The 57,671-nt window shown below is 40.6% G+C and carries 55 protein-coding genes, 3 pseudogenes and 2 riboswitches (2 of these 60 cut by a window edge); of the genes and pseudogenes, 18 read left to right on the top strand and 40 right to left on the bottom strand.

The features are described 5' to 3' along the window. Positions 1-74 carry the 3' end of a hypothetical protein gene (locus tag NQ550_RS01325; RefSeq protein WP_025579884.1) on the top strand. The gene continues 691 nt to the left of window position 1, outside the view, so 74 of the gene's 765 nt are visible here — the last part of the coding sequence; its start codon lies beyond the left edge, outside the window; the stop codon is at positions 72-74. 63 nt (positions 75-137) lie between these two features. Here the strand turns inward: NQ550_RS01325 and NQ550_RS01320 are convergent, their stop codons facing one another. The 12 genes and pseudogenes from NQ550_RS01320 to NQ550_RS01265 all read right to left on the bottom strand — a co-directional run bounded on the left by NQ550_RS01320 (position 138) and on the right by NQ550_RS01265 (position 9,320). Continuing rightward, complete coding sequence (locus tag NQ550_RS01320; RefSeq protein ID WP_025579882.1) at positions 138-1,106, bottom strand: biotin--[acetyl-CoA-carboxylase] ligase; 969 nt, start codon at positions 1,104-1,106, stop codon at positions 138-140. Between the two features lie 271 nt (positions 1,107-1,377). Continuing rightward, positions 1,378-1,602 (bottom strand): hypothetical protein, encoded by a 225-nt coding sequence (locus NQ550_RS01315; protein WP_020993268.1) that lies wholly within the window; start codon positions 1,600-1,602, stop codon positions 1,378-1,380. 245 nt (positions 1,603-1,847) lie between these two features. Beyond that, positions 1,848-2,540 (bottom strand): LrgB family protein, encoded by a 693-nt coding sequence (locus NQ550_RS01310; protein ID WP_022380929.1) that lies wholly within the window; start codon positions 2,538-2,540, stop codon positions 1,848-1,850. Then, positions 2,537-2,905 carry a CidA/LrgA family protein gene (locus NQ550_RS01305; RefSeq protein ID WP_020993269.1) on the bottom strand — a complete coding sequence of 123 codons (369 nt, stop codon included), beginning with the start codon at positions 2,903-2,905 and terminating at the stop codon, positions 2,537-2,539. The genes NQ550_RS01310 and NQ550_RS01305 overlap by 4 nt, the downstream gene beginning before the upstream one ends. A 19-nt stretch (positions 2,906-2,924) precedes the next feature. After that, complete coding sequence (locus tag NQ550_RS01300; protein WP_020993270.1) at positions 2,925-3,392, bottom strand: hypothetical protein; 468 nt, start codon at positions 3,390-3,392, stop codon at positions 2,925-2,927. Between the two features lie 317 nt (positions 3,393-3,709). Further along, positions 3,710-4,141: a hypothetical protein gene (locus tag NQ550_RS01295; protein ID WP_172730342.1), complete on the bottom strand. Its 432-nt coding sequence runs from the start codon at positions 4,139-4,141 to the stop codon at positions 3,710-3,712. Positions 4,142-4,206: 65 nt separating this feature from the next. Beyond that, entirely contained in the window at positions 4,207-4,665 is a 459-nt protein-coding gene (locus NQ550_RS01290; RefSeq protein ID WP_025579879.1) for a metallophosphoesterase family protein, read from the bottom strand. Positions 4,666-4,734: 69 nt separating this feature from the next. Then, positions 4,735-5,961, bottom strand: a pseudogene (locus tag NQ550_RS01285) (endonuclease Q family protein); the annotation flags it as partial. A 108-nt stretch (positions 5,962-6,069) separates the two neighbouring features. Then, positions 6,070-6,786, bottom strand: a complete 717-nt coding sequence (locus NQ550_RS01280; protein WP_081026406.1) for a helix-turn-helix domain-containing protein — start codon at positions 6,784-6,786, stop codon at positions 6,070-6,072. A gap of 90 nt (positions 6,787-6,876) precedes the next feature. Beyond that, on the bottom strand, positions 6,877-7,464 hold the full coding sequence (locus NQ550_RS01275; protein WP_025579874.1) for a M48 family metallopeptidase: 588 nt from the start codon (positions 7,462-7,464) through the stop codon (positions 6,877-6,879). Further along, positions 7,439-8,242 carry an HD domain-containing protein gene (locus NQ550_RS01270; protein ID WP_025579872.1) on the bottom strand — a complete coding sequence of 268 codons (804 nt, stop codon included), beginning with the start codon at positions 8,240-8,242 and terminating at the stop codon, positions 7,439-7,441. The genes NQ550_RS01275 and NQ550_RS01270 overlap by 26 nt, the downstream gene beginning before the upstream one ends. 94 nt (positions 8,243-8,336) lie before the next feature. Beyond that, positions 8,337-9,320, bottom strand: a complete 984-nt coding sequence (locus tag NQ550_RS01265) for a DUF3878 family protein (RefSeq protein WP_025579870.1) — start codon at positions 9,318-9,320, stop codon at positions 8,337-8,339. A 327-nt stretch (positions 9,321-9,647) separates the two neighbouring features. Between NQ550_RS01265 and NQ550_RS01260 the strand changes: the two genes are divergently transcribed. The 8 genes from NQ550_RS01260 to NQ550_RS01225 all read left to right on the top strand — a co-directional run bounded on the left by NQ550_RS01260 (position 9,648) and on the right by NQ550_RS01225 (position 18,510). Then, on the top strand, positions 9,648-10,034 hold the full coding sequence (locus tag NQ550_RS01260; protein ID WP_044996646.1) for an AbrB family transcriptional regulator: 387 nt from the start codon (positions 9,648-9,650) through the stop codon (positions 10,032-10,034). Further along, positions 10,031-10,327: a type II toxin-antitoxin system RelE/ParE family toxin gene (locus NQ550_RS01255; protein WP_008707048.1), complete on the top strand. Its 297-nt coding sequence runs from the start codon at positions 10,031-10,033 to the stop codon at positions 10,325-10,327. The genes NQ550_RS01260 and NQ550_RS01255 overlap by 4 nt, the downstream gene beginning before the upstream one ends. A gap of 215 nt (positions 10,328-10,542) precedes the next feature. After that, positions 10,543-12,132 carry an AAA family ATPase gene (locus tag NQ550_RS01250; protein ID WP_025579865.1) on the top strand — a complete coding sequence of 530 codons (1,590 nt, stop codon included), beginning with the start codon at positions 10,543-10,545 and terminating at the stop codon, positions 12,130-12,132. A 458-nt stretch (positions 12,133-12,590) separates the two neighbouring features. Next, the gene (locus tag NQ550_RS01245; RefSeq protein WP_259839010.1) at positions 12,591-13,421 is read left to right on the top strand and encodes a LytR/AlgR family response regulator transcription factor; all 831 of its coding nucleotides are present in this window, start codon (positions 12,591-12,593) and stop codon (positions 13,419-13,421) included. A gap of 141 nt (positions 13,422-13,562) precedes the next feature. Further along, a complete protein-coding gene (locus NQ550_RS01240; protein ID WP_259839008.1) occupies positions 13,563-14,339 on the top strand; it encodes a hypothetical protein in 777 nt (258 codons plus the stop codon). After that, positions 14,336-15,166, top strand: coding sequence for an ATP-binding protein (locus tag NQ550_RS01235; RefSeq protein ID WP_025579860.1), 831 nt, complete (start codon positions 14,336-14,338; stop codon positions 15,164-15,166). Before NQ550_RS01240 ends, NQ550_RS01235 begins: the two co-directional genes overlap by 4 nt. A gap of 18 nt (positions 15,167-15,184) precedes the next feature. Continuing rightward, positions 15,185-16,072, top strand: coding sequence for an AraC family transcriptional regulator (locus tag NQ550_RS01230; RefSeq protein ID WP_020993272.1), 888 nt, complete (start codon positions 15,185-15,187; stop codon positions 16,070-16,072). A gap of 170 nt (positions 16,073-16,242) precedes the next feature. Then, complete coding sequence (locus NQ550_RS01225) at positions 16,243-18,510, top strand: glycogen/starch/alpha-glucan phosphorylase (RefSeq protein WP_025579859.1); 2,268 nt, start codon at positions 16,243-16,245, stop codon at positions 18,508-18,510. Between the two features lie 182 nt (positions 18,511-18,692). Here NQ550_RS01225 and NQ550_RS01220 read toward each other — a convergent pair whose 3' ends face one another. Then, the gene (locus NQ550_RS01220) at positions 18,693-19,904 is read right to left on the bottom strand and encodes an MBL fold metallo-hydrolase (RefSeq protein WP_008707060.1); all 1,212 of its coding nucleotides are present in this window, start codon (positions 19,902-19,904) and stop codon (positions 18,693-18,695) included. Between the two features lie 378 nt (positions 19,905-20,282). Here NQ550_RS01220 and NQ550_RS01215 point away from each other — a divergent pair, with 378 nt between their 5' ends. Then, positions 20,283-20,930 carry an endonuclease III domain-containing protein gene (locus NQ550_RS01215; RefSeq protein WP_025579857.1) on the top strand — a complete coding sequence of 216 codons (648 nt, stop codon included), beginning with the start codon at positions 20,283-20,285 and terminating at the stop codon, positions 20,928-20,930. A gap of 80 nt (positions 20,931-21,010) precedes the next feature. Here NQ550_RS01215 and NQ550_RS22350 read toward each other — a convergent pair. Then, a pseudogene (locus NQ550_RS22350) lies at positions 21,011-21,109 on the bottom strand (DUF6783 domain-containing protein); the annotation flags it as partial. Here NQ550_RS22350 and NQ550_RS22345 point away from each other — a divergent pair. Continuing rightward, positions 21,068-21,472 (top strand): annotated as a pseudogene (locus NQ550_RS22345) (DUF6783 domain-containing protein). The pseudogenes NQ550_RS22350 and NQ550_RS22345 sit on opposite strands and share 42 nt — an antisense overlap. A gap of 95 nt (positions 21,473-21,567) precedes the next feature. On the opposite strand, the gene NQ550_RS01205 reads toward NQ550_RS22345, so the two are convergent. Further along, positions 21,568-22,374 (bottom strand): DNA-3-methyladenine glycosylase family protein, encoded by an 807-nt coding sequence (locus tag NQ550_RS01205; protein ID WP_025580648.1) that lies wholly within the window; start codon positions 22,372-22,374, stop codon positions 21,568-21,570. 151 nt (positions 22,375-22,525) lie between these two features. Here NQ550_RS01205 and NQ550_RS01200 point away from each other — a divergent pair, with 151 nt between their 5' ends. Both NQ550_RS01200 and NQ550_RS01195 read left to right on the top strand, forming a co-directional pair. Beyond that, positions 22,526-22,804 carry a type II toxin-antitoxin system HicB family antitoxin gene (locus NQ550_RS01200; RefSeq protein WP_008707065.1) on the top strand — a complete coding sequence of 93 codons (279 nt, stop codon included), beginning with the start codon at positions 22,526-22,528 and terminating at the stop codon, positions 22,802-22,804. 170 nt (positions 22,805-22,974) lie between these two features. Further along, positions 22,975-23,985: a fibronectin type III domain-containing protein gene (locus NQ550_RS01195; RefSeq protein WP_025580649.1), complete on the top strand. Its 1,011-nt coding sequence runs from the start codon at positions 22,975-22,977 to the stop codon at positions 23,983-23,985. A 78-nt stretch (positions 23,986-24,063) separates the two neighbouring features. Here NQ550_RS01195 and NQ550_RS01190 read toward each other — a convergent pair whose 3' ends face one another. The 7 genes from NQ550_RS01190 to NQ550_RS01160 form a co-directional block, all read right to left on the bottom strand. After that, positions 24,064-25,056: an ABC transporter permease gene (locus tag NQ550_RS01190; RefSeq protein WP_025580651.1), complete on the bottom strand. Its 993-nt coding sequence runs from the start codon at positions 25,054-25,056 to the stop codon at positions 24,064-24,066. Between the two features lie 17 nt (positions 25,057-25,073). Continuing rightward, complete coding sequence (locus NQ550_RS01185; RefSeq protein WP_025580652.1) at positions 25,074-26,573, bottom strand: sugar ABC transporter ATP-binding protein; 1,500 nt, start codon at positions 26,571-26,573, stop codon at positions 25,074-25,076. Further along, the gene (locus tag NQ550_RS01180) at positions 26,563-27,618 is read right to left on the bottom strand and encodes a substrate-binding domain-containing protein (protein WP_025580653.1); all 1,056 of its coding nucleotides are present in this window, start codon (positions 27,616-27,618) and stop codon (positions 26,563-26,565) included. The genes NQ550_RS01185 and NQ550_RS01180 overlap by 11 nt, the downstream gene beginning before the upstream one ends. Positions 27,619-27,688: 70 nt before the next feature. Then, complete coding sequence (locus NQ550_RS01175; RefSeq protein WP_025580655.1) at positions 27,689-28,732, bottom strand: NAD(P)-dependent alcohol dehydrogenase; 1,044 nt, start codon at positions 28,730-28,732, stop codon at positions 27,689-27,691. Between the two features lie 52 nt (positions 28,733-28,784). After that, positions 28,785-29,729, bottom strand: a complete 945-nt coding sequence (locus NQ550_RS01170) for a transketolase family protein (RefSeq protein ID WP_025580656.1) — start codon at positions 29,727-29,729, stop codon at positions 28,785-28,787. Continuing rightward, positions 29,726-30,553, bottom strand: coding sequence for a transketolase (locus NQ550_RS01165; RefSeq protein ID WP_025580658.1), 828 nt, complete (start codon positions 30,551-30,553; stop codon positions 29,726-29,728). The genes NQ550_RS01170 and NQ550_RS01165 overlap by 4 nt, the downstream gene beginning before the upstream one ends. Before the next feature lie 17 nt (positions 30,554-30,570). Then, the gene (locus NQ550_RS01160; RefSeq protein ID WP_025580659.1) at positions 30,571-32,058 is read right to left on the bottom strand and encodes an FGGY-family carbohydrate kinase; all 1,488 of its coding nucleotides are present in this window, start codon (positions 32,056-32,058) and stop codon (positions 30,571-30,573) included. 280 nt (positions 32,059-32,338) lie between these two features. On the opposite strand from NQ550_RS01160, the gene NQ550_RS01155 reads away from it, so the two are divergent. Together NQ550_RS01155 and thiC are read left to right on the top strand one after the other, a co-directional pair. Next, the gene (locus NQ550_RS01155) at positions 32,339-33,151 is read left to right on the top strand and encodes a DeoR/GlpR family DNA-binding transcription regulator (protein WP_025580661.1); all 813 of its coding nucleotides are present in this window, start codon (positions 32,339-32,341) and stop codon (positions 33,149-33,151) included. Positions 33,152-33,241: 90 nt separating this feature from the next. Next, positions 33,242-33,350, top strand: a riboswitch (TPP riboswitch). A gap of 248 nt (positions 33,351-33,598) precedes the next feature. Next, entirely contained in the window at positions 33,599-34,909 is a 1,311-nt protein-coding gene (thiC, locus tag NQ550_RS01150; protein ID WP_008707069.1) for a phosphomethylpyrimidine synthase ThiC, read from the top strand. A gap of 59 nt (positions 34,910-34,968) precedes the next feature. Here thiC and NQ550_RS01145 read toward each other — a convergent pair whose 3' ends face one another. The 7 genes from NQ550_RS01145 to NQ550_RS01115 all read right to left on the bottom strand — a co-directional run bounded on the left by NQ550_RS01145 (position 34,969) and on the right by NQ550_RS01115 (position 42,180). Next, positions 34,969-35,544 carry a thiamine phosphate synthase gene (locus tag NQ550_RS01145; RefSeq protein ID WP_020993274.1) on the bottom strand — a complete coding sequence of 192 codons (576 nt, stop codon included), beginning with the start codon at positions 35,542-35,544 and terminating at the stop codon, positions 34,969-34,971. A 1-nt stretch (position 35,545) separates the two neighbouring features. Further along, positions 35,546-36,787: a 2-iminoacetate synthase ThiH gene (thiH, locus tag NQ550_RS01140; RefSeq protein ID WP_008707072.1), complete on the bottom strand. Its 1,242-nt coding sequence runs from the start codon at positions 36,785-36,787 to the stop codon at positions 35,546-35,548. 266 nt (positions 36,788-37,053) lie between these two features. After that, positions 37,054-37,833: a thiazole synthase gene (locus NQ550_RS01135; protein ID WP_008707074.1), complete on the bottom strand. Its 780-nt coding sequence runs from the start codon at positions 37,831-37,833 to the stop codon at positions 37,054-37,056. Positions 37,834-37,884: 51 nt separating this feature from the next. Next, positions 37,885-38,088 (bottom strand): sulfur carrier protein ThiS, encoded by a 204-nt coding sequence (gene thiS, locus NQ550_RS01130; RefSeq protein WP_008707075.1) that lies wholly within the window; start codon positions 38,086-38,088, stop codon positions 37,885-37,887. Positions 38,089-38,341: 253 nt separating this feature from the next. Further along, a riboswitch (TPP riboswitch) is annotated at positions 38,342-38,449 on the bottom strand. Between the two features lie 45 nt (positions 38,450-38,494). Continuing rightward, entirely contained in the window at positions 38,495-40,315 is a 1,821-nt protein-coding gene (locus NQ550_RS01125) for a DUF6320 domain-containing protein (RefSeq protein ID WP_020993275.1), read from the bottom strand. Positions 40,316-40,378: 63 nt separating this feature from the next. Further along, positions 40,379-41,317 (bottom strand): alpha/beta hydrolase, encoded by a 939-nt coding sequence (locus NQ550_RS01120; protein WP_029676870.1) that lies wholly within the window; start codon positions 41,315-41,317, stop codon positions 40,379-40,381. Positions 41,318-41,448: 131 nt separating this feature from the next. Beyond that, positions 41,449-42,180, bottom strand: a complete 732-nt coding sequence (locus NQ550_RS01115; RefSeq protein WP_025577855.1) for a histidine phosphatase family protein — start codon at positions 42,178-42,180, stop codon at positions 41,449-41,451. Positions 42,181-42,639: 459 nt separating this feature from the next. Between NQ550_RS01115 and NQ550_RS01110 the strand changes: the two genes are divergently transcribed. Beyond that, complete coding sequence (locus tag NQ550_RS01110; RefSeq protein ID WP_025577858.1) at positions 42,640-43,518, top strand: ROK family protein; 879 nt, start codon at positions 42,640-42,642, stop codon at positions 43,516-43,518. Between the two features lie 321 nt (positions 43,519-43,839). Here the strand turns inward: NQ550_RS01110 and NQ550_RS01105 are convergent, their stop codons facing one another. The 5 genes from NQ550_RS01105 to NQ550_RS01085 form a co-directional block, all read right to left on the bottom strand. Further along, positions 43,840-44,754, bottom strand: a complete 915-nt coding sequence (locus tag NQ550_RS01105; RefSeq protein WP_025577862.1) for a dihydrodipicolinate synthase family protein — start codon at positions 44,752-44,754, stop codon at positions 43,840-43,842. A gap of 22 nt (positions 44,755-44,776) precedes the next feature. Beyond that, the gene (locus NQ550_RS01100; RefSeq protein ID WP_025577864.1) at positions 44,777-45,751 is read right to left on the bottom strand and encodes a D-isomer specific 2-hydroxyacid dehydrogenase family protein; all 975 of its coding nucleotides are present in this window, start codon (positions 45,749-45,751) and stop codon (positions 44,777-44,779) included. A 1-nt stretch (position 45,752) separates the two neighbouring features. After that, a complete protein-coding gene (locus NQ550_RS01095; RefSeq protein WP_020993279.1) occupies positions 45,753-47,144 on the bottom strand; it encodes an ABC transporter substrate-binding protein in 1,392 nt (463 codons plus the stop codon). Positions 47,145-47,184: 40 nt separating this feature from the next. Next, entirely contained in the window at positions 47,185-47,808 is a 624-nt protein-coding gene (locus NQ550_RS01090) for a carbohydrate ABC transporter permease (RefSeq protein WP_226840115.1), read from the bottom strand. A 249-nt stretch (positions 47,809-48,057) separates the two neighbouring features. Next, positions 48,058-48,939, bottom strand: coding sequence for a carbohydrate ABC transporter permease (locus NQ550_RS01085; protein ID WP_008707086.1), 882 nt, complete (start codon positions 48,937-48,939; stop codon positions 48,058-48,060). 424 nt (positions 48,940-49,363) lie between these two features. Here NQ550_RS01085 and NQ550_RS01080 point away from each other — a divergent pair, with 424 nt between their 5' ends. Next, positions 49,364-50,221, top strand: a complete 858-nt coding sequence (locus NQ550_RS01080) for a MurR/RpiR family transcriptional regulator (protein WP_008707087.1) — start codon at positions 49,364-49,366, stop codon at positions 50,219-50,221. Between the two features lie 142 nt (positions 50,222-50,363). Here the strand turns inward: NQ550_RS01080 and NQ550_RS01075 are convergent, their stop codons facing one another. The 3 genes from NQ550_RS01075 to nagB form a co-directional block, all read right to left on the bottom strand. Beyond that, the gene (locus NQ550_RS01075; RefSeq protein WP_008707088.1) at positions 50,364-51,065 is read right to left on the bottom strand and encodes an N-acetylmannosamine-6-phosphate 2-epimerase; all 702 of its coding nucleotides are present in this window, start codon (positions 51,063-51,065) and stop codon (positions 50,364-50,366) included. A gap of 88 nt (positions 51,066-51,153) precedes the next feature. Continuing rightward, positions 51,154-52,257, bottom strand: coding sequence for an N-acetylglucosamine-6-phosphate deacetylase (gene nagA, locus NQ550_RS01070; RefSeq protein ID WP_025577867.1), 1,104 nt, complete (start codon positions 52,255-52,257; stop codon positions 51,154-51,156). A 111-nt stretch (positions 52,258-52,368) separates the two neighbouring features. Further along, the gene (gene nagB, locus NQ550_RS01065; RefSeq protein WP_025577868.1) at positions 52,369-53,112 is read right to left on the bottom strand and encodes a glucosamine-6-phosphate deaminase; all 744 of its coding nucleotides are present in this window, start codon (positions 53,110-53,112) and stop codon (positions 52,369-52,371) included. Between the two features lie 274 nt (positions 53,113-53,386). On the opposite strand from nagB, the gene NQ550_RS01060 reads away from it, so the two are divergent. Continuing rightward, entirely contained in the window at positions 53,387-54,214 is an 828-nt protein-coding gene (locus tag NQ550_RS01060; protein ID WP_025577869.1) for a MurR/RpiR family transcriptional regulator, read from the top strand. Between the two features lie 111 nt (positions 54,215-54,325). Here NQ550_RS01060 and arfA read toward each other — a convergent pair whose 3' ends face one another. The 3 genes from arfA to NQ550_RS01045 form a co-directional block, all read right to left on the bottom strand. After that, positions 54,326-55,849 carry an arabinosylfuranosidase ArfA gene (gene arfA / locus NQ550_RS01055; protein ID WP_025577870.1) on the bottom strand — a complete coding sequence of 508 codons (1,524 nt, stop codon included), beginning with the start codon at positions 55,847-55,849 and terminating at the stop codon, positions 54,326-54,328. Positions 55,850-56,035: 186 nt separating this feature from the next. Further along, positions 56,036-56,911: a carbohydrate ABC transporter permease gene (locus tag NQ550_RS01050; RefSeq protein ID WP_172678313.1), complete on the bottom strand. Its 876-nt coding sequence runs from the start codon at positions 56,909-56,911 to the stop codon at positions 56,036-56,038. Between the two features lies 1 nt (position 56,912). Next, on the bottom strand, positions 56,913-57,671 hold the 3' portion of the coding sequence (locus tag NQ550_RS01045; protein ID WP_330366414.1) for a carbohydrate ABC transporter permease. The gene runs 141 nt beyond the window's last position; 759 of the gene's 900 nt are visible here — the last part of the coding sequence; its start codon lies off the right edge, out of view — the gene reads right to left on this strand; its stop codon occupies positions 56,913-56,915.

Below are 57,671 nucleotides of genomic sequence, written 5' to 3'. Positions count from 1 at the left end.
CTCTGAAAAAAGATTCTGCCGCCGAAGTGTCTCAGGAGGATGCTTCATCACAAACAACAAATTCTGAATTATGACACAAAATGGGATTGTCACATCAAGGAATCTACCTTCATGTAACAATCCCATTCTCATTATCCTCACATGGATACCGAAACTTCTCCAAAGGACAATATTGTCTCCTGTCCATCTTCTTCCCGTACTTTCAGCCGTCCGTCCCTGCATATCTCCAATGCAAATGCCTGTCTGGAAGAGTTTCCGTCTGTAATTGTGATCTGATGTCCCGGGATCATGTTATGTGTCACATAATCCGGAGATAATTTCAGATCTGCTGTTTCTTTTCTCAACTCGTTCACGATCATTGCAGTCAGTTTATTACGGTCAGTCTGTTCCGCATCTTCTTTTGTCTCATAAAGGGCTCCTGCTATACTTCTTAATTTCTGCGGCAGGTTCTCCTGGTCCAGATAGAGGTTCAATCCCATGCCAACTACCACAAACTCAATATTTCCACTCTCAAAATCTGTGACAGCCTCTGTGAGGATTCCACAGACTTTCTTTCCTTTATAAAACAGATCATTAACCCATTTAATATCAAGCTGGATTCCACAGAGCTGAGCAACTGCTCTGTAGACTGCCACTGCTGCCGCAGTTGTGATCAGCAGACTGTCATGTATGGTTCCCTGTGGCTTCAGGATCACACTCATGTAAAGACCTGTATCTGCAGGAGAATAGAATTCCCGGCCTCTGCGCCCCCTGCCTGCAGTCTGGCTCCTGGCAATGACAAATGTCCCATGTCCGGCCTCTCCCATCATAGCTTCTTTCTTGGCAGTCTGGTTCGTAGATTCCAGTTCATCATAAATATCTATCTTAACCTTCGGATCATCCAGAAACAGGCGGATTCCCTCCTGCGACAGACGGTTCGTATCCTTCGCAAGCATATATCCTTTATTCGGTCCTGCTTCTATATGATATCCTTCTTCCCGGAGCGACTTTACTGCCTTCCACACTGCTGCCCTGGTACATCCCAACTCACCGGCAATGCTCTCACCGGAAAGCACTTCTCCTTTATTCTTCTCCAGCATTTCCAAAAGACTTGATTTTACAGTCATAATGTTCTCTTCGCACCTTCTCCCGTTATTTTTCTCTCATTATTTACTGTTAATCATATCATCTGCCGCTGTTTTTGTCTAATATCTGTTTTTTGCATGTCCCCATACCTTATAGCCGTTCCATAAAACAATGCAATCAGGACAGCTCAGCAGAGTACGAAGAACAAGGAATATATCTGCAGGCATACTGACATACAGCAAAGATATCTGACGCAGGACTTCACTCTATGATGGACTGGATTGTTTGCAGTAATTTATGAAATTTCTATAATCAGTTATCTGTCAGAACCGCCACAACTCCGGAATATAACACGATAAATCCCATAATTACCGCAATTATATCAGCGGAATGAAAATCAATATTGAAGATCATGCCGCCCGCGATCATCACCTCAACGGTAACGATCAGGCCCAGAATAACCGCCATCATTCTGGAAAACTTGTGATTTTCTTTTCTTCTTCTCATTTTCTGTGCGGTACCTGCTGCATTTGCCATAATAAGCCCTCCTATTTCTTTCGAACACATTTTCAGAACATACATTCGTTTCTGTGTTTTATAATACCACACTCTTATAAAAAATGGAAGAGGTTTATCGAACATTTGTTTTTTTAATAAAAAAGAACTGTTATGTCAGCGCCTCTGCTCATCTGACACAACAGTTCTCTTGTATAAATAATGTTAAAGTCAACAGACATATTCGATATTGCCAAAAACAATTTATCAGGCAATCACTACTGCTCTTACATAAACTGAGCAAACACAGACGCACCTACAACTGTCAGCAGACCTGCAACCGCAATCGCAAGGCTGCTCATGGCACCTTCTATTTCTCCCAGCTCCATTGCCTTTGCAGTACCGATAGCATGGGCAGAGGTTCCAAGTGCCAGGCCCTTAGCGATTGGTTCTTCAATACGCGCAAGTTTGATCACAGTCTCTGCGATCATATTTCCAAGAACACCGGTAATAATAATAACTGCAACCGTAATAGTCACAATGCCTCCAAGTTCTTCAGAAACGCCCATTCCGATGGCAGTTGTAATAGACTTCGGAAGAAGTGTTACATACTGTTCATGACTCAGGCTGAACAGCTTTGCAAGGATCAGCACACTGACCAGACTGGCAAGCACACCGGAAACAATTCCAATGATTACAGCTTTCAGATTCTTTTTCAGAAGTTCCATCTGCTGATACAGCGGAACTGCCAGGCAGACCGTTGCAGGTGTGAGCAGGTAGCTGATATACTGACCGCTCTGATTATAGGTGTCATAATCAATATGCAGTAAACAAAGCACCGCTATTACTGCAATGATCGCAATCAGAAGTGGATTAAAAATTGCCATCTTAAATTTTCTTTTCAAAAGAAGTCCTGCCTCATATGCGATCAGACTGATCGCTGCACCAAAAAACAGGGAATTACTCATAAATTGTGTCATGATCTTTTCTGTCCTTTCTTTCTGTCCATACGAATAACTGCCTGTGTGACACGACCTGTCACAATCATTACCACAACTGTGGTGATCACTGTGATCAGAATGATCGGCACACATACCGGTTTCAGTATGCCCCAGGCTGTCAGTAATCCGACACCTGCCGGAATAAACATAACCGGCATGATCTCTATGAGAAATTCAGCTGCTTCTTTGACCTGTTCCAGCCTGATAATGTGTGTTCCCAGTGCGATCAGCATGATCACCAGTCCGTACACACTTGCAGGTACAGGAAGCGGGATCAGAACATGTAATGCCTCTCCCATTGCGGATATCAGTAAAATAATCCAGAATTGTCTTACGTATTTCATTTTCAGTCTCCTCTAATCCTTACTGAACGGCTACAGGCTTCATCATTCCAGTTACCTGATCTTCGTACTCCTGAGTTTCCTCGAGAGATGCTCGACCGGTTCTCTGGATCTTTGTCACGCCCGGATACTGTCCCGGGAAAGATTCCAGCATGATCCCATCGCCGTATATCTTTACTTTATCCCCATTTTCCAATACATCATCGGAAATTAATTTTCCTTTTTTATTGTAAATGCCCTCTGCCGGTATGTCTGCGCTGAAAATAGTTCCATTGTTCAGATCCACAAAAACTCCGGTCTTCAGAAATTCTCCTGTCTCGATATAGATTGCAGAAATAGCATTTGCTTCCTCTTTCTGCTCTTCCTCCCTGACCATCTGTGCCTGCTTTCCTACCATATTCCAGAAAGCACCTCCCATTACAGCAAAAATGGCGAGCAGAACAATCATACCGATGATAAACTTCCAGTCTCGTTCTTTTTTATTTTTCAAATATTCAACTCCTTTATATTGGTCTAACCAATCTTGGTTCATTACGTTTTTTTATTATAGCGTATTCATCACAAATTGCAAGGTTGTTTCTGCGTAAAAAAAAAGTTTTTACAGAATCCTGATTCTTTTCTACAAAAACTTTTTCTTCTATATATTATACTGTGGTAAGCAGAACTTCCATCCAGACTTCTTTACGAAAAAGAATAAATACGATATACTTTACATAAATTATAAAGGCTTTATCCAAAGGATTATTGAAGTAGAGACTGTGCTGTTACACACCCCTTGGGTCAAAAGAAATGTGGGACAGGGCACACCTACCAATAATTCTTCTCTCCCATATATCCGAAAATCGAACGCCATCGAAGTTTAGATGCACATACCAAAGTTCCTGTGTCTCCATCTTCCAGCTCTATTTTATCTTCGCAGTCGCTCCAGATGATACAATCCTCTTTCAGAATTATATTGGAATCGAGTATTTCGCATGAATAGCGTTCGTCTGCCGGAAATAACTTTAAGTATTTTAATCCCTGAAATTCCATTTCAATCATTGAATCTTCTTCATACTGCCGTTGTATTATTACTCTCAGAATCCTGCGATCGTTTACAGGATACATATCCAGGTTTTCATTAACATATGCTCCGCTCAGATAATGCATATCTTTGATACAGCTATCATGGAAAAACGACACTCTTTCCATAAATTCCTTCAGCGAATTCTCATCTGTAATCTCATTCCACTTGTGCATATTATCACCACTTTCATTACTGTGTATTTTTTCTTCCCTCCTGACCAATCTACTTTGTCTTCTGTTTACTTTTCAGGAATCATGGCAACCTTTTCCCACTGATAAGTTCCATTATCGACTGTCATTACTGCCATGGTGATTTCCTGGTCGAAACGTCTGGGACCGCAGCTTCCCGGGTTAAGCCATAGGCGGTTGTCTATCATTTTTTCGAAATATTTATGGGTGTGTCCGAAGATTACCACCTGTGTGTCTTTTAAATCCCAGTCTACGTCTTTTTTATTGTGGGTCATGAAAAATTTCACGCCTTCTATGGTGAAATGTAAAGTTTTCGCAATTCCCTCTGCCCAGTCCTTATCGTTATTTCCTCGGACTACATAAATAGAACCCATCATACGCAGTGTATCCAGAATTTCCGGTTTGTTTACGTCACCTGCGTGGATAATACAGTCGCAACCTTTTAAAATTTCCAGTATTTCCGGCCTGAGCAGGCCATGGGTATCTGAAATAATCCCTATTTTCTTCATACACTATTTCCTCGCTAATCATTCTCTTATAGGCCGTTTTATAATTTCATCATTCTATGTTTAATTTTCCTCAAACAATTCAATCTTTCCATATTCCCCATCATACCCCGGAATTCTCTTCACATTTCCGGTTCTTACATTTTCAATTCCTTCCGCAATCCGTTCTCCTGCACAGGATTTAATATCTTCTGACGGTACATTTCGCAGAATGTCGAATTCTGTCCCCAGTGTCTGAATCATCTGTTCAAAACACCCCTGCACTTTCTTACTTGCAGTGGAATAGCCCATACATGTAGAGATCACTTCCGGCAGAGGTACAAGGCTTTCATATTTCTTACCATCTTTTTTCACAAAACCTTCCGCTCTGTCTGCAAGCTGTTCTACTCTGTGATCTACACCCATGGTCAGCTTCTTTCCGCAGACAGGGCAGATTCCTCCAAGCCGTTCTGCTTCCACCGGGCTTAATGATACACCGCATTTTCTGTGACCATCGAAATGATATTTCCCCTCTTCAGGAAAAAATTCTACTGTTCCTTCCAGCCCTTCGCCAGTCTGGATTGCCCGATAAAGTCCTTCATAGGAACAGTCAATATCCAACAGATTCGCCTCGCGCCCCAGCTTAGATGGGGAATGTGCATCTGAATTGGATACAAGCTGATAGCGGTCCAGTTTGGAAATTCTCCAGTTCATAGCCGGGTCAGAGGAAAGCCCTGTTTCCAGTGCATGTATATACGGTGCCAGTTCCTCGAAACATTCCTCTACAGAATCAAATCCTGATTTCGCACCTAATACAGAGAAATGCGGTGTCCAGATATGAGCCGGAATCAGAATTCCTTCCGGGCATACATCCAGCATCATTTCCAGAAGATCATGACTGTCCAGACCAAGAATCGGACGACCATCTGAGTGAATATTTCCAATTTTTTCCAGACGCTGTGCCATGGCATCTGCTGCCTCCAGACTGGGAAGCAAGATTACATTGTGTACTTTTCTGGTCTTTCCATTTTTCTTATAAATAGAACTGATTTCCCCGGAGACAACAAAACGTGTTCCTTCTCCCGGGAACTTCCGGCTTTCTTCTTTTACAGATGCATCTCTGAGGCGATACAGGCCGTTTCCCTCTGAAACAAGTCTCTCCTTCAGTTCTTCTCTCCATACCGGATGCGTGAAATCACCTGTTCCAATCAGTGAAATTCCTTTCTTTCTCGCCCAGAAATCCAGATTTTCAGGCGTGCCCTCTTTGCTTGTCGCCATGGAAAATCTGGAATGAATGTGCAGATCAGCTATTGTTTTCATTCAAATTTCCTCTTGATATTTTAATCACTATAATACATATAAACTATTGACATTCCATCAATTTCAAGATAGAATATTAACAGAAACGAAGTTTACAACCGTACAGTTTTAACTAAGCGGCCTGCTCGTTTCTTTTTTTATGCGGACAATATCATAAAGATATAAATCACCATTTTCATCACATCTTATCAGTATTCTGGCTCCAAAAACGTTATACCTTTCCAACATCCCATTTTTATCATACACTGGTATTCCAAAATGTGTATCATATCGATACCACCCATGTTTAGCCTTATTACCATGTTTATTTTTGAAGTCCGGATATTCCCTTTTATTATTTGCTATCTTTATCAGTTTATCTATTGCAAATATCGCATTCGCCTTTGCTTTTTCATTTGCTCCCTTAATATTTTTAGTATCAATCGAATGGCTGAATTCATCCGGAAAATCTGTTCCAATATAAACAACCTCAGATGTTTCAAGTATTTCATAGTATTTTCCTATGTGTTCTTTTAATATATTTTCTATTTGATTCCAATCAATTTTTCTTCTTGACTTAAATCTAATATCATTAATCAACACTATTTTTAAACCATCAACATCCTCTATAAAATTGACATCTTTATTCTGCAGGCTATTTTTTTGTAATATCTTTTCATATTTCAGTTTATATGCTAATAATCTGGGAACATATGCCGGTGGAATTCTTCTTTCAGCTTCCCAATCTTCCAATGTTCGAATTGGAATTCCCGTATATTCTGCAAACTCTTTACGAGTCATCCCGACACTTTCTCTTAATTCTTTTATTTTAATTGCAATATTCATATCCCTACTCCACGTCATATTTTCTTTATCATATCACAATTTTCTTTTTACGGCAATGCGTGGTTTTTCTTTCGGAATACTCTATTGCATTTATAGCCTCCATCCATTTTCTTTCAGCCACAATTTATACGTCTCATACTCTGGCATTACTTTCTCAACTTCATCCCAGAATGCCTTCGAATGGTTCATTTCTTTCAGATGGCAGAGTTCATGTATTACTACATAATTCAGTACTTCCGGTGGTGCAAGTATCAATTTCCAGTTGAAGTTCAGATTCTTCTCACTGCTGCAGCTTCCCCATCTTGTTTTCTGTTCTCTGATGGTGATATTGCGGTAAGAAACGCCCATGAGTCTGGCAAAATATGAAGTTCTTTTGGTAATCGTTTCTTTTGCTTTTCGTATATAGACATTTCGTTTTGCCTCGCTCAGATCTGCACTCAATGGCTTCTGTTCCCGGTATTCTTTTGTCCGTTCCAGGCATTCCAGAACCCAGTCCTGCTTCTGGTTTACAAATCTTTTGATCCTCGGCAGACCTGTACGGAGAGGTGCGCGAACGATTACGTTTCCATCCCTGCGAACCTCCAGAATCATGGTTTTTCTGGCACTTCTTATGACCTGATATTCGAATTCTCCGCAGGTGAATTTCTCCTGATTATTTTCTATTTCGAATTCTCTCATCCATATATTTCTCCATCTCTGCTGCCAGAATATCTATCTTTTCCTGTGTTTCCGATAATGCATAAGGAACCCTGTCCATGATCCTTTTCACATAATCATGTTCACGCATGATCTCATAGGTTTCCGGGAAATTGATGTCATAATACTGGGCAATATAGGAAATCCAGTAATCCACTTTCGAAACCCGGTCTGAAGATAATACAGATTCCTTTGCCATACAGGATTCCCACACCTTTGGTGCGATTACTCCTTCGCCTACTCCCTTCTCATCCACTCCCAGAAGTGTTTCCATTGACTCTTCCAGCTTTACCCTGCAATTATCCAGCTTGTCTGCATCTCGGATTAACTTTGCATGAAGCAGGGTTCTCTCGTCCGTAATTCCTTCCAGTTTGAAATCACTGTGCTTCTCAATCGCAGTGCAGATCAGACTGTCAAACCTGTCATCCTTCACAAATCTGCGGATCATTTTCTCCGGTCCGAACAGAAGCTGTGCACCATATGCTGCATGCTCCATGGTTCCCGGTTCAAAGCTGTCAAATCGTTTAATCTGTTCAAATCTTCCAATATCATGGAGCAGTCCGATTACCTTCGCCAGCTGTACATCTTCCTCACCCAGCCCCATACGGCGGGCAATGTCCTCTGCTGCATCAACCACTCCATAAGTATGTACGATCTTCAGATGAATCTTATCATCCGCTCTGTCATATTCATCCAGATATGCTTCAAAAGTAGCTTTCGCTACATCAAAGTCTCTTGTTAAGTCTAATAATTTATCCATTATTATTATCCCTTCTTTATTCCTGTTCGGACTATTTTGCACAAAAACAACTACAATATACTTCACATAAATTATAAGGGCTTTATCCAAAGAATTATATTTTCTCAACCATTATTTTCTGCTTCCATACACCTTTTCTCACAATCATAAGATATACCTGAAACGATATGGAATCACAGTCATAAATGAAAGGTTCTTCTCTGTAGATCAGAGTCTGAACATTCTCTGCTTCCAATTCTTCTTTTCTTCGTTCCGCTTTTTCCATCAGTTCATGCAGATATTTATTCTGTTTTCTGCCAAAATCTCTGTCCGGATAGACCGATGCTGCTTCCCTGATTTTTTCTCCCAGCAGAGTAATCACCGGTAAATGACTGCTCCTGCAAAGCATTCCGGCTATCTTTTTGGCATTTGATATATCCGAATTTTTTTCATAACGCCTGAGCATTTTTCCCAGTTTTTCATCTCCTGCTTCCGTTGCCAGTTCCTGCATAACTGCCAGTGCTTCCGCCGTTACCTCCCATGGATTGTCCACCGGAACAATATACTTCTCCGGTACTGCCGGATAAAAAAGATAATTTAACGGTGGGAAATCACGCAGCATTGCCAGCTTTCCTTCATACTCAGTGCAATATTTTTCTCCCAGATACTCATATTTATCACGCAATATGGCAATCTGATACTCCATTATCCTGAGATTTTCATAACCCTTCACCCAGAAATGTCCCAGCTCTCCATAATTATACAACTGTGTTTCCAGCAAAATATCTTCAAAGAATACAGTAAACACATTCTGCCCCTGATGAATCACCAGAATATACTCTGCTTCACATAAATCCCAGTCCGCTTTCTCTACAGAGCCCTCAAACTCTCCTTCATAATCCCTGACATAATTTCCCGTCATCCTGGCATTTTTCAGAACCAGAAAACTCTCCACCGCATCATTCATCAAATAGATCAGTCGTAATTCTCCACTCTCCGTCTGTCCGGTAAAACCATCTGGAATATCCACAAATTCACACTGTTCCTGCTCCAGAAGCAGATTTAATTTTTCAAAATTGTCTTCCATTATATCTTCCATCCTTAACTCCTGCTGTTTCTGTACAATGTCTTTCGCCGATTCTGTTTAACACACTTGATAAAAGAATCCATTGCATCGTTTCATGGAATTACCGCAATGCAGAAGCAGGATACATTTGCACAATTTTACAGATATATTTTTATGATATCACTAATCATATTTTCTGCCAAATAGAAAAATTTTTCTATTCAATAAAGAAACTGATTTTACTTCTCTGTAATTGACATCCCAAACATAATATTTTACAATATAACAAAGAACAAAGAAACCAAGCAGTATGTATATTACAGAATAAACAAACATAAAATAGGAAGGAGGCATACACGAATGGCAACAGCAACAATCCCATTGAAAGGCAGCGCATCCATGGAATCAAAAAAAGTCAGTATTTCATCTAAACGCCAGATTACTATCCCGCAGAAATTTTTTACGCTTCTGGGTTTTAATACGGAAGCAGAATGTATCATGCGTGGAAACGAACTGGTTTTACGCCCCGTTAAAGAAAATACCAGTGGTGAATTTGCCGAACAGATTCTTGCCGATCTGATCAGACAAGGATATAGCGGTGAAGAATTACTTGAGAAATTTAAACAGACACAGCGAAAAATCCGTCCAGCAGTTGAAGCAATGCTTGCCGAAGCAGACCGGGTCGCAGAATCTAAATCAGGAGGATACTCCTTAGAGGATGTTTTCGGAACGGAGGATGAAAAATGACACAGGTACAGATCCTTCCACCTGCAGCAAAATTTCTGAAAAAACTTAAAGATAAAAAGCTGAAATCTCTGTACAAAGAAGCTATTGAAATGATATGTGAAGATTATTCCATCGGCGAAGAAAAGACAGGTGATCTGGCAGGAATGTACGGTTATGACATTTATTATAATAAAACTAATTATGAACTGGCATATCGGGTGAGACAGCTTGATGATTTGATAATCATCGTTATCATGGCCGGAACCAGAGAAAATTTTTACGAAGAGTTAAAACGTTATATACGCACTATATAACAGTACATATTTGTATCACAAGATAATCCCCCGGAAGTTAATCAGTACTTCCAGGGGATTATTCTATTGACAAAATTTATTCCTGCGCTCCCGTATCAGATGTCTGATATCTTTCCCATACCTCATTGACATTCTGAATATAACATTTTACAATAGAACAAAGAAACCAAGCAGTATACATGATAAAAATCACTGAACAGAAAGGAATCATTTCCATGGGACGATTTGTAAATTCCGGAAACAGTGCTTTTCAGGTTGCGCTGAATTCAGAAATCTATGTAGATAAAACCGGTTTGCTGGCATATACAAATAAAGTTATGGATACCACCGCGAAATTCATATGCAACAGTCGCCCCCGTAGGTTCGGGAAATCCATCACTGCCGATATGCTCACCGCATATTACTGTAAAGGCTGTAGTTCCGAAGAAATGTTCTCATCTCTGGAAATCGGTCAGGCACCTGATTTCACGAAATACCTGAATCGATATGATGTAATCCATCTGGATATCCAATGGTGTATGGAACCAGCCGGCGGTCCGGAGAATGTAGTTTCCTACATCACTGAAAAAACGATTCTGGAATTAAGAAATTATTACCCTGAAATTCTGCCTGACTCCATAAGCTCTCTGCCTGAGGCTCTGTCCTGCATTAACACTGCCACTGGTCAAAAGTTCGTAGTAATTATTGATGAATGGGATGTTTTAATCCGAGATGCCTCTACCGACCTGGTAGTCCAAGAGGAATACATCAACTTTCTCCGCGGTATGTTCAAAGGTTCTGAACCTACCAAATATATTCAACTGGCTTACCTCACCGGGATTCTTCCAATCAAAAAAATCAAAACACAGTCAGCTCTGAACAATTTTGCGGAGTTTACAATGACTGACGCCAGGATCTTTTCCAGATATATTGGCTTTACGGAGGAAGAAGTACGAATGCTCTGCGAAAAATACCACCGGGATTTCTCCAAAACCAAGCACTGGTATGACGGTTATCTGCTGGAGCAATATCAGGTATACAATCCTAAAGCAGTAGTAGAATTAATGATCTGGAATAAATTCCAAAGCTACTGGTCGGATACCGGAACCTACGAAGCAATTGTGCCTCTGATCAATATGGATTTTGACGGACTCAAAACTGCCATTATAGAAATGTTGTCCGGTAATTCCGTAGAAATCGATCCTACGACTTTCCAGAATGATATGGTGAACTTTACCTGCAGAGATGATATTCTTACCTGCCTGATCCATCTGGGATATCTGGGTTATGATCAGGACACTCATTCTGCATTTGTTCCAAACGAAGAAATCCGTCAGGAACTTGCCAAAGCTGTTAAACGAAAGAAATGGAATGAATTTCTGACATTCCAGCAGGAATCCTCAGAGTTGCTGGATGCCACTCTGGACATGGACACAGACACTGTGGCCAGATCCATTGAAAAAATACACAATGAATACGCTTCAGCTATTCAGTACAACAACGAAAACTCCCTCAGCAGCATTCTGTCCATCGGTTATCTCAGCACTATGCGGTATTATTTTAAACCTATACGTGAATTTCCTGCAGGCAGAGGTTTTGCAGATTTTGTCTACCTTCCAAAGCCAGAATATTCCAGAGATTACCCTGCACTTGTTGTTGAGTTAAAATGGAATCAAAATGCCCAAACCGCAATCCGGCAGATAAAAAACAGGCAGTACCCTGAGGCTGTTGCAAATTATACTGACAATATTTTACTTGTTGGAATTTCTTATGATAAGAAGCAAAAAACACATAATTGTGTAATCGAAAAATACTCTGAGAAATAATAAAGGGGCTGATTGTCCTTTACGGAGAACATCTTACCGATTATCTATACGAAAAAAGAAAAGCAGGAATGGGAAGCTCTTGTAAGCTAACCCATTCCCACTCTCTGTCTATTCCTTCGCCATTTGTATTATTACCAGAAGTTTCCTGATACTTCCAATCACTTTATATATGTCCATAATGATTTTCAGACAGTCATTCTTATAATATTTTTCTTCTCCCATGGAAACAATACCGCTTTCACATATATTCTATATTCAGCGCTTGAAAGTACCAGGAATAATAATTTTTTTCACGTACAAAATCTTTAAAATCGCTTCTTTGTTTCCATATCCTGATTGTATCACACAGACTCCCGAAATCGCATGCATTCACACAAACAACTATATTTCACTACATATTTAACCAATTTTTTCCAATCTTCCTCACAGACAAATTGCATCCCGTTATTTTTTATAGTATGATTATTGGAAATACAGTTCATTTTATCCATCTGGCATATCCGACAGATATTGTCACTGACATAAGAAACTACAACCACTTTAATCCAAAGGAGCTTAATCCAATTTTGAAACTTGCAATCTGCGAAGACAACCCTTCACATTATGAAATAATACATACTATTCTGCAAAAGTATCCTCCGGGAGCTTTTGAAATAACGCATTTCACATCCGGTGATGAATTTCTCCTGGCTGCTGCTGAAAATGGATGCCCTTATTCCATTGTACTGACAGATATTGATCTTGGTTCTGACACTGTAAATGGCATCTCACTTGCAGAAAAGATCAACCATATCAGCCCGGACACTCAGATTATTTTTATCAGCCAGTATCTGCAATATGCTACCGCAGTATATGAGACAGAACATGCCTACTTTATCCATAAACAACAGATGGAAAAATATCTCCCTCTGGCTCTAAGAGCAGCGTGCCAGAAGCTTCAGAAATTGCATACACGATATCTGTATTTCTCCGGAAATTCACGCAATTATCAGGTGCTCTGCTCCGATATTCTTTATCTGGAACGAAATCTGAGGCAGACCACGATCTATACCAGAACAGGAACATATACAACAAAAGAAAGACTGACAGCTCTTACAGAAAGAATGAAACCAGATTTCTATCTCTGCCATAACAGCTTTGCCGTTAATCTTCATGCTGTACGTACTTACAGTCATAAGGGCATTATACTTTCTGATAATACAGAGATCCCTGTCAGCAGATCTTATTACCAGCAGTTTAAGGACGCGTTTGCTTTCATGATGCTTGCCGGTCACAGGGAGGTGCAGTAAATGAGCAGTCATATGATCAATCTATTCTTGTGTATTCTATCCAGCCTTTATCTGTGTTTTGGACTGCTTTACTTTTGCTGCAGGATCCTGCCAAGCAAACACAAGATCTCACTCCCGCTGTTTTTGTGTCTGTCAGTATTTATGGCACTGTTATTTTGGATCAAACGTGAATCACAGCATAATGGAATTACAATCGTATTTCAGCTTACAACATTTCTTGTAACACTTTTTTTATTCCAGGCATCTTTTATGAAAAAATTAGCCGTTTATTTTATTTTCCAGCTGCTGATAATCTGTCCGGAAATTTTATGTACCAGTGTTTTCATTGCACTTCATAATCTTTTTATACCGACCAATACCTATACTCCGCACAACCTGATATCCAGCTGTTCACCTGCAGAATATTTCGTTATCGAACTCTCCAACATCCTGCTTGGCCTGTTTCTTCTCTGGAAAATATCAGAAATCCTGCGACAGTGTATAGATTATTTGAAAATACTCACCTTTTTACAACTGTTACTGCCACTGGTCGCTCCGGTTTTTCTCAATGTTATAATTTTCCTTCAGAAAAAGCCCGAAGCAGTTCTGGCTCTGAGCATCATTTACTGGATCATATGCATCGGAAGTTATCTGCTGTTTCTGCGTGCAGTTCGTTCTTTAGCCCAGCAGCACAGAGAATATTTACAGAAAAAAATGGAAATTGAGTTGATGAAAAAGCAGATAAACGATTCCGTTCAGTTAAGTAATGAATATGCCGGTCTCCGGAAATGGAATCATGATATTGAGAATCACATCATGTCTGTCATGTATCTGATGGATATGAAAAAATATAAGGAAGCAGAAACATATACCGCTTCTGTTCTGTCCAGGCTCAATTGCAGCCCAAAAGAAAAACAACCAGAGGAGGAGCAGTCATGAAAAAGAACTTTAAATTGATTCCTTTATTCCTCTTCCTCTTTGTATTCCAGCTGCTATATTTTCTGTCTACAATTTATACAGAAAAAATTGATCATATGTTTCTGATCCTGGCAGTATTTATGGTCCTTATCTGTATCCTTTTATACTGCGTTCTTTCTGATGTGTTAAAGAAATCCAATGCTGAAATGGAACTGGCTTTTCTTCAAAAACAGAAACAGTTAAAACAGGAACAGGATTACAGTCTTCAGATCCGCAGACAGGATACTCGGGATTTTCAGGTCAAAACTGTACAGGGACTTCAGGATTTCCAGATATTTCTGGAACAGGGAGAATATGAGCAGGCTGATACTGCGATCAGAAATCTGAATCAGACTTTTCAGAAAAAGCGTTTTCATCCTTACTGTCAGAATAACCTGTTACAGGCAATCCTGGAAGAGAAACGGCTTCGTGCAGAACAGGAACATATCCAGATATCCTACGAGATCCTTTTACCGGAAAAGATTTCCATTAATACGACTGACCTGAGCAGTATATTTTTTAATCTTCTGGACAACGCTATCGAAGCTTGTAGCGCTTCCGGCAATCCTGATCCTGAAATCCGGCTGTCTGCAAACATTTCCAACGGATTTCTGACTGTGTATATGCACAATACCAAGAACCCGATGCAGACTTTTACACATAAGACTACGAAATCAGAACCGGGGGCTCATGGATATGGGCTTTCTATTATTGAAGATATCTGCCAGAAGTATAATGGCTCCTATCAGTGGATCGACCATAATAATACTTTTGATTCCATTGTCTTACTACAGATAAAAAATCTCTGAAAAAAGGAGGCGCTTTCCATGCCAGTTACTCCCACAATCGAAGTAGATGATACCCTGAAAGAACGAAGCTCTCACGGCTCCTTTGAACTTCCCATAGAAACTTATACAGACAACTGCGAAATCTTCCATTCCCTCTACAACCACTGGCATGACGAAATGGAACTGATCTATATTGAATCCGGCAGCGGGCTGGTCCGTCTGAACAAAGAGATCCTCCGCGTCAAGGCCGGTGACCTGATCATTGTGAACCGTGGAGTTCTCCATGGCATAAAAACAGATCTGAAGAATATCCTTTATTTCCGTAGTATTGTTTTTGACCTGAACTTCCTGTCAGGCCCGGCAGGAGATTTATGTCAGGAACGTGTCATTTCCCTGTTGATGGATAATCAGGCGGAATTTACCCATATTATTTCCAGATCTGATGACAATTATGGGAATATCTGCCTGCTTTTTGACAGGATCCATTCCTGCCATAAAGAAAAAAAGCCATATTATTTCGTAAAATTAAAGGCTCTGTTCTTCAGCTTTTTCTACGAAATGCTCATGGGAAATTACATCACTCCCGCAGATAAGGATGAGAACAAAAGTCTTGCTTCTATTAAAAAGATCCTGGACTACATTAACCTCAATTATTCACAGCCGCTGACCGCAGCAGAGCTCACTGCTCTCTCTAATTACAGCGAATACTACTTTATGAAACTGTTCAAGCAATATACCGGTAAGACTCTGATTGCCTATATCAATGACCTGCGCATTGAGAAAGCCAAGCCTATGCTTCTGCACTCCGACTCCTCTGTCACAGAGATCGCACTGGAAGTAGGCTTCAACAACACCAGCTATTTCATCAAAAAGTTCCAGCAGGCAACCGGAATGTCTCCTCACAAATTTCGCAGAAACCTGTCATAAAATCGCAATTTTGTTGTATTTTTTTTAATAGACTGCTGATATAGTTATAGATGTCAGCAAGAGAACTTCTCTTCCTGATATAAATCAAAAACAATACACTATTCAAAACTAAAAAATAAGCAATCTAACTCATAAAAAAACACATATTCATTTCAGAAAGGGAGATTACGATGGAAACTTTAGAAAAACTCATCTACGACCTGTATAAGAAAAACGCACGTCAGTGCACAGACGAAGAAATCTACAATGCATTATTAATCTATACAAAGAACCAGCTCTTCGAAAGAGGCTATCAGGACGGAAAGAAGAAGATTTATTATATTTCCGCTGAATTCCTGATCGGTAAATTATTATCCAACAACCTGATCAACCTTGGAATCTACGATGATGTTGCTAAATTCTTAAAAGAAAACGGCAAAGAAATCGCTGCTATCGAAGAAGTTGAACCGGAACCATCTCTTGGTAACGGCGGTCTTGGACGTCTGGCAGCATGCTTCCTGGATTCTATCGCAACTCTGGGACTTCCGGGCGAAGGTATTGGTCTGAACTATCACCTCGGACTGTTCAAACAGCTCTTTGAGAACAGACTTCAGAAAGAAACTCCGAACCCATGGATTGAAAAACACAGCTGGCTCACACCTGCAGGTGTTTCCTATACTGTACCGTTCCGCGGATTCTCACTGAAATCTTCCCTGTACGATATCGACGTTGCAGGCTACAATAACAAATCCATTCATCTGCACTTATTTGACATCGATCTGGCAGACGAATCTATGGTTCACGATGGAATTTCCTTTAACAAAAAGGACATCCTTCACAACCTGACACTGTTCCTGTATCCGGATGACAGCGATGATGACGGACGTAAACTCCGTATCTTCCAGCAGTACTTCATGGTATCCAATGCTGCACAGTTCATTCTTGACGAGGCAACAAAGAAAGGCTGCAACCTGCATGACCTTGCAGACTACGCAGTGATCCAGATCAACGATACTCACCCAAGTATGATCATTCCTGAACTGATCCGTCTCCTGACAGAACGTGGAATCGCCTTTGATGAAGCTGCTGAAATCGTATCCAAAGTATGTGCTTACACAAACCATACCATCCTTGCAGAGGCTCTGGAAAAATGGCCAATGGACTACCTTCTTGATGTAGTTCCTCACCTTGTACCAATCATCGAAAAGCTGGATGAAAAGATCAAAGCAAAATATCCTCAGGAAAATGTAGCCATCATCGACAAGAACAACCTGGTTCACATGGCACATATGGATATCCACTATGGATTCTCCATCAACGGTGTTGCTGCCCTGCATACAGAAATCCTGAAAACAAGCGAGCTGAAAGCTTTCTATGATATTTATCCGGAGAAATTCAACAACAAAACTAACGGTATCACATTCCGCCGCTGGTTAATGCACTGCAATCATCCGCTGACAGACTATATTACCTCTCTGATCGGTGATGAGTTTAAAACAAATGCAACTGCTCTGGAAAATCTCCTGAAATATAAGGATGATGAGGCAGTTCTGAACAAGCTTCTTGAGATCAAAACAGAAGCTAAGAAAACCTGTAAAGAATTTATCCTCTCTAACACAGGTGTTGAAATTAATGAGAACAGCATCTATGATATCCAGATCAAACGTCTCCATGAGTACAAACGCCAGCAGTTAAATGCTCTGTACATCATCAGCAAATATCTGGAGATTAAGGGTGGCAAAAAACCATCTCAGCCTGTAACCTTTATCTTCGGTGCAAAAGCAGCTCCTGCTTATGTGATCGCAAAGGATATCATTCATCTTCTGCTCACACTTCAGGATCTTATCAAAGATGATCCGGAAGTTGCACCATACATGAAGCTTGTTATGGTTGAGAACTATAATGTATCTGCAGCTGAGAAATTATTCCCTGCATGCGATATTTCCGAGCAGATCTCCCTGGCTTCCAAAGAGGCAAGTGGTACAGGTAACATGAAGTTCATGCTGAACGGTGCTGTTACTCTGGGAACTATGGATGGCGCTAACGTTGAAATCAGCGAACTGGTTGGCAAAGATAACATCTATATCTTCGGTGAATCCAGTGAGAAAGTTATCGAACATTATGAGAAAGCAGACTACTGCTCCAGAGATATTTATGAAAATGACAAACGCATCAAAGAATGTGTTGACTTCATCGTAAGCGAAAAGATGCTGGCACTTGGCCACAAAGAAAATCTGGAAAGACTGCACCACGAACTGGTAAGCAAAGACTGGTTTATGACACTGCTTGACTTCAACGATTATGTTGAGAAAAAAGATCAGGCACTGGCTGATTACGCAGACAGAAAAACATGGGCAAAGAAGATGCTGGTTAATATTGCAAAAGCCGGATTCTTCTCTTCTGACAGAACTATCGAGCAGTACAACAACGATATCTGGCACCTGACACCGGCAAAATAATCCAATAAAATTTATGATCATATAAATTCTGTAAAAAGCAAACAGCAGGCATTGTATATTCAATGGAATATACAGATGTCTGCTGTTTTATATTTATCAGGTCATAAAAATCTCTCACTATGTTAATTTTAATCAAATCAGACTATAACTACGGCAACCGAATTCGAGCAAAATATACCGCTTTATATATCCTTGTAATAAGCTGGAGATATAACATCCGCCTCCTTGCAGGAGCATCCGTTCTCGTAACTGTCACAGCAGTCACAGTTTGAACAGTACATATGGGTATCCGGAATATAGAACAATCCTCCATAAAGCGGTGAGGTACGGAGTTCTTTTGACTCTTTCTTGCTGTTGGCAAAATGGATTCCATTAGAGATTAGCATATTTTCAGGTTCATACTGAGAGAAATCAAAATAATGTCCCTGTGTTCCATGATGGGGCACCTTGATACACCAGTAATGTTCGTATAATGGCAATTTTCCATCATAATTCTCTGCGATCATTTTCAGATGCTCAGGCTGTGCATCCCCGGTAAACAAAAGATTTAATTCTCCGTCTCTGGCATTCTGGAACACAATACTGATCTTATGCTTGAACTGCCGCAGATTTATCTGATTCTCATTCAGCCATGCCAGCAGTTTCTTAAAATCAGGAAGTGCTTTGATTCTGCGAAATTCACGCTCATACACATATGCCCGGATAATTTTCTGACGAACCTCCGGCTGTTCTGTCAGCTCAGATGCTGTTAAATCTGTTTCTTTTTCCACAGTTTCCGCCGGTTTATTGCCTTCAGCAGTCATAGACCATACGATCAGTCTCAGTTTCTCTGCAAATTCAAGCAGGACATCCATTACTTCTTTAAATTTCCCGTCTTCACAGATTCTGTTATAGACTTCGTCCGTCTCCTTCCGGATTACATCTGTATCCGGCCAGAGTGCCTGATATTTGTTTTCAAACAGTTTTCCCCTGCTTAACAGTTCCACGTTCTGTTTATTCTCCAGAAGTGCATCCACCAGTGCAAACAGGCTGACCTGACGGCTTGGCAATCCGGATTCTTTTAACAAATCTGCCAGAAGCAGCAGCACCAGTGTTCTGCTCATTTCTTTTTTTGAAAAAACATCGGGAAGATAAATTTTCCCAAAGTCAACAGAAATATCTTTTTTCTTCATCATATAAAGAAGCCCTGACAGATGATCCATATGAAAATGTGTCAGGAGCAGATTTTTACTCTTGATCGTAGACAGATCTGAGATGATCACATCAAATATTTCTCTTCTGGGGCGCCCCTCTATCCTGCTGTTATTTGTTCCGAAATCTACCAGCAGACTCTTCTTTCTGTCCCGGAGACAGAAGCAGTCTCCGAAACCTACATTATACATTCGTACCTTCATTCTTTTCCCTCTTGTTTACAATGGTTAGTTTTATTTTAATATAGGGAAATTGGAAATGCAAGAGGGTGTTGTTTGTGTTATTATAGTGTCGTATGATTACTGGTTACTGTTCACATATCACTATTCTGCGAGGTGTTTTAGCATAAATATGCCAAAATCCCGAGACATACAAGCCAAAATCCCATTGCCGCAGGCAATCTGGAATGAATTTTGGCTGCGTTACTGAGAACAGAGTAAACAGTAACTCATCTGAAATAAAAGAACGTGTTTGAAAAATGTTTTTCGCAAGATGTGTGTCATGATTTGTGAGAATGATTTTTCAAATACACCTGAGGAAAAACAAATATAAAATATCAGCAGAATGGAGATAGAACACTTATGACAAAACAGGAACTGGCTCTCGAGGTCATTGAACGGTTAAAAAAGGAATATCCTGATGCAGACTGCACTCTGGATTATGATAATGCATGGAAATTACTGGTAAGTGTGCGTCTGGCTGCACAGTGTACAGATGCAAGAGTAAATGTAGTTGTACAGGATCTGTATGCAAAGTTTCCTACTGTAGAAGCTCTTGCAAATGCAGATGTTGCAGATATCGAAGCAATCGTACGTCCCTGTGGTCTGGGTAAGAGTAAAGCAAGAGATATCAGTGCCTGCATGAAAATCCTCCACGAACAGTATCATGACAATGTTCCCGGGGATTTTGATGCTCTGCTGAAGCTTCCCGGAGTTGGAAGAAAGAGTGCCAATCTGATTATGGGAGATGTATTCGGCAAACCGGCGATCGTGACAGATACCCATTGCATCCGTCTCTCCAACCGCATCGGTCTGGTCGATAATATGAAAGAACCTAAGAAAGTAGAAATGGCTTTATGGAAGATCATTCCGCCCGAAGAAGGCAATGATCTCTGTCACCGCCTGGTCAATCATGGCCGCGATGTCTGTACAGCACGCACTAAACCTTACTGTGACAGGTGCTGTCTGAATGATATCTGTGAAAAAAATGGTGTAGACAGCCAGGAATAATTACTTTATACACATATAACCAAAATAATCTATACCATTATACACATTATCCCAAAGAAAATCCCCATCTCTGTGTTTCTTTAACTAGAGCGTGTCTGAAAAAGGCTTTCTGCAAGATGTGCGTCACAATTTGTGGGATATTTTGCCCGGATGAGGGCGCCGTAGTGGACTACGGCAACTGAATTCGGGTGAAATATCCCGCAAAGTGGGGCGTGCAGATTGCGGGAATGATTTTTCAGACACACTCTAGCTCAGCAGATGAGGACTTTCTTATTTGCCTAAATGTGCTCCTCAAGGCTTGCGAAGAAAAGTTCATAGAAATCGTCTTCCCCTGCAAGCTTCGGAGAATTTTCACCTCCACCGTTAGTACTTCTTCGCATGGTAGCATAAAATTCTTCTCCAGCTGTGATCAGATCCATCTCATAAATCTGATATCCCAGTTCCCGGCACTTCGCGCAGAAAGCGGCAAGCGGCTGTTCTGCCTTTCTGGTGTCCATCAGTTCCTGCCAGATGTTACGGTCTTTCAATGCTTTTTCTCTTAATTCGTCTAACATTGCTCCGATTTCCATAATAACATTCCTCCTCTTTATTTTCTGACCTTCATCAAATAACTATTCCATCGTTATCTGCAGAATTGTTACTTCATCAGTTCATAATAAAATATATACTGCTGCATCACGCCCCGGCAGCCCTTATAACGTCTGTTTGGAAATCCCCGTTTATAATGGGCATCCAATGCCTGGCGGATGTGAGTATCTACAGGAAATGCATCCAGCTGATGCAATCCGAAAAGACAGATACAGTCAGCTACTTTCTCACCAACTCCGTACAGTCCCAGAAGTTCTTTTCGTGCAGCTTTATAAGTCATATCATGCAGACTGTCAAGTGAAATATCTCCGAAACAGACTTTTCTGGCTGTATCCAGAACATATTTTGCTCTGTATCCCAGATTGCACTCCCGAAGCTGTTCTTCCGTTGCCAAAGCCAGTGCCTCTGCAGTCGGAAACGCATAATATTCTGCACCTGTGCTGCTTGTTTTTCTTACTCCAAATTCCCGGCTGATATTTTCAATACACTTCTTTATTCTTGTAATATTATTCTGTTGAGAGATCAGGAATGAAATAATCATCTCCCACAGATCCTGCTGCAGAATGCGGATTCCGCTTCCCATCTCTCCTGCTGCTGTCAGATATTTATCCCTTGGATTGATCATGTTTATATATTCACTGTAATCACAATCCAGATCAAAATACCGGATCCAGAAGAAAATGAAATCTTCTTCCGGACAAAAGAAATTGACAATTCCTCTCTCCTGAGTCAGTTCCAGATATTTATCTCCCGCAATCACCCGGTAACGGTCATCACCGATCTGATCCATCCGAAAGCACTGCCCGGATCTGCAGATCTGCCCCAGGTCAAAATTATCCATTTCTATTGTCAGCATACTATATAACCCCTTATCCTTCTGTTACCAATGTTACTGTTCACCCCGTTCTCAGTAACGTTACTAATAACTCTTTTTTTTCTTGATGAATATATGAATGTATTATATACTATTCTAAGTATAAACGTAAAGCAGAAAGGGGTTCTTACCAATGAAATTTATATATCCTGCGGTTTTCCGCAAAAATGAAGAAGGCAGATATAAAGCATTTTTTCCGGATCTTGCCTGTTGTGAAGCTGAAGGCGACACTCTCGACGATGCGATCGATAATGCAAACGAGGCTGCTTATAACTGGATTTATGCAGAAGTAATGGAAGATGAAATGGATCTCCCTGCAATTTCCGATGAATCCGATCTGGATCTGCTGGAGGGAGATATTGTAAGAAATATTCAGGTCAATATCCGTATGTATGACGGATGGGATGAGTAACCACTACCCGCAACGACAAATTACAGAAATTCAGCTCCGTTATGTTACAATAAATCAAACATTAACGGAGCTTTTTTATTATTTAAAGCTGCTCAGATGGCATGCTCCGGCGTACTATCTGCAAAACGATTTTTTATCTCGCTTTGCACTTCAAAAAAGGAGGTTTTACTATGAAAGCAAAAAGTTTTAAAAAGTTCTTTGCAAGCATCGCTCTCAGCGCAGTTCTTACATTCTCAACCGCAGCTACAGCTTTTGCAGCAACTGCACAGCTTATGCCGGTCGAACAGTCTGCTGAATTATCTCAGGAACAAACGGATACCCCTTCTGTTGATGATTCCGACGCGCAGGCTACAGGTGCTTCTTATCTTACCTCTCAGGCTGGAATCGCACAGATTGCCGCTTCTGAAAGTTCTGTGACTGTCCAGTGGACTCCGGTTACAAACGCTGCAAAATACGCAATCAGTATCAGTCCTTTCAGTTCTGGTTCCTACAAACTGCTTGGTTACTTTGACAATAGCCGCAACAAAGCAAGGATCAACAAATTAAAAGCAGGCTCAGCCTACAAAGTAAGGATTACAGCTTTAACTTCATCCGGAACATCGATTTCATCACGCATCGCCGGATGCACAACCCTTTACTCCCGCGTAACTGTCAAAACCTCTTACGCATCCGCAGGTGGTTATACCTTTAATATGAATACTGTAAATCCGGCAAACTCTATCTCAGGTTACAAAGTTATATATCAGAGTTCTGCCACTCACAAACTTATCACCAAATACTATAGCAGACCGTCCTTTACCCTGCCGTTAAACAAAAACACCTTTTATCAGGTAAGAATTTATCCTTACCTTCTTCTGAATAACAAACGTTACGTAACCACAACACCGACCACCAGATATATTTCCATGGGAATCGTTCTTCAGAAAGCCGGAAACACCAACAGTACCATGAAAGTAAAATGGAATAAAGTTGCAGGTGCAAATAACTACGCTGTTTACATAAAATACCCTGGAACCGGCTCCTACAAAAAAGTAAGAACAACAACATCTACTTCCTTTACCCTTACCAATATGACAAAAAACGTCAAGTACGGAATTAAAGTTATTGCAAACAAAAGAGCCGGAGGTAAAACCTGGAAATCAGCTGCAAACGCATATACCATGTCTCTCTCCGGACGTTAACACAAAAGGCAGTCGGAAATTTAAACCGACTGCCTTTTTCTTCTCTGTAATTTAAATTTCGCTGCGTAACTACGCATCTTAATTTTTTCCTTTGCTTCTGCGTTTTCTCTGAATTTTTTCCTGAATTGCAGGATTATCTTTTACTGCGTCAATGAGTACAGCGATCAGTACAACTGCACCTGTAACGATTGTCTGCCAGTAGGAAGAGATTCTCAGCAATGTAATACATGTACTGATAACACTGCTTAAGAGACCACCAAAGATAGTTCCGACAACAGTTCCGATACCACCTGCCATGGAAGTACCACCAAGTACTGCTGCTGTGATGGAATCCATCTGCCAGCTTTCACCAATACTTGCCTGAAAAGAAGCAAGCTTACATGCCATCATAACACCTGCAAATGCAGCGAGAAGACCACTCAGGCAGTATACTAACATTTCTACTTTTTCTGTAGGGATACCTACAATCTTTGCACATTTACGGTTGCCGCCAAGTGCGTAGATATGACGTCCGAACTTTGTTCTGTTAAGCATGACTGTAAGGATCACACAAATCAGGATCATCATAACAACAATCTTAGGAAGTACTCCACCGATAATTCCGTTCGCGAGGTTCTGTGCATTTTCCGGCATACCTGTGATTGGCATACCTTTCGTGATAACGTATACAATACCTTTATAAATCTGCATAGTTGCCAAAGTTACGATAAATGGTGTCATTTTAAAATAAGCAATAAAGAAACCGTTTACCGCACCAAGAACGATACCCATCAGGCTGGCAATGATAATAGCAAGATATGGATTCATTCCATAATTTACCATAAAAATTGCACTTGCCATACCACAAACCTGACCAATAGTTGCTACAGAAAGGTCGATTCCTCCTGTGAGAAGTACAATTGTCTGTCCAAAACCAACAATAATGGCAAAAGAAGCAGCTCTTGAGAGTGTACTGATGTTATAAGATGTAAAAAAGTTTCCTGTTGCTATATGTACTGCAATTCCAACAAGAACGGTTACGATAAATACCATTCCTGCTGTAGATTTTATAAATTTCTTTAAACTGTTCATGATACGAGATCCCCCTGTTATTGAAATGCCACCTTCAGGACATCTTCCTGTGAGGTTGTTTCCACCTGGTCAATGAATCCACTGACTTTTCCTGCATGAATGACCATAATACGGTCTGCAAGTGCCAGAACCTCTTCCATTTCTGAAGAGATTACAACTACTGCTACGCCGTTGTCTGCAAGTGTACGGATAAGGTCGTAGATCTCACCTTTTGCATTTACGTCAATGCCTCGTGTCGGCTCATCCAGAATCAGCATTTTTACATTCTTTGCCATCCATCTGGCTACGATAACTTTCTGCTGGTTACCACCGGAAAGGTTTTTGATCAGCGTTTCTCTTGATGCTGTCTTGATAGACATGGAATCAATATACTGGTCAACGATTTCTGTAATCTTTTTATAATCAATCAGACCATTCTTTGTCATCTGTCCATAGGATGGAAGGATCATATTTTCTTTTACTGACATTCCAGGAGTAATTCCATCATGACGTCTTTCCTCTGAAACATATCCCATTCCGTATTTGATTGCTTCGATTGGAGATTTGATATTCACTTCTTTTCCTTCAATGAAAGTATGTCCGCCCGGCTCTTTCTCTGTAATTCCAAAGACGCATTTGAAGATTTCTGTACGTCCGGCACCTACAAGTCCAGCTACACAGAGTATCTCACCTTTTTTCACATCAAAACTCACATTCTCAAATTCACCTGTTCTGGTAAGATTCTTGGCTTCAAAGAACTTCTCCTTTGAATAGGTACGTTTGATATGTTTTGCCACATTGACCTTTTTACCGGCCATTTTTGTGATCATTTCTTCTTTCGTAATCTCTGAAGTTGGAACTTCTTCTACCAGCTGTCCATCCTTCATAATGGTAATTCTATCTGTTTCTTCCATGACTTCATCAAGATGATGAGTGATAAATACCATGGCAGTTCCTTGTTCTTTTAAACGATGCATAGAATTAAACAGATTTTGTGCCTCTATGTTTGTCAGTACAGCTGTCGGCTCATCCAAGATCAAAACCTTTGGTGTATAGGTAAGAGCATGTGCGATAGATACCATCTGCTGATAAGCTGCAGATAATTTCTTAACCGGCTGTGTCACATCAATATCTACGTTTAATACTTTCAGAAGTTCTTTGGCTTTTTCGTGAGACTTTTTCCAGTCAATCATACCTTTGGAACAGAATTCATTCCCCAGAAAAATATTCTCAGTCACACTAGCTTCAGGAATAAGATTCAGTTCCTGTGGCACTAATACAATATTCTTTTTTAATGCGTCCTGTGGAGAAGAGAGCCTTAACGGCTCTCCTTCCATGAAGACTTCCCCGCCATCTTTTGTAAGCTGTCCGGTAAGGATATTCATAAGAGTACTTTTTCCGGCTCCGTTCTCTCCTACCAGTGCATGGATTTCACCTTTTCTCAGTTTCAGACTTACGTGATCCAGAGCTCTGGTGCCCGGAAAAAACTTACTGATATCCTTCATTTCGATGATAAGATTATCATTCTTATTCTGCATCTGTATCTGCATCCTCTCCATAAAGCATGGTAATATAGTTGTCTGCATCGTCAGCGTATACGGATGTTGATCCAACGTCTGTAACTTCGTCTACTGTTTCGCCGTCGATAGTCTTAACAGCGTTCCAGATTAATTTGTATCCCATATCATAGCAGTTCTGAACCTGAGCTACATATAATGTACCGTCTTTCAGATAGTTCAGAGTACGAAGATCATGATCCATACCACCAATAATGATATCGCCTGCTTTACCTGCATCTGTTACAGCCTGACATGCGCCAACAGGGTTGGACATGTTGTTGCAGAGGATACCGCCCAGATCCGGATATGCCTGCAACCAGGATTCTGTTAAGCTGATTGCTTTTTCTACAGAGTCATCATCTCTCTGCTCATCTACTACTTCGATATCCGGATATGTAGCAATAACATCTTTGAATGCCTGAAGTCTCTGCTCATGAGATTCTGCGCCCATTGTACCGCCAAGAAGTGCGATCTGTCCTTTTCCACCCATCTTCTCACATACTGCTTTTGCGAGTGCTTCTCCATCTCCGTATGGATCATCATTTCCTACGAAGAAGCTTCTCTTGCAGTCTGGTACGTCAACAGTTCCAAATGTTGCAACTTTAACGCCTGCATCTACTGCTGTATCAATTGCTTTTGCAGTAGTATCTGCCTGATTAACGTCTACAGCGATCAGGTCATATCCCTGTCCTACTGCTGTTTCAATTGAGTTTACCTGGTCAACTGCATCCGGCTGTGCCGGTCCATACCATTCATAGTCAATTGTAACGCCTTTATCTTTGAGATCTGCTACAGCTGCATCTACACCAGTTTTGATTGCATCATACCAGCTGTGGATGTTTTTGTATGTGCAGTAGATCTTATATTCGTCTTTCTGTGGCTGATAGTCTGTATCAAAGTCTGCATCTGCTAGAGATGTTTTTCCAGCTACGCTTCCACCGTCTGTTGCTGCAAATACTGTAGATCCCATCATGGATGTTGCCATTAATGCTGCAAATGTGATTGCCATAAGTCTTTTTTTCATTTTCGTTTCCTCCTTGGATTTAAAATAGTGTTTTTTATTTTTCCTTTATTTAATTTTCTGATCAGTAACCTTAAAATTTAATTACGCCCTTGATTACTTCATCTTTATGATCATTGCTGTATTCAATCGCATGGATGCAATCTTTGAAATCAAATACATGAGAAACGATTTTCTTTAACGGGATCAGTCCACCGGATACTGCTTTGATTGCCTTTGGATACAGGTTTCTGTATCTGTATACGGAATAGATTGTTCCTTCCATTGCATTTAATGTAGCGATATCCAGTTCAAGTACAGGTTCCGGAGAAACACCTGTCAGAGTAACTTTTCCTGCACGTTTGATCAATCTGCAGGTCTGTAATGTTGTGATTCTGTTTCCTGCACATTCGTAAACCTGATCAGCTCCGCCACCCGGAAGTGTTTTTGCAAATTCTTCAATGCTTTCTCTTGTGCTGTTAAATACTCTTGTTGCACCTACTTCCAGTGCTTTTTCCAGACGTTTGTCCAGTACGTCTGCTGCATAGATTTCTGTTACGCCTCTGGCTTTCAGGCTCATGATGGTACACAGACCGATACATCCACATCCAAGAACAATTGCAGTCTCACCAAGTTTGGCATCGGAAAGTTCTGTTCCATGCATACCTACTGTTAATGGCTCCAGAAGTCCGCCTTCCATAGTATCCATGTTCTCCGGAAGTTTGTAGCACATTGTTGCGTCATGTGTACAGTACTCAGAGAAAACACCGTCTCTTTCGTGAGGAATTGCCAGCATCTTTACATCCGGGCAAAGGTTGTAATGACCTGTTCTGCAGGCTTCACATTTGCCACATGGTACTGCAGGTTCAATAGCAACTTTGTCACCGACCTCGAATCCTGTTACGCCTTCACCGATTGCTGTAACAACTCCGCCCGGCTCATGTCCCAGAGCAAGAGGTCCGTCCAGTTCCCAGTTTGCCAGTCTTCCCTGATCAAAGAAATGAAGATCAGATCCACAGATTCCTACATACTCCAGTTTGATCTGAAGTTCTCCTGCTGCCGGCTGCGGGATTTCTCTCTCTGTCCACTCAAGCTGTCTCTGTCCTGTCAGTACGCAGACTTTCATTGTTCCTTCCATTGTTTTCTTCCTCCTACATTACATTGTTTTTATATGATGTTATTATTTATTATTACTTACTTTTTTTGCTGATCAGAATTTTTACTCTGTCTTTGATTCCCTGTACATCCATCTTATAGTACTTGAAGACTTCCTGATCTGTACCATTCGGTACATCCTCATCAGGGATTCCACAAATATCTAACGGTACCATTTCTGTCTGTGCTGCAACTTCTGCAACTGCACCGCCAAGTCCGCCGTAGATACTGTGTTCTTCCAGTGTAAGGATACATCCGCATTCTTTTGCTACTGTTTCGATCATCTCTGTATCCAGCGGTTTGATGGTAAACATATCTACTACAGAAACGTTGATTCCTTCTTCTTTCAGTTCCTCTGCTGCCTGAAGTGCTGTTGCAACAAGCTGTCCGCATACAATGATCGCTGCATCTTTACCGTCTGTCAGGCGTTTTGCTTTTCCAATCTTGAATTCTGTATTTTCATCATAGATTACCGGAACTCCGCTTCTTGCAATTCTGATATAAGTTGGTCTAGGAGATTCCAGAAGTTCTTTTGTGATCTTTCTCATCTGTACGGCATCAGACGGGATCATTACTGTCAGTCCCGGAATCGCACGCATCAGGGAAATATCCTGAAGTGAATGGTGTGTTGCACCAAGAGCACCATAGCTGATTCCTCCGCTGATTCCGATCACTGTTACATTATTATGAGAATAAGCAATATCTACTTTTACCTGTTCTGCAGAACGCATGCTGTAAAAGCTTGCCGGGCCGATGGTAAATACTTTCTTTCCCATATAAGCCATACCTGCGGAAACTGTAACGCTGTTCTGTTCTGCGATTCCCATCTCTACGAACTGCTCCGGGAGTTCATCCGGGTAAGCTCCAAGTTTTGCTGAGCCTCTTGAGTCCGTACATACTACCATAATATTTTTATCTTTCTTAGCTTCTTCCAGAATCATCTCAGAAAAAGCACTACTCAAAGCTTCTTTTCCCATCATGCCAGTTCCTTTCTGTATTCAGCCATATCTTCTTTTAACTGTTCCACCTGCTCCAGACTTGGTGTCTTATGATGCCATCCTGCCTGATTTTCTGCACATGCAAGTCCTTTTCCTTTGATCGTGTTTGCAATGACGCATACCGGCTTTCCTTCTTCTCTGGTATCCAACGCATCTGAAATCTCATCATAATCATGACCATTAATCTCGATTGTCTTGAATCCGAAAGCTTCTGCTTTTTCTTTCAGGTTCTCGATTGGCATTACATCTTCTGTATTTCCACTAATTTGTAAATGATTTCTGTCTACAATCCATGTAAGATTATCCAGTTTATATTTTGCTGCTGACATTAACGCTTCCCAGTTGCTTCCTTCTGCAAGTTCACCGTCACCGGTAATAACATAAACGTGATTATTTTTTTCATTCTTCTTCAGTGCAATGGCGATACCTGTCGCAAATCCAAGCCCATGTCCAAGAGATCCTGTATTTGCTTCTACTCCGTTTACTTTCTTGTTCGGATGCCCTCCGAGAAGTGCACCGAAGCTTCCAAATTCATCCATTTCTTTCTGTCCAATATAGCCATATCTGTTCAGGAGAGAATAATAGGTTTCAGCTGAATGCCCTTTGCTGAGGATAAAATAATCTCTGCCTTCCCATTTCGAATTTTTCGGATCATGTTTCATCTTGTCAAAAAGAACAACCATCACGTCTGTCTCTGATAAGTCTCCTCCGATGTGTCCGCCTCCACCGTGATAGATCAGTTCTACTGTTTTTTCTCTTATCTCAGAAGCTTGTATCATCAACTTCTTCTTTTTCTCTGCATCCATTTTTTCATACCTCCTGTTTACTTTTTCAGAAGCATCTCTACTGCTTCATTCCATCCCTGAACCTTTTCATTTCTTTCCTGCTCCGGCATCTCTGTTTCAAAGAAGTTATAGGTAATTGCCTTATAAATATCGTCTGGTTCATAGTATCCGGCAGATTCTCCTGCCAGATATCCGGCTCCGATCACTGAAAGTTCTTCTGCATCTGGAATCTTGATTTCTGTCTGTGAGATATCGCTCTGGAACTGCATCAGATATTTATTCCTGGTAGGACCTCCATCTACACACATCTGCGAAATATCAATTTCTGAATCTTTTCTCATTGCATCAATTACATCATTGATCTGATAAGCGATGCATTCACATCCTGCTTTTACAATTTCTTCTCTTCCAGTTGTTCTGCTCATTCCTGAAATACTTGCGTAAATGTCATCTCTCCACCATGGAGCTCCCAGTCCTGAAAAAGCAGGTACAATATATGTATGATCATTTGGATCTGCTTTTCTTGCCAGTTCTTCTGTTTCTCCCGGAGAGGAAATCATGTGAAGGTTATCTTTCAGCCAGGAAATAACGGCTCCTGTATAATTGATATTTCCTTCTAATACATAAGAAGCTTTTCCTTTGATTCTCCATGCAAGGGAAGTAGATAAACCATGTTCACTGAAGAATGGTGTCTCACCTGTGTTCATCATTACGGAAGATCCTGTTCCGTAAGTAGTTTTGATTCCGCCTGCCTGTCTGCAGTTATGTCCGTAAAGGGCTCCATGAGAATCACCGAGGATTCCACAGATTGGAATTTCTTTATCCAGGTATCCTTCCAGGTCTGTATATCCGAATGTGGAATCTGAATCACAGATCTGAGGAAGTGCTTTCATCGGAATTCCAAACAGTTCACACATTTCTCTGTCCCATACCAGATCTTTGATATTCAGAAGCTGTGTTCTGCTGGCATTGGAGTAGTCTGTCTTGAATTCCTTTCCACCTGTCAGTTTATATACCAGCCAGCTGTCCATTGTTCCAAGAGCAAGTTCTCCGTTCTCTGCAAGTTCTTTTGCTCCGGAAATGTTCTCAAGGAACCATGCCATCTTGCCTGCCGGATAATACGGAGAAAGCTTCAGACCGGTCCGTCTGTAGACCTTTTCACCGGAAACACCATCTTCACCGATCCGTCTGCAGATATCTTTTGCTCTGCTACACTGCCATACGATCGCATCTGCAACAGGTTTTCCTGTTTTTCGGTTCCATGCTGCTGTTGTTTCTCTCTGGTTGTCAATTCCGATACAAACAATCTGTTTTTTATCTATGCCAGCTTTCTCTACCACCTGTCTGGCAGCTTTGATTACATTTGCGTAAATCTCTTCCAGATCATGCGATACCCAGTTCTGATCATTTACAATCTGCTTATGTGCCGCATCTGCTCTGGCAATAATCTTTCCATCTTTGTCAAAAAGAACAGCTTTTGTTCCCTGCGTGCTCTGGTCAATTCCCAGAATGTAGAATGAACTCATATCCTCATCCTTTCCCACCATTATCGTTTTATGTTCTATTTTGTTCGAATGTCTGTGCTATTTGTTTATTTTTTATGTTTTTCCTGTTCTTTAATGCGATTATATAGCACATTTTATATATTGTCAATATCATTTTTATCTTTTTCAAACATTATTTTGTTTTATTCCGAACATTTTTATTCAAAAAACACATTTTAGCATTGAAATATGTACTTCTTTCTGTTATATTATTACTATAGTAAACACGCCTGTATGGCTTTTAGAAAGTAGGTACTTATTAATGAAAAAAGAACGGCACGCTCGAATTATCGAAATTATGCAAAATCAAAATATTATTACTATAAAAGATCTTGCACAACAACTAAACTGTACAGAAATGACCGTTCGCCGCAATCTTGATGAACTTCAGAATATGAACTTTGTAAAAAGAGAACGGGGATATGCCATTTTGCTTCAGCCCGCAAAAGATACTGATTATTATGTAGAAAGCGGAGAACACGAACGCGAAAAGCGAGCAATCGCAACTATTGCTTTACAGTATATCCATCCATCCCAGAGTATTTGTATGGATTCCGGAACTACAATCCAGCAACTTATCACAATGCTCCCTATGACCATGCCATTATCAGTGATAACTCCCAGCCTTGTAGGCGCGCTGGCATTATCAGATAATACAAATATACAGGTTCTGATTCCAAGCGGAGTGATGCACCACACTAATCGTTCTATATTGATTTCTGATCCTGAATGGCTCTCTCAATACCGAGCAGATATTGCCTTTATGTCCTGCCGTTCTTTCCGCGTCCCCGGTGGTGCGTTCGAACATTCACAGGCACTTACTTCCACCAAACGTGCTCTGGCGTCTATTGCTCAGAAACGAATTATTCTTTTGGATTATTCCAAGTGGAATGTAAACTCGTTGTGTAATTCTCTGAAATTATCAGATTTAAACATCCTTATTACAGATAATAAAGCGCCTTTAGAACTAGCTACCAAAGCAGCTGAAAAAGGAATTGAAATTATTATTGTAAACCCTGATAATAATGTTATTCAGGAACATTTTAATCCTTCAGAAGACAGCCCTATAAAATAGAAAAACTGGTTCTGATCGTTATCATTAAACAAAAACAAAAACTTATTTGTATATATTGACTTTCTCACATCAGAATGTTACAATGTGAGTAATTAAGACAAGGGGTGCTTGTGTAAACAGGCTGAGAGTAAGCTGTATTGCTTTAACCCATTACCTGATTTGGATAATGCCAACGTAGGGAAAGTTATAGTTCTTCCGGACTGCAATATGCTTGTTGGCGTATTGCAGTTTTTCCTTTTTATAAGCAGACATATCATATCATCTCCCCTGTTTTAATTATAACCAGACAAACACGACAGACCGGGGGCACCACTCTCTGTCACTTCAGTAGTTTACTAAAAAACTTACGAATATGCGCAGGTGCAAGTCCCTGCTATATGCAGGAGGCGCAGTTCATTTTATTCGCAGTAACATCGAAAGCCCACAGTGCAGGGCAAGGAGGAAAAAATGACACAGTATACAACGCAGATGGACGCGGCACGTCAGGGAATCATCACACCACAGATGGAAATCGTAGCAGAAAAAGAACACTTTGACGTGGAAGAATTAAGAGAACTGATTGCAAAAGGACAGGTAATTATTCCCTGCAACAAAAATCACAAAAGCATCAGTCCGAGCGGTGTCGGTGCAAAGCTGACCACCAAGATCAATGTAAATTTAGGTGTTTCCAGAGACTGGAAAGACGTTGATATGGAATATGAAAAGGTACATTCAGCAGTAGAAATGGGTGCAGAAGCCATCATGGATCTCAGCTCCTACGGAGATACCAGAAGCTTCCGCCGCAAACTTACATCCGAATGTCCGGCAATGATCGGTACTGTTCCGATCTACGACGCAGTAGTATATTATCACAAAGCGCTTGGCAAGATTACTTCTGAAGAGTGGATTGATATCGTACGTATGCATGCAGAAGACGGCGTGGATTTTATGACTATCCACTGCGGTATGAATCGTGCAACCGCAGCACGTTTCAAACAGAATAAACGTCTCATGAACATTGTTTCCAGAGGTGGTTCTATTATGTTCGCATGGATGGAAATGACAGGAAAAGAGAACCCGTTCTATGAGCATTTTGATGAAATTCTTGATATCTGCAGAGAGTATGATATCACTTTAAGTCTGGGAGATGCATGTCGTCCCGGATGTATTGCAGATGCAACTGATACTGCACAGATTGAAGAGCTGATCACTCTCGGTGAGCTTACCAAACGTGCATGGGAAAAGGATGTTCAGGTTATGATCGAGGGACCTGGCCACATGCCGCTGAACCAGATCGCAGCTAATATGGAAATCCAGAAAACTCTTTGCCATGGCGCTCCTTTCTATGTACTTGGACCGCTTGTAACAGATGTTGCTCCCGGATATGACCACATTACTTCCGCAATCGGCGGTGCGATCGCTGCTTATTCAGGTGCTGCTTTCCTCTGCTATGTAACACCTGCAGAACATCTTCGTCTGCCAAATGCAGCTGATGTAAAAGAGGGAATTATCGCTGCCAAAATTGCTGCTCATGCCGCTGATATTGCCAAAGGAGTTCCCGGTGCCGCAGAATGGGATTATAAGATGAGCGAAGCGAGAAAACGTCTTGACTGGGAAGAAATGTTCAAACTCAGCATGGATCCTGAGAAAGCAAGACGCTACCGCGCAGAGGCTAAACCTGAGAAAGAAGACACCTGCAGTATGTGCGGAAACTTCTGTGCCGTAAAGAATACAAACCGTATTCTGGATGGTGAAATTGTTACTATTTTTGATGAATGATGCTTTTATAAAAGCCGTATTTCAACATGTTTGATTGTTGAAATACGGCTTTTTATTTACTATATCTTCATCATATCTGACATAATACATCCACCGGCTGAACCATGTTCCATAATCTCATTTAACTGTCCTGTTCCCGGATGTATCCCTCCTATGGCATATACAGGAATCTTTACTGCTTTACAGACATTCTCCAGAAATTCCAGTCCTCTGGGTGGAAGTCCTTTTTTACAGTCAGTTGTATAAATATGTCCTGCCGTAAGATAATCAGCTCCCAGACTTTCTGCTTTCAATGCATCTTCTACGGAGTGGACCGAACTTCCGATCTGCCGGAAACCTCCAAGCTTTCCCTCATATTTTTCCAACAGAAATATTGGCAGATGAATGTATGGATGATGCAGTTTTTCTGCTACGTTTACATAGGTATGTAATATGCAGGGAACCTGATATCTCTTACAGATTTCCAGTATCTGCTCTGCCAGACGAGAATATTCTTCCTCCGGCAGATCCTTTTCCCTCAGAATAACCGCCTTCGGATGAAGGCTGCATACACGCTCGATCTGTTCTGCAAAGGGACGCTGACACAGGGAGCGGTTGGTCACTGCAATTACATTTTCATAAGGATTTTTCTGCATTTTAGAGGTACACATAATCATTCATAACCGGCTGAAGATCATGATCCAAAAGTGCCTTATAGACTTCATCTACAGACCTTCCGTCTGAAATCTCAAACTGGTCATCTCCTTTATCTTCGATATCCTCCACATGACTTCCGATTCCTGTGCTGACTCCTGCTGAAATCTTTGTCGCAGCAATTCCAACCAGGTTATCGCGTACACGCTCACACTCTCTGGTAGATACCGTAATGCTTGCAAATGGCATGAACAGACGATAGGCGCAGACCACCTGAAGCAGCTGTGGTTCATGTACATCCATAGGATTAATACGGTCATTGTTGATGATCGGCCGAAGTCTCGGACAGGAAAATGCAATCTCTGCATGAGGATATTTTCTCTGCAAAAGATATGCATGATATCCGGTGGCAAAAGCATCCTTACGGAAATCATCCAGTCCCAGAAGTGCAGCAAATCCTACTCCTCGCATACCACCCTTTAAAGCACGTTCCTGTGCGTTCAGACGATAAGGAAATATACGCTTGTGCCCTGCAAGATGCAGAGTTTCATACTTATCTGAATTATAAGTCTCCTGGAATACCGTTACATAATCAGCTCCGCATTCATGGAGATGTGCATACTCATCTGAATTCATAGGATAAACTTCAAGTCCGATTACTTTGAAATATTTCCGGGCAATCTTACATGCTTCTCCGATATATTTTACATCAGATTTTGCTCTGCTCTCTCCTGTAAGAATCAGGATTTCCTGCAGTCCTGTCTTTGCGATAGCAGCCATTTCCTTATCAATCTCTTCTGCATTCAGCTTTGCTCTGCGGATCTTATTATGGCAGTTAAATCCGCAGTAAATACAGTAATTCTCACAGTAATTTGCAATATAAATAGGGGTAAACATATACACACTGTTCCCAAAATGTTTCCTGGTTTCTTTCTGCGCAGCCTGTGCGATTTCCTCCAGAAGAGGCAATGCAGCCGGAGACAGCAGTGCCTGAAAATCCTCTGGTGTACGGTTATCATGAGCAAGTGCCCTGCGTACATCTGCCTCTGTATATTTATCATAATCGTAAGCATTCATGGCAGAAATAACCTGATCCATCACGTCTGATTCTTCCAGTACTTCCATTCCCGGAAGATATTTCATATGATCGATCCTGTTCTTTTTCATATCTTCCAGAATCACTTCATTGACAATACTTTCGTTGAAGTGTTCCCCATGTTCCATATTTTTTTCTGTTGTTTCCATTGATGTTTTCTCCTCTTTATTACCATTTGGCAACTTTCGTTTTCCTATAAATTAATACCTACTCCGCAGTTATAGCAATCCTCTAAAATAATGCATCTTAATCCAGCCCATCAGAGTGTGAAATCCTGCGTCAGATATCTTTGCCGTGCGTCAGCACGCCTGCAGATATCTTCCTTGTCTTTCGCACGCTGCTGAACTGTCTTAAATGCATTATTTACGAGGATTGCTATAATCAAAAATCTCATTTTAGAATGATTTTTTATTTATTACTCATGAAGAAAACCAGTCAGTGGAGAGGATGCGCTTGCACCTTTTTCCAGGGTTCTTCCCAGTCCGGCAAGGTATGCACTTCGTCCTGCTTCAATAGCTTTTTTAAATGCTTCAGCCATTATCTGCACATCACCTGCTGTGGCAATCGCAGTATTTGCCATAACTGCAGATGCCCCCATCTCCATGGCTTCACACGCCTGAGAAGGACGTCCGATTCCTGCATCTACAATGATCGGGAGCTCAATTTCGTCAATCAAAATCTGGATAAATTCCTTGGTGCACAGACCTTTATTAGAGCCGATCGGAGAACCCAGCGGCATGATGCAGGCAGCTCCGGCATTTACCAGATCTCTGGCTGCATTCAGATCCGGGTACATATAAGGCATTACTACAAATCCTTCTTTTGCAAGAATTTCTGTAGCTTTAACAGTTTCATAGTTATCCGGAAGCAGATATTTTGAATCATGGATCACTTCGATCTTTACGAAATCACCGCATCCGATTTCTCTGGAAAGCCTGGCAATACGAACTGCTTCTTCTGCATTTCTGGCACCTGAAGTATTGGGAAGAAGAGTAACATTTTTCGGAATATAGTCCAGAATATTTGCCAGTCCACCTTCATTGGCACGACGCAGAGCCAGAGTGATGATCTGCGCATCTGCCTTTTCAATACATGCTTTCACCAGATCCAGAGAAAATTTTCCGGATCCCAGAATAAAACGGGAAGTAAATTCATGACCTCCCAGAATCAGTTTGTCTTCATTATTTGTACTCATAATTTAAGTCCTTCTTTCGTATATTATAATGTGATATCAGGATATTCCTGTTTATCTTCCACCTCCCATGAAGCTGACTATTTCCAGTATGTCGTTTTCATGTAAAACAGTAGTGCTGTACTCAGCTTTTGACAGAATTCTTTCATTTAATTCTACTGCGATCTGGCTGGGCACATAGCTGTTTTCCTCCAGATATTGCCCTATTGTAAGAGTATTCTGCAATTCTTTTGTTTTTCCATTAACAGTAATAAGCATACTTTCTCCTTTCCGGGAAAAGAAGGTCCGGCCTCTACAACATAAAAAAGAGTCCACAAAAGAATACACCCGCGGTGGTGCACCCCTTCATGAACTCTGTTCACTCTCATCTTTCCCAATATTCATCTGTTATAATGTAAATTTCCCTGTAAGCCCCCGGCTTTCTCTCGCTTATTACAGATTGATTACCGGACAGCTGAATTTCTTCAAATGCATGAGATAAATAAAAGGAGATGCCAGTCATCTCCCTTTAAAATCATATCTTATGGGTTCCTACGTTGGCATTATCCAAATCAGGTATATGGGTCGAAGTTGATGACTTCCTCTCAGCCTGCGCTCACAAGCTCCCCTTTCTTTACATGGGTAAAGTATAATCTTTTATCCCATGTGTGTCAAGACCATATTTCTACATCCTCAGTTTCTTATGAAACTCCCGCATCGTATCCTTCTTGCAGAAGATAAACAGTGCAGCCAATGTCAGAAAACTGATTCCGGCACAGATTACTGAAGGTACGGCAAACTGCACGATTCCAGTCCAAACCAATATCATCGGAATCAGTCCTGCAATTCCGGCCTGTACAAGATAAAACAGATATTCTTCCCTTTCCAGACGGTTTATTTTTGCGATCACAGGAACAGAAAACTGAACTGCCAATATCCCGAAAGGAATCACAAAATCCACAGACCAGCCTTTCCATCCGGTAAACCGGTCCCATAGGATTGCGATTACTGATATGAGCAAAAGCTGCCACATTTCATTCTTCAGAATATTCCTGCGTTTATAATATGCTACCATAACAACCAGCCATGCACAGGCACATCCTGCTCCTGCAAACCAGAACCAGTTCAGTACACCTGCCATCATAAAATTGATCATTCCGCAGATTACCGCAATTGCCAGACACAGGAAGCTGAAAGTCTGGATAACCTTCTGATTTTCTTTTTTTTCAAGCCTGTGCTTTTCTCCATATCCCGGAAATTCATTCTTTAATTCTCTGTGGGAAACATTCTCCTCGCCAAGCATCCGCTGGAAATTCCTCTGGATACTGTCATCCGGTATCTTGGAAGTAAATCCCAGTACCATCTCATCCCCATAAGAACAGGAACACATCTGCAGAGAATTGGTACTTGCAAAAATCCCAAAATGCTGAATATATTCTTTGTACTCCTCCGGCAAACGAATAATGCCGATATTAGAATAAACTGCCGTAATGCTCCTGCTTCCCAGATTGGCTCCGATCATCAGAAAATATTTCTTGATCTCCAACGGAACAGCACGTACAAAAGGATTCTTCTCAATGCGCACATATCCGCTCATATGCATGGCAATCTTTTCTTTTACCAGTTCTTCTTCGAACTGTTTCTTCACAGATAAAAGTACATCTTCAAAGGTTGTTTCATCAGAAAATATATATCCCACCTCAATCCATCCAAAGAAATTTGTCATAGACTGAGACGGAAAATAATTTCTCAGATTCACCGGAATCATCAATGCTACCGGTCGTTTCTGCTGATTCTTTGGAATCTCTTCCCGAATAGAACACAGCATCATTGCTGTCAGTAAAACAGTGATGGAAACTCCACAGGAGCGGGCTTTCCGGTGGATATCTTTTACAGAAAGAGCAACCTCCGTAACATGCATATCTGAATGAACCAGCTTCTCCCCTTTCAGTTTAACAGCGGCTTTTTTCTTCTCTTTATCTTTCGGTATATCTGAAGAATAATACTGAGAAAAGCTGTCCTCTTCTTTATCTCCATGTGTAATTTCCTCTGCATGCTCAATCTGCGGAAGATCTGCCTGTGGATGTGCCAGAATCAGATAATCCTGAACCAGTTCCTGCAGGAAATGCATGGCTCCGGTGCCATCTGTCAATGCATGAAACACCTCAAAATTAATTCTGTTTTTGTCATAACTCACCTGAAATAAAAGGGATTTCTTATCCGGAATATATAAACGGCTGCATGGTGGTTCCGTCTCCGGCTTTACCACTGCTCTGATATCTCTGTGCTCCAGATAAAACCAGAACAGCCCTTTTCTCAGAACCGCCTGGAACAATGGATATTTCTCCATTGTCTGATCCAGTGCTGCCTGAAGGATTTCCCCGTTAACTTCTTCCTTTAACTGACAATAGAAACGAAACACTCTGGTGTCATTCTTTCCTGTTACCAGCGGAAATGCCAACGCTGCATTATCCAGTTTTCTCCATTTTGAGTATCCTGTATCCATAATTTTCCTGCTTTCTTTTTGGTTCCTGATTACCTCTTTGTCCTGTAGCAATCTTCTCAGGGATTACTGTAGAATTTTCTCATAACTCTTATTCAGAAACCGGTTAATATATTTAAAACTCTCCTGTACATGCAGAAATTTGATTCCCAATGCAAAAAATCCATGAAATGCTCCGTAAATCCTGTGTACTTCCACATGATTTCCTGCAGCATGAAGTTTTCTGCCATATACTTCTCCCTCATCGCGCAAAGGATCATATTCTGCTGTGAGAATTAATGTTTCAGGCAAATTTCTCAGATCCTTCTCCAGTATCGGTGCAAAATACGGATTCTGTCTGTCCTCTGCTGAACTCTGATAAAGATTCAGATAATCTTCCATTTTTACTGATGTAAGAAGATAGTCACTACCGTTCTCCTGCACGGATCTGTAAGGAGATTCCTCTGTATAACAGTTTCCAAGTGCAGGATAGATCAGTATCTGACGGCGTGGTGTAAACTCTCCTTTGTCTCTTGCCATCAAACATACTGCTGCTGTCAGATTTCCTCCTGCACTGTCCCCGATGATCGTAATTTTCTCCGGATCAGTGTTTAAGATCAGCTGATTGGTATAAAGCGCTTTCGCTGCTGCATAACAATCCTCCAGCGGAACCGGAAACTTATGCTCCGGTGCCAGTCTGTATTCTACAGAAACTACAATATGTGCAGTTGCCTGTGCCATTCTGGCACATACACGATCGTAATTCTCCACACTCTCAGTTACCCATCCGCCACCATGGAAAAACAGGAGAATCGGAAATGTATTTCCCTCTACGATCCCCGCCTGCATTGCCTCTTCTGTCGGAAAATACAGTCTGACCGGGACCTCATGTTCTCCATTATACACCCTGGCATCCAGTTTTTTTACAAAAATCCGCATGGCATCCAGTTGTTTCAGATCTGCCATTCTTCTGGAAGATTCCAGTTCAATATTTCCATATGACAGTGCATGCAGAATTGCTTTCATTGTCTTTGATATCAATATTCTATATTTCCTTTCAGTTCCATCATTCTATCCGCATCCACCGCTTATTGCTTTTCGCAATCTCCGCAGATGTCCTGCTTAATCCAGTATATTGTTTTCGAAATACTGCTTAATTAATCGTGGCGCTCATCCGTATTACTGTACATTTCACAGAATCTTGCGGCAAATGCCGGTGGTTCATCATGCACATATAAATGGGAAACATCACCAAATGCACTGATACGAAAACTTGCAATTCCTTCTCTTCGTTCTTCTGTATTGACAGTTGTCACTGAACTTGGAGCTGCGCAGAATCCATGCCACAGTACCATTGGAGAAGCACCGATCAGATGCGCAAGAAGCACACATTCCAGACCAAAATGGCAGAAGAATACCAGGGTATCTTCATTTGGTTTCTCCACTCTGTAATAATGTCCTTCACGTACATAACCATGTTCAGCAAGAAGCTTATCAAACTCTCCTGTTACATGATCATAATATCTCTTGACATCAGATTGCTGAAATCTCTCGTTTTCATACCAGTGATCATATCGGTAAAATCTCTCATCCTGTGTCCAGTCCTGTGGAAGCCAGTCCCATAATCTCTTCTGCCTGTCAGTAACATCCGGGCGATTGATCAAAACATCAAATTCCCGTAACCAGTCACACTCAACTGCTGTACGGTTCATTTTCTTCAATGTAAAAGAGGCAGTATCCTTTGCCCTTCCAAGAGGCGATACATAGAAATCCTTTACATCAAGTTTTGACAGCCTTTCTGACAGATATTCTGCTTCTTTCCAGCCTTTTTCTGTAAGAGAATCAATGGAATAATCCGGATCTCCATGTCGCACGATCAATAATCTCATTCGTATTGTTCCTTTCTTTTGTCTCAGCTCTTCTGTATCAGATCAGACCGTATCCAAATGGTCTGCCTGCTGTGACTGAGGGAATTATCTTCTCATAAATATTTCCTGATGTGAATAGGTAATGCATATCATATGATGTTTTTATTCTAACATCAGGTTTCTATTTCTGCATCAAATTTTTTTTGATTTTAAATTTGTTATAAATTTTATTTGTTATTATATTATGAAATTTTTTTTCATTTTATAATGATTTTATATCCCATGTATGCTATACTGATTTTATCACAATCCTCTAAAACAATGCATCTTAATTCAGCCCATCAGAGTATGAAATCCTGCGTCAGGTGTCTTCGCTGTACGTCGGCATATCTTGCAGATATCTTCCCTGTCCTTCATAATCCGACAAGTTGTAATAATTGCATTATTTTATGGAATTCTATAAAAAGAAAGGAGCCACTTATGAAAATTTTAGTCTTCGACATTGGCGGTACCGCGATCAAATACGGAATCTGCAAGAACGGACATCTCGAAGAAACCAAAGAATACCCAACCGAGGCCTTCAGGGGCGGTACTCACATTTTGAATACTATCTGCCGTCTTTCTGAACAGTATCTCCCTTTTGATGCCATCGGTATCAGTACTGCCGGACAGGTCAATCCTGATGAAGGTTCTATTATTTATGCCAACAGCAACATCCCTGATTACACAGGCACACAATTTAAAAAAATTCTCCAAAAACTCTTTCATGTTCCTGTTGCAGTAGAAAACGATGTTAACAGCGCAGCTCTCGGAGAAGCTGTTTTCGGTGCAGGAAAAGGAAAAAATTCTTTTCTCTGCCTTACGTACGGGACTGGTGTCGGTGGTGCCATTATTGAAAACAAACAGGTTTACCACGGTTCTTCTTTCTCAGCCGGAGAATTTGGTGCCATCATTACCCATGCAGAAGAAAAACTCTCCGGTACAGACCCGTTTGACGGATGCTACGAACGATATGCATCCGCTACCGCACTGGTAAAAATGGTTTCCACTGTAGATTCATCTCTCACTAATGGTCGACAGATTTTTGCAAGCCTGACACGCCCGGAAATTAACGAGGTTATTAATAAATGGATTGATGAAATCGTACTTGGTCTTGCCACTTTAATCCATATTTTCAATCCTTCATGCATTGTTCTGGGTGGAGGTATCATGGTTCAGCCTTACATTCTGGAACGAATCCACACTCGTATTCCACAAATGGTGATGTCTAGCTTTACACATGTACAGATTTCCAACGCAAAACTCGGAAACTCTGCCGGGCTTATGGGAGCCTATTACCTTGCTTCGCAGAAACTTTGATTTTCCGAACATGAAAAGAGCCTCCAAAGCAGAGATTTTATATTTATGGCAATCCTGTTTAATAATACATTTAAGACAGTCCAGCAGGGTGCAAAAGACCAGAAATGTCTGCCGCAGTATTTCACCGCTCTGCCGAACTGTCCTGATTGTATTATTTTGTGGAATTGTTATAATCGCTCTACTTTGGAGGTTTCATATCATCCTTATCTGACCATTTCCGGAACAGAAACCATTTTATAGTAATTTATGGAATTGCTATAAATAAAATATCCGGCAGAAAATCTGCCGGACTGCATACTGCTCTGTAGCTTTATTATGTATTTACTGTAATTCTGAAATTGCATCACGTATCATTTTGGCTGCCTCTTCTACAATTGGTATATCTTCGGGAATTAAACCCGGAAGAGGTTTACGTACATTTCCAATATCTATGTTTTCATTGATTCGCAGAATTTCCTTCATTACTGCATAAAGATTACCGTATGCTTCACACATTTTATAAATAATTGCGTCCGCTTTGTTCTGAATTTCCAGAGCTTCTTTCATTTTTCCTTCTTCTAAAAACTCATTCATCTTAAGAAACAATTCTGGCATGACAGCATAAGTTCCTCCGATTCCTCCATCAGCTCCTATTGCCCGTCCACTAATAAACTGTTCATCTGGTCCATTAAATACAATATGATCTTTTCCCGCTTCGGTTTTAAACATCTGAATGTCTTGAGTTGCCATTGAAGAATTTTTTACCCCAAGAACATTTGGATTTTTTAACATATTTTTATATAATGACATAGTAAGTGTAGTACCAGATAACTGCGGAATATTGTAAATAATAAATGGTGTATTTGGTGCTGCAGCTGAAATATCATTCCAATATTCTGCAATTGCATACTCCGGAAGATGAAAATAAATCGGTGGAATAGCCGCAATTGCATCAACTCCCTGGCTTTCCGCATGTGCCGCCAGTTCACAGCTGTCCTTCGTATTATTGCATGCAACATGCGCAATAATTGTTAGTTTTCCTTTTACTGCCTTCATTACATTTTCCAGAATTTTCTTACGGTCTTCTACACTCTGGTAAATACATTCTCCCGAAGATCCGCCCACGTACAGCCCTTTTACTCCCTTCTCCATCAAATGTTTTGCCAGAAGCTGTGTACGTTCTGCACTGATTTCTCCATTGTCATCATAGCATGCATAAAAAGCAGGAAATACTCCTTTAAATTTTTCTGTATTCATTTTGATTTCTCCTCTTTTTTATTTAAACCAGAAATTCTTTGTTTCTGACACTTTTGGGAAGCTTTCCTTCCAGAAATTCTTTTATATTATCCGCAATAATTACCTGAGACCTATATTCACTTTCCAGCGAAGCTGCTCCCATATGAGATGTAATATACACATTATCCATATGCATTAATGGCTGATCTGCCTTAGGTGGCTCTTCTGTCAAAACATCAAGTCCCGCACCGGCCAGCTTTCCTGTTTTCAGTGCTTCGATCAAATCCGCCTCATCTATTACACCTCCTCTGCAAGTATTCACAAGATACGCATGCGGCTTCATACGCTCAAATAGTGACTTATTGATTATTCTTGCAGTTGACGGCATAAACGGCATATGAAGACTCACTATATCACTCCGTTCAAAGAGTTCCTCAAGTGTATCAACAAATGTAATATTTTGACCTGGTACTGCTTCTTTTACAAATGGATCATACGCCAGAAGCTTAACTGAAAATCCAGATATCATACGGGCCAGATTCTTAGCAACTCTTCCATAACCTGCGAGTCCAACTATTTTTCCATCCAATTCATTTCCAGTAATAGTTGAGGGCCAAATTCCTTCTCTACATCCTTCAACGCAATTGGTAAAACGTCTTCCCAGATTCAAAATGTGCATCATAGCAACTTCTGCTACTGCCGGTGCATTAGCTCCCGGAATATTTGCCACAGGAATTCCGTTTTTTCCTGCCGCTTTCAAATCCACGGAATCTACTCCAGTACCATATTTCTGAATAAACTTTACTTTTCCCTTTACAGCACCAAGAGTAGTTTCATTCCAGGGCTCCATAGTAGCAATTACAATATCAACATCTTTTACTTTTTTTATCAGCAATTCCGGGTTATTATCCGGAATTGCCTCTGCTTCAAAATCGCATCCAATTTCGTCGAATTTTTTATATAAATAACTTACATCAACTTTCTGTGGATCGAGATTCAACCAAACTTTTGTCTTCATATTATTCACCTACCTGATCCTGAAAATCTTCAATTGCTGAAGTCATACTCTTTAATGCTCCTGCTGAATCTGCAGTACCTGTTGCTACCTGATTAACAGCTTTCACAAATGGATATGTAAAATAATGTTTCGCTGCAACTGTACGTCCTTTCAATGTTTTTACCGGATATCCATAATAACCGGAAGCATTTTCTACATATTTTAAGGCCTGTGCATTTACTTCATTATCTTTCCAGGTTGTATTTTCCTTTGCATCCTCAAATACAGGTGCAAATACAGGCGCAATCTCCTCCATATAAGAATCGTACCAGTCTTTGTCAAGAAGGTAAGAAATCACATCAGAAGCCAAATCTGTATCTTTACAGGTATTCATGACTGCAAATCCACGGTTAAAATTCATATATACACTATTGTCGCTTCCTGCCGGAGGAGCAAGAACAACTGTATTATCCAGTAAATCTTTATATTGTTCATCAGATACCAGTGCATTGTATAATGTAGGCGCGTTAAAGCAAAATGCAGTGCGTCCTGCCAGATAAGATCCATTATTTCCACCTGCATCCCATGTCGTTGCATCCTGTGGAATTACTTTATCATCATAAAGTTCTGCATATTTATCAAACACAGCCGTTACTTTATCGTCTGCTGCTACATTTCCGTCTTCATCAAACAGATATCCTCCTTCATTCCACATGTACTGTCTGATTGTGTTCTCATCGTCATCATCGTTTTCTCCGCATCCAATTGCAAGTCCATAAAAATCATTATCCGGATCACTGACCTTTTCCGCATCCTTAAATACCTCATCCCAGGTCGTTGGCATTTCAGTAATTCCTGCTTCTTCCAGTTTATCCTTTCTGACGAACATCAATGTGGAAGAGCTGTAAAATGGTACATAATAATATTTATCATCAATTTTTGTTCCTTCATAACTGGCTTGCAGATATGGACGTTCTTCATCAATCTGATCAACAAGATCTGTCACATCATTACATGGAATATTCGGATAATAATTCAGAACTTTTGTAGTATCTGCAGAAATAATATCCGGAACGCTCTGACCTGCTTCAATTGCAGCATTAAGTTTTGTTACAAAATCTGTTGCAGCCACCATCTCACAATTTACAGTTACATTTTTCTCTTTTCCGTATTCTTTCAGCCTTTCTTCCATTTTTGTATTTGCATCATCGCTGAAAATTTTCTCTACCCATACTGTAATAGTTTTTTTATTCCCGGAATCTGCTGAAGCAGCCTGTGTATCCCCAGATGAGGTTTCTTCTACTTTGGAAGTATCAGTGGATTTTTCTGTTTCTCCGGAACTGCTGCCTCCGCATGCTGTAAATGAAAGTGCCAATGTACCTGCCATTACCATTGATAATAATTTTTTTCTCATGTAGTAGTTCCTCCTTTTATTTATCTTTTTTCGTTTTTTATCAACCTTTTACACCACCGTCAGTCGCTCCGCCAACCAGACCGCTGGATGCCAGCATATATATTACAATAATCGGAATACCTGCAAGAACACCGCCTGCCATAAGCTGGTTCCATGGTGGCATATCACCATAAATTAAACCTGAAATAACCAGCGGGAATGTCTGTACCTGACTTGATGTCAGGTTTACCAGAGCATACATGTATTCTCCCCAACACATTGCAAAAGTAAAAATCGTAGTAGATATAATTCCCGGTAATGCCAATGGAAATACAATCTTATACATCGTTCCTATTCTGGAACAGCCATCTACCTTGGCCGCTTCTTCCAGTTCTTTTGGAACCGCTGCAATATGTGGAATCAGAATCCAGGCTACATAAGGTAAAGTAAACGTTGGATAAATTACAATTAATCCCCAGATTGTATTTGTAAGATGCATTTTCGATACCAGCATATATAACGGAATATATAAAACTGTAGTTGGCAGCAAATACATGAATAGCACGGACTTTGAAAAAATTCGTCTTCCCTTAAATTTCAACCTTGATAATGTATACGCAACAGGGTATGCTATTAAAATTGAAAATACAGAAACAGATACCGCAATAATCAAACTGTTTTTCATACTGGACAGAAAATTAATATTATTTATTAAATAAGAATAGGCAGCCCCTGTAGGATGATGTGGTATAAGAGTCGGCACTTTTGCATAAATTTCAGAATCACTTTTAAAAGATGTATTAATCATCCAGTATATTGGAAACAGTGCTACAATCAGGCATATTATCAAATATACTCTTCCAAGTAATGCTGTTCTTTTTTTTGCTTTCATATAATTCTCCTTTCATTTTCCTGTACACATTCAGCTGCCTGATCATTCACCTTCCGGAAGCATACGACGTGTAAGGATACTAATAAGAATCATAAGAACAGGCATTGCCAGTACTGCAACCGCAATACCACGTCCAAGCATCATACTTCTCATGGCTGTCTTGTAACTGTATACGTTCATAACCTCTGTCGTTCCGTTTGGTCCACCTCCGGTCAGTAACCATACAGTTTCAAATTCATTAATCGTCCAGATTGTACTCATAAGCGCTGATAAGATCGTTACATCTTTTACTTCTGGCAATGTAATGTGCCTGAATTTCTGCCATAAACCTGCTCCGTCAATTTCAGCAGCTTCATAATAATCTTTGGGAATTGTCTGCAGCTTTGCCAGAATCGATACCCCAAAGAATGGTGTTCCTCGCCATACGTTAGCTACAATAATTGTAGTCATCGCTAATCCGGCAGATCCAAACCATATAATATCTGTATTTGTAATATGTAAGGATTTTAAAATATAATTGGCAATTCCACCTGTTGAATTAAATATCCATCGCCAGTTATATACGACAACAATATTGGGCAGTGTCCACGGAATCATCAGTAATGCTCTTGCTATATTCCTACCCTTAAATTTCTGATTTAATGATAATGCCATCAACATTCCCAATACTGTTTTTACCAGAATGGAAACAGCTGTAAAAAACACTGTATTTAAGATAGATCTTCTGTATTCGGCATCTCCTAAAAGTCTGATATAATTTTTAAATCCAACAAACGATGCCGGATTTCCAATGGTCTTATTTGTAAAACTCATATATAACCCCCAAACCATTGGAAACGCCAGAAAACATGCCAGATAAATAATCATAGGAGCATTTACAAGATAGGCAAATCTGTTTTCACCATTCTCTCGATTTCTATTCAAAATAGTATTCTTCCTTTCCTCAGTATTTTTTTATATGTAACATCTATTTTTTTCTTTTAATCTTCATTTTTCTTCCTCCCTTTATTTCGCTAATATCTTGTTATGTTTCTTATTTATTCATTTATTATGTAAAATATAATATCATTAGATAAAATTATTTTCAATATTATTTATTAATGAAAATAATTTTTATTTTAGTTAAATTTGCACAATATATTTAGTATTTTTATAAAGTAATTATGCTTTTTATTTCAAACATAATAAAATTATTTTCATTTATACATGTTATGAAAATATCTTCTTGCACACAATTAAATCTTGTCTTATAATATTTTTCAATACAGGAATTGCCAGTTTCATCCATATTTACAAAACACCAGAGCAATTCATGACATTATTTTTACACTTTGATGGAGGTTTTAGCATGGCAGACAGTATTCTTGATTCCATTACCGAACAATATCATTCTCTTACCAAATCCGGAAAAAAACTGGCAGATTATGTATTTTCTCATACCACAGAAACTCAATATCTTTCTATTACTTCCTTAGCAGAAAACTGCAAGGTATCCGAAGCTACCATAACCCGTTTTTGCCGCGGATTAGGCCTTTCCGGATATAATGCTTTTAAACTGGCTTTAGCCCAGGCAGACCGTACCACCGATCTTGGTGATTCCAGTAATTCCGCTGAACCCGTATCTTCTGAAGATTCTATTTCTACTATATGTGCGAAAGTGCACGCAGCCAATCTTCTTTCTTTAAATGAAAGTTATGCGCTTTATGATGAAGAAGAAATGTCTAAGGCAATATCAATCCTTTCGTCTTCTCGCCGTATATATTGTTTCGGTCAGGGAGGAAGTATGATCATGGCAATGGAAGCATGGGCTCGTTTTTCTACAGCTTCTCCTAATTTTGTACATATTTGTGATTCCCACATGCAGGCCAGTGCAATTGCAATGGCTGATTCAAAAGATGCCATCCTTTTCTTCTCTTATTCAGGTTCTACCAGAGATATGTGTGATACCTTACAGATAGCTTCCAGTCGCCACGTTCCTGTCATTCTTATTACACATTTTCCAAAATCTGCCGGAGCTGAATTTGCTTCAGTAGTATTACAGTGCGGTTATAATGAAAGTCCTCTACAGTCCGGTTCAGTTGCAGCCAAAGTCGGGCAACTGTTTTTGATAGACTGCCTATTTTATGGATACTGCAGTCAAAAACCTGATACCTGTTCCGCAGCCCGTTCTGCAACAGCTCATGCAATTGCAAATAAATTGCTATAATGTGTTCGAAGAAATTTTATGTTATCAAAATGTTGCAGGTTAACTCTTTGTGACACGAAATAAGGGGATGTAACAGATAACTTTATAGTTTAACTGTTATATCCCCTTTGGAATTGCTATAGTATTAATTTTGATATACTTTTTATTTGCTGTTTTCAATTGCCTTCTGGAATCTCTGTGCGATTTCCAGCGGACGTGTGATTGCTCCGCCTACCACGATTGCCCATACACCTGTCTGTAATGCCTTTACGGCCTGATCCGGATAATGGATCTTGCCTTCTCCGATAACCGGAATATCTGTATCTTTTGCAAGTCTCTCCATCAGTCCATAATCCGGTTCATCCTTTTTTGATGTATAATCAGTATAACCGCTCATGGTTGTTCCAACAATATCCACACCACATTTCCATGCGTTGATACCTTCTTCATAATTGGAAATATCTGCCATCAGGATAATATCCGGGTATTTCTCTTTGATCTGTGCGATAAACTCATTGACAGTTGAGCCATCACCACGTTTGCGGAGTGTACAGTCAAGAGCTACAACATCAGATCCTGCTGCTACCAGATCGTCTACTTCTTTCATGGTAGGTGTGATATATCCTTCATACCCGGGATACTGGATCTTCACCAGCCCGATCACCGGAAGACCTGTTTCTTCTTTGATCGCTATGACATCGCGGATACTGCTTGTACGGATTGCAGGTGTGCCTGCCTGTTTTGCAGCGCGTGCCATCAGATACATAATGGATTTCTCTTCTACATATAATGGTTCACCTTCTACCGCCTGACAGGAAATGATCATTTTTCCATGAATCGCATCTAAAATCTCTTTTTTAGTCATCATTTCTCTCCTTGATACAGAACTGCATTCCGGCAAAATGTCCATACTCTTATCTGTGCACATTCTGTCGGAAAGCTTTTCTTTTACACTACAGTACCTTAACAATATTCAACTCTTCGTCTGTCAGCACAATATCTGCCCGTTTTCCGGGAGCAAGGGAACCCACCTCATCATAAATCCCAATACTTCTCGCCGGATTTGCTGTTGCTGCCAGAATCGCTTCTCTCTCCGGTACACCCATGGAAATAACACACTTCATACAATCGAAAAGGCAGGTTGCAGAACCGGCGATCGTTCCATCTGCCAGAGTTGCCTTTCTGTCTTTCATGGTCACTTCCTGTCCGCCCAGTTCATACAGTCCGTTCTCCATACCTGTTGCCATCATGGAGTCACTGATAAGGACGACTCTGCTGTCTCCAAATAAACGGAAGGTATTGCGTACAGTTACAGGATGGATATGAATCCCATCACCGATCAGTTCTACCATACAGTCCTGATTGTCTGCTGCTGCGCCAATCACACCGGGTTCTCTGTGTCCCATAGGATTCATGGCATTATAAAGATGAGTCACATGAAGTGCTCCCTCTTTCATCGCTTCTGCTGCGCAGCCATAATCTGCTGCTGTATGTCCGATGGAAATAACCACTTCATTATGTAATTCTCTGATAAATTTCTCAGAGCCTTCCATATTCGGTGCAAGAGTTACCAGTTTGATCATTCCGCCCGCAGCTTCGTTACATGCTCTGAAAAATTCAATATCCGGTTTACGGATATAGCCTTCTACATGTGCTCCCTTTTTCGCAGGATCAAGGAAAGGTCCTTCCATATTGATACCCACAATACGTGCACAGGTTTCATCCTGTTCTACATCTTTTGCAGTCTGGAAAATCTTAAGTAATTCTTCTTTTGGAAGTGTCATGGATGTCGGGCAATAGGATGTGATTCCATGAGATTTTTCATACTGAAGGATTGTTCTTAACCCATCAACATCTGCATCTGAGAAATCATGTCTGACTGCACCATGGCTGTGGATATCTACCAGTCCGGGCAGAACCTTCAGTCCCGATGCATCCAGTTCCGTTTTATCGGTTACTTCATCTGCTGAAGCCACAATTCTGCCGTTCTCTACATACAGATCTGCGACTTTATAACTGCCATCTTCCTGAAAAACTTTTCCGTTCTTTATAATCATCTGATTTTTGCCTCTTTTCTCGCTGAAGTGAATTATTAAGTACTTCCCTGACTTTATCTCTGTCAGGCAATTCTTTCCACTGATACTGTTGTTATCACACAAGAGCCGGTATTATAAAAGTCCTTTTTCTTTAATAAGACTTAACGCATCTTCATCTGCCACTACGGTTACATCCTGATGAAGCTGAAGGATAGATGCAGGTACATTTGGTGTGATCGGTCCATACAGGGATTTGTACAAAGCATCTGCCTTGGCACTTCCTGTTGCTACAAGAAGGATTTTCTTTGCTGCCATAATGCTCTTGATTCCCATGGTGTATGCCTGTTTCGGAACTTCATCCATGCTTTCAAAGAATCTTGCATTTGCCTTGATGGTGCTCTCTGTAAGGTCTACGCAGTGAGTTTCCTTCTCAAAAGCTTCTCCGGGTTCATTGAAACCAATATGTCCGTTTCCGCCGATTCCCAGAAGCTGGATATCGATTCCGCCTACACTGCGGATGATCTCATTGTAATCCGCACATGCTTTGTCACTGTCTTCTTCCAGTCCGTTTGGTACATAGGTTCTGTTTTTGTCAATGTTTACATGATCAAACAGATTTGTGTTCATGAAATAACGGTAGCTCTGGTCGTTGTCACCGGAAAGTCCTTTATACTCATCCAGGTTTACAGATGTGATCTGTGAGAAATCAAGGTCGCCTTTGTTGTACCACTCGATAAGCTGTTTATATAATCCGACCGGTGTAGAGCCTGTTGCCAGTCCAAGAACTGCGTTTGGTTTCATAATAATCTGGGCAGACATGATATTAGCTGCTTTTCTGCTTACGTCCTGATAATCTTTACCTACATAAATAATCATAGTTTTCTCCTTTTTTGCGTGTCATCTGACACTGCCGATTTGTTATAAGCTCATTATAATTCCCGTTGGTTCTATTTTCAATGAATGTATTGTTTTTAGAATCTTCTTTCATTTTTTATTATTTTGAGCCATTTTGCAGTTCGGTTTTTAAAGCTTGCCGAAATTACTTTCCTTGTTTATATTTTTCATGAAAATATTTACATTCTCCTTGTGAAACAAATTCTACAATGTTATAGTAATCTATAGCAATTCCACCATACAGAAAGGATTCCATATGTCATTAAACAAACATAAAATTATTCCTTTAATTGAATCTTATTACCATACATTCACTCCGCTGGAAAGAACAATCGCCGATTTCTTTATTCATAATACTGAAGAGCAGGATTTTTCTTCCAGAAATATTTCCGGGCTTCTTTATGTATCTGAAGCTTCACTTTCACGTTTCGCCCAGAAATGTGGATTTCACGGATACAGAGAATTTATTTATGAGTATAAGCAGAACCTGGCACCAGGTCCCGAAGAAAATATTCCGAATTTTGAAGTATCGGAATTTAATACTTATCAGGAACTTCTGAATAAATCTAACGCTCTGCTAGACAAAGCGCAGATCACACGGATCACAAATCTGCTGGTTTCTAAACCTCGTGTTTATGTTTACGGAAGAGGCAGTTCCGGTCTCGTAGCTCAGGAGATGAAGCTTCGTTTCATGCGTATCGGACTAAATATCGAAGCAGTTACAGACAGTCATATTATGAAGGTGAATTCTGTTATTCTGGATGAGAACTGTCTGGTCATCGGTATCAGTGTCAGCGGACAGACGGATGATATTATCTCTTCTCTGAAGGCTGCACATCAGCACGGAGCTTATACACTTCTTATGACCGCAAGACAGGACAAATCCTATCAGGACTTCTGCGATGAGACGCTCATCTTCGCAAGCATGGAACATCTGGAATATGGAAATATCATTTCCCCACAGTTTCCTATTCTGCTGGTTCTGGATGTACTTTATGCTCACTATCTGCAGATTGACAGGAGCAAAAAAGAAGCTCTGCATGAATATACGATACAGACACTTCAGCCATTTCTGATTAAATAATTCTGATATGCAAGAAACATTCCCGACACTATCCCCTGCCAAAATAGCCATAAAAAATCCCTCTTAAGAAGATTTTGGTTATCTACCTTGTCTGCTTAAGAGGGATCATTTTTATTTATTGTCTTTTACAAGACGGATCACGTTCCAGGATGCTTTATGAAGCATACTTGTCAGTTCACCATTGTCCATGGTTGTCTGCTGTGTTGTTTTTGGTTTTACGTTTTCCTGTCCGAATGCATTGACTACTTTCAGGTCATCGCTTTCCAGCACAATATGCTCAGCAACTCTGTAGCCTTCGAAGCTTCTCACGTCTGTGTTGAGAACAACATCCTCTTTCAGGCTTCTGTTTACTGCGAAGATTGTAACTTCTTCTTTCTCTTCATTGTAAACAGCAACTGCCTCAACATCTGTGATGCTTCCATGTCCGCTTGTCTCATGCTCTGTGGATGAGATTACCGGCTGAAGCGCAACACCACGGCCATATTTGGAAGCATGCATAAACGGATAGAAAATAGTCTGTTTCCAGGAACCTCCTCCATTCGGGTCAGTCATGATCGGAGCAATAACGTTGATGAGCTGCGCAAGGCATGCCACTTTCACTCTGTCTGAATGGCGGATCAGAACGATCAGCATCAGACCTACCAGCAGGGCATCTTCGAAATTGTAGATATCTTCAAGAAGCGGCGGTGCCACCTGCCATGGATGATTTTCTGTGATGTCGTTGTCAGCAGCGTTGGAATGATACCATACATTCCACTCATCAAAGCTGAGGTACATATTCTTTTTGCTGCGTTTTTTTGCTTTTACATAATCGCAGGTTGCGATAATGGTGCGGATAAATTCGTCCATATCATCGGACTTTGCAAGGAAGTCATTGCTGTCGTCAGAACGGTTTCCATAATATGTATGAAGAGATAAGTAATCTACATAATCATAAGTATGGCTCAGTACATGATCTTCCCAGAGTGCAAATGTAGGCATCTCCTGATTGGAGCTTCCGCATACAACAAACTCAATAGACGGGTCAATAAGCTTCATTGCTTTGGCTGTCTCTTCTGCCAGTCTTCCATACTCATCCATAGTCTTGTGACCGATCTGCCATGGACCGTCCATTTCATTCCCAAGGCACCAGGTTTTGAATCCGTATGGATCCTTCTGTCCATGTTTAATACGGAGATCACTGTATTTGGTTCCGCCAGGATGGTTACAGTATTCCAGAAGGTTGCAGGCATCTGTGATTCCTCTTGTTCCCAGATTTACCGCCATCATCACTTCTGAGTTGGCTGCATCTGCCCATTTCTTAAATTCATGAAGTCCTACCTCATTTTTTTCCAGGCTTCTCCATGCAAGTTCCAGTCTGTGAGGTCTTTCCTCAACCGGACCTACACTGTCTTCCCAGTAAAAGTTGGATACAAAGTTTCCGCCCGGATAACGTACGATCGGCACGTCCAGTTCTTTTACCAGATCAATAACATCTTTACGGAATCCGTCAGCATTGGAAAGCGGATGTCCCGGCTGATAAATTCCATCGTATACAGCTCTTCCCAGATGTTCAATAAAGGAACCGTAAATTCTTTTGTCGATTTTGGAAATGGAGAATGCTTTGTCCACTACCATTTTTGCCTGTTTTGCCATAATGTTTTTTGAACCTCCGTTCTTAAATTTAGTTTGAGAAATTAGTTTGTCGTTATATTATTTGAGCTGCCTCATAAGTAATGTCAAATGATCACCGGTTACAGTAACATTAATTTCAAAACTCAATGGGACAGCTCATTTTATATCATGTCAGCAAGTTACGATTTGAATATTTACAACTTTTGATCAACCCTTAACAGCACCGGATGTCATACCATCGATCAGGTATCTCTGGAAGATCAGGTAGATGATCAGGATTGGAAGAATACCGAACATGGAACCTGCGATCAGAAGGTTGTAGTTATTTCCATAAGGTGTAAGCAATGTATTCAGACCGATCTGCAGTGTAAATTTGCTTGTATCACGGAATACCAGCATCGGCCATAACATGTTGTTCCAGGAACCCATTGCACAGAGGATTGCCATGGATGCAAATGCCGGTTTGGTGATCGGCATCATAATCTTAACACTGATACCATACTCTGTGCATCCGTCGATTCTTCCTGCATCCAGAAGCTCTTTCGGAAGACTCTGCATATACTGTTTGAAGAAGAAAATCGTCGACGCACCACATAATCCGGGGAGAATAACACCGGCTCTTGTATTGATGATCCCAAGAGATGTAACTTCGTTATACAGAGGAAGCATCAGGATTTCAAAAGGAACACACATGGTTGCGATTACCAGGAAGAATAAAAATCCCTGAAGTTTAAACTTGTACATGGTCAGACCGTATGCGATGAAGTAGCATACCAACAGTGTCAGAACTACCGTGATCAGTGTCAAGATCAGACTGTTTTTATACCACATAAAATATTTTCGGGAATCCTCATTTCCGGAAAACAGGTATTTGTAGTTGTCCAGATGCATCTTGGAGAAATCAAGATTCAGGGACATACCCTTCATAACTACTTCACGGCCTTCCTGGAAGGAAGCGAAGAAACCTGCAAGAAGCGGGAATGCGATCAGCACACAGAGGATAGCGAAAAGCCCTGTGGATAATACAGACGCAACTTTATGATTTGATTCCATTGTCTTTGGCTGAGCTGCTGTTTTTGCCATATCACTTTTCCTCCTTCTTGAATGTTCCTGTTGCCACAAGCTGGACAACATTGATAGCCAGGGCAATGACCAGAAGCACCATACCTACAGCACACGCATAACCCATATCATTTTTCTCAATACCACGTTTATACAGATATCCTACGATAGTAAGACCAATGTTCTTCGGTGATGAGTTACCATTCCACAACATGAAACTCTCAAGGAACATGGACAGACCGGCATATACGGAAATTGTAATAACATAGATAGTTGTCGGTTTCAGAAGCGGCAATGTCACGTACCAGAATTTCTGTTTTGCATTGGCACCGTCGATGTCTGCTGATTCATAAAGAGATGTATCAATACTCTTTAAACCGGAAATAAAGTACAACATATTAACACCTGTCCATCTCCACATACAGAGTAATAACAAAGCTATCCATCCGGTAGTCTTTTCTTTCAGCCATGGGATACTGGCATTTCCAAGCAAATGCATTAACTGGTTCATCTGTCCGTTATCACCTTCTGAGAACATCAGTCGGAATAACATACCGGAAATAACTACAGATGTAAGTGCCGGAATGTACATGATCACTTTCCATACACCTTTGGCTTTGGTAAGACGGCTTTCCATCAGTACTGCAAGCATCATCGGGATCGGAATCAGCAGGAGCAGTGTCAGAAGCATGTATTCCACACTGTTAAATACAGCCGTCTTGAAGAACTTATCGGAAGCCAGTTTCTGATAATGCTTCAGACCAACCCACTGAGAACCGCC

The sequence above is a fragment of the Blautia wexlerae DSM 19850 genome (genome assembly GCF_025148125.1).
GTDB classification, from domain to species: domain Bacteria; phylum Bacillota; class Clostridia; order Lachnospirales; family Lachnospiraceae; genus Blautia_A; species Blautia_A wexlerae.
The sequence above is the reverse complement of the archived record's forward strand: the minus strand, read 5'-3'. Positions and strand labels throughout refer to the sequence as shown.

Coding starts and splice junctions, on each gene's coding strand:
- NQ550_RS01320 (WP_025579882.1), bottom strand. CDS start 1,106: ATGACTGTAAAATCAAGTCTTTTGGAAATGCTGGAGAAGAATAAAGGA.
- NQ550_RS01315 (WP_020993268.1), bottom strand. CDS start 1,602: ATGGCAAATGCAGCAGGTACCGCACAGAAAATGAGAAGAAGAAAAGAA.
- NQ550_RS01310 (WP_022380929.1), bottom strand. CDS start 2,540: ATGACACAATTTATGAGTAATTCCCTGTTTTTTGGTGCAGCGATCAGT.
- NQ550_RS01305 (WP_020993269.1), bottom strand. CDS start 2,905: ATGAAATACGTAAGACAATTCTGGATTATTTTACTGATATCCGCAATG.
- NQ550_RS01295 (WP_172730342.1), bottom strand. CDS start 4,141: ATGCACAAGTGGAATGAGATTACAGATGAGAATTCGCTGAAGGAATTT.
- NQ550_RS01290 (WP_025579879.1), bottom strand. CDS start 4,665: ATGAAGAAAATAGGGATTATTTCAGATACCCATGGCCTGCTCAGGCCG.
- NQ550_RS01280 (WP_081026406.1), bottom strand. CDS start 6,786: ATGAATATTGCAATTAAAATAAAAGAATTAAGAGAAAGTGTCGGGATG.
- NQ550_RS01275 (WP_025579874.1), bottom strand. CDS start 7,464: ATGAGAGAATTCGAAATAGAAAATAATCAGGAGAAATTCACCTGCGGA.
- NQ550_RS01270 (WP_025579872.1), bottom strand. CDS start 8,242: ATGGATAAATTATTAGACTTAACAAGAGACTTTGATGTAGCGAAAGCT.
- NQ550_RS01265 (WP_025579870.1), bottom strand. CDS start 9,320: ATGGAAGATATAATGGAAGACAATTTTGAAAAATTAAATCTGCTTCTG.
- NQ550_RS01260 (WP_044996646.1), top strand. CDS start 9,648: ATGGCAACAGCAACAATCCCATTGAAAGGCAGCGCATCCATGGAATCA.
- NQ550_RS01255 (WP_008707048.1), top strand. CDS start 10,031: ATGACACAGGTACAGATCCTTCCACCTGCAGCAAAATTTCTGAAAAAA.
- NQ550_RS01250 (WP_025579865.1), top strand. CDS start 10,543: ATGGGACGATTTGTAAATTCCGGAAACAGTGCTTTTCAGGTTGCGCTG.
- NQ550_RS01245 (WP_259839010.1), top strand. CDS start 12,591: ATGATTATTGGAAATACAGTTCATTTTATCCATCTGGCATATCCGACA.
- NQ550_RS01240 (WP_259839008.1), top strand. CDS start 13,563: ATGGCACTGTTATTTTGGATCAAACGTGAATCACAGCATAATGGAATT.
- NQ550_RS01235 (WP_025579860.1), top strand. CDS start 14,336: ATGAAAAAGAACTTTAAATTGATTCCTTTATTCCTCTTCCTCTTTGTA.
- NQ550_RS01230 (WP_020993272.1), top strand. CDS start 15,185: ATGCCAGTTACTCCCACAATCGAAGTAGATGATACCCTGAAAGAACGA.
- NQ550_RS01225 (WP_025579859.1), top strand. CDS start 16,243: ATGGAAACTTTAGAAAAACTCATCTACGACCTGTATAAGAAAAACGCA.
- NQ550_RS01220 (WP_008707060.1), bottom strand. CDS start 19,904: ATGAAGGTACGAATGTATAATGTAGGTTTCGGAGACTGCTTCTGTCTC.
- NQ550_RS01215 (WP_025579857.1), top strand. CDS start 20,283: ATGACAAAACAGGAACTGGCTCTCGAGGTCATTGAACGGTTAAAAAAG.
- NQ550_RS01205 (WP_025580648.1), bottom strand. CDS start 22,374: ATGCTGACAATAGAAATGGATAATTTTGACCTGGGGCAGATCTGCAGA.
- NQ550_RS01200 (WP_008707065.1), top strand. CDS start 22,526: ATGAAATTTATATATCCTGCGGTTTTCCGCAAAAATGAAGAAGGCAGA.
- NQ550_RS01195 (WP_025580649.1), top strand. CDS start 22,975: ATGAAAGCAAAAAGTTTTAAAAAGTTCTTTGCAAGCATCGCTCTCAGC.
- NQ550_RS01190 (WP_025580651.1), bottom strand. CDS start 25,056: ATGAACAGTTTAAAGAAATTTATAAAATCTACAGCAGGAATGGTATTT.
- NQ550_RS01185 (WP_025580652.1), bottom strand. CDS start 26,573: ATGCAGAATAAGAATGATAATCTTATCATCGAAATGAAGGATATCAGT.
- NQ550_RS01180 (WP_025580653.1), bottom strand. CDS start 27,618: ATGAAAAAAAGACTTATGGCAATCACATTTGCAGCATTAATGGCAACA.
- NQ550_RS01175 (WP_025580655.1), bottom strand. CDS start 28,732: ATGGAAGGAACAATGAAAGTCTGCGTACTGACAGGACAGAGACAGCTT.
- NQ550_RS01170 (WP_025580656.1), bottom strand. CDS start 29,729: ATGATGGGAAAAGAAGCTTTGAGTAGTGCTTTTTCTGAGATGATTCTG.
- NQ550_RS01165 (WP_025580658.1), bottom strand. CDS start 30,553: ATGGATGCAGAGAAAAAGAAGAAGTTGATGATACAAGCTTCTGAGATA.
- NQ550_RS01160 (WP_025580659.1), bottom strand. CDS start 32,058: ATGAGTTCATTCTACATTCTGGGAATTGACCAGAGCACGCAGGGAACA.
- NQ550_RS01155 (WP_025580661.1), top strand. CDS start 32,339: ATGAAAAAAGAACGGCACGCTCGAATTATCGAAATTATGCAAAATCAA.
- thiC (WP_008707069.1), top strand. CDS start 33,599: ATGACACAGTATACAACGCAGATGGACGCGGCACGTCAGGGAATCATC.
- NQ550_RS01145 (WP_020993274.1), bottom strand. CDS start 35,544: ATGCAGAAAAATCCTTATGAAAATGTAATTGCAGTGACCAACCGCTCC.
- thiH (WP_008707072.1), bottom strand. CDS start 36,787: ATGGAAACAACAGAAAAAAATATGGAACATGGGGAACACTTCAACGAA.
- NQ550_RS01135 (WP_008707074.1), bottom strand. CDS start 37,833: ATGAGTACAAATAATGAAGACAAACTGATTCTGGGAGGTCATGAATTT.
- thiS (WP_008707075.1), bottom strand. CDS start 38,088: ATGCTTATTACTGTTAATGGAAAAACAAAAGAATTGCAGAATACTCTT.
- NQ550_RS01125 (WP_020993275.1), bottom strand. CDS start 40,315: ATGGATACAGGATACTCAAAATGGAGAAAACTGGATAATGCAGCGTTG.
- NQ550_RS01120 (WP_029676870.1), bottom strand. CDS start 41,317: ATGAAAGCAATTCTGCATGCACTGTCATATGGAAATATTGAACTGGAA.
- NQ550_RS01115 (WP_025577855.1), bottom strand. CDS start 42,180: ATGAGATTATTGATCGTGCGACATGGAGATCCGGATTATTCCATTGAT.
- NQ550_RS01110 (WP_025577858.1), top strand. CDS start 42,640: ATGAAAATTTTAGTCTTCGACATTGGCGGTACCGCGATCAAATACGGA.
- NQ550_RS01105 (WP_025577862.1), bottom strand. CDS start 44,754: ATGAATACAGAAAAATTTAAAGGAGTATTTCCTGCTTTTTATGCATGC.
- NQ550_RS01100 (WP_025577864.1), bottom strand. CDS start 45,751: ATGAAGACAAAAGTTTGGTTGAATCTCGATCCACAGAAAGTTGATGTA.
- NQ550_RS01095 (WP_020993279.1), bottom strand. CDS start 47,144: ATGAGAAAAAAATTATTATCAATGGTAATGGCAGGTACATTGGCACTT.
- NQ550_RS01090 (WP_226840115.1), bottom strand. CDS start 47,808: ATGAAAAACAGTTTGATTATTGCGGTATCTGTTTCTGTATTTTCAATT.
- NQ550_RS01080 (WP_008707087.1), top strand. CDS start 49,364: ATGGCAGACAGTATTCTTGATTCCATTACCGAACAATATCATTCTCTT.
- NQ550_RS01075 (WP_008707088.1), bottom strand. CDS start 51,065: ATGACTAAAAAAGAGATTTTAGATGCGATTCATGGAAAAATGATCATT.
- nagA (WP_025577867.1), bottom strand. CDS start 52,257: ATGATTATAAAGAACGGAAAAGTTTTTCAGGAAGATGGCAGTTATAAA.
- nagB (WP_025577868.1), bottom strand. CDS start 53,112: ATGATTATTTATGTAGGTAAAGATTATCAGGACGTAAGCAGAAAAGCA.
- NQ550_RS01060 (WP_025577869.1), top strand. CDS start 53,387: ATGTCATTAAACAAACATAAAATTATTCCTTTAATTGAATCTTATTAC.
- arfA (WP_025577870.1), bottom strand. CDS start 55,849: ATGGCAAAACAGGCAAAAATGGTAGTGGACAAAGCATTCTCCATTTCC.
- NQ550_RS01050 (WP_172678313.1), bottom strand. CDS start 56,911: ATGGCAAAAACAGCAGCTCAGCCAAAGACAATGGAATCAAATCATAAA.